The sequence below is a fragment of the Curtobacterium sp. PhB136 genome, assembly GCF_004346855.1.
Lineage (GTDB): Bacteria > Actinomycetota > Actinomycetes > Actinomycetales > Microbacteriaceae > Curtobacterium.
Window position 1 is genome coordinate 1 of record NZ_SMGH01000005.1, and the last position, 55829, is coordinate 55829.

The window sequence follows — 55829 nt, forward strand, 5'->3', positions numbered from 1 at the left end:
TCTCGCGCGCGCTGGAATGTGGATTGGCGCGTCGGCAGGCGGACCTGCCGCCCTCCTCCGCGCGCTTCGACCTCCTCCGCGCGCTGCGGCCCGGGGGCCCCGCCGGCGCCGGCGGCGCCGTCGGCGCCCTCCGGCGGCGCAGCCGGCAGGTGCACCGTGAACACGGTGTCCCCCGGCACGCTCGCCACCGCGACGGACCCGCCGTGCGCCTGCACGACCGCGTCGACGATCGCGAGCCCGAGGCCCGTCGACCCGGCGCTCCGCGACCGCGAGCTGTCCGCCCGCGCGAACCGCTCGAACAGCTTCGGCAGGAACTCGGGGTCGATCCCCTGCCCGGTGTCCCGGACGGTGAGGTCCACGCCCTCACCGACGGGGGTGAGGCCGACCGTGATGCGGGTGCCCTCCGGGGTGTGCGTCCTGGCGTTGGTGACGAGGTTCACGATCACCTGGTGCAGCCGCGCGGCATCCCCCAGCACGACGACCGGCGTGGAGGGCACGTCGACGGAGATCTCGTGGTCCGGCGACGCCGCGTGCGCGTCGTTCACCGCGTCGAACACCAGCCCGGTCAGGTCGACGTCGTCGAACTGGATCTCCCGGCCCTCGTCGAGGCGGGCGAGGAGCAGCAGGTCCTCGACCATCGACGTCATCCGGACGGACTCGGACTCGATGCGGCTCATCGCGTAGACGACGTCCGGCGGCAGGTCGCCGCCCATCCGGCGGGTGAGCTCGGCGTAGCCGCGGACCGAGGCCAGCGGCGTGCGGAGCTCGTGCGAGGCGTCGGCGACGAACTGCCGGACCTTCTGCTCGGAGCGTTCCCTGGCCTGCATGGCGCCGCCGATGTGTCCGAGCATCCGGTTGAACGCGGCGCCGACGCGGCCGACCTCGGTGCGTGGATCGGTGTCGGGGACGCGCACGCCGTCGAGGGCATCGCTGCGTTCCAGCGGCATCCGCGCGACCGTGGACGCGGTCTCCGCGACGCGTTCGAGGGGGCGGAGGGAGCGCCGGACGACGACCGCGGCGACGACGGAGGCGACCACGAGGGCGGCACCGACGACGAAGATGACCACCCAGAGCAGTGACCACACGCTCTGGTAGACCGGCGACATCGGCAGCCCGACCACCAGCACGGCGTCGTCGAGGTACCCGTTGTCCACGCGGACGGCGGCGACACGGTAGGTCCCGGTGCTGCCGAGGTCGATGGTCGCGGGGGCGATGCCGACCTTGACCTGCCCGAGGCGCTGCAGCTGGTCGGCGCTGAGCGACGAGGGCGAGCCGTCGTCCTCGATCACGATGCCACCGGCACGACCGCCGGTGAAGTAGTACGCGGTCAGGGTCCCGGCTGCCTGTCCCGCCGGGCGGAGCACGTCGTCACCCGGGGGCTGGGAGGTCTGCCCCTGCCCGAACTTGTTCGTGGCACGCTTCGTCGCGGTCTGGAGCTGCTGGTCGATCGCGCCCGTCTGGATCGAGGCGAGCGCGATGATGCTGCCCGCGCCGATCACCGCGCTGACGGCGACGACGAGGGCGACGATGCTCAGGACGAGCCGGCGGCGCAGTGTCATGGGACGAAGGGTCTCAGGAGGTGGGCTTGATGACGTACCCGACACCGCGCACGGTGTGGATCATCGGGGTCTCCCCGGCGTCGATCTTCTTGCGCAGGTAGGAGATGTAGATCTCGACGACGGAGGACTTGCCGCCGAAGTCGTACGACCACACGCGGTCGAGGATCTGCGCCTTGGACAGCACGCGGCGCGGGTTCCGCATCAGGAAGCGGAGCAGCTCGAACTCGGTGGCGGTCAGCTCGATCGGGCGGCCGGAACGGGACACCTCGTACGACTCCTCGTCGAGCACCAGGTCGCCGACGACGATGCGGGAGTCACCGGCCTCGGAGACGGAGATCTGCGATCGGCGGATGAGGCCACGGAGACGCGCGACGACCTCTTCGAGGGAGAACGGCTTGGTGACGTAGTCGTCGCCGCCGGCGGTGAGCCCGGTGACGCGGTCCTCGACGGAGTCCTTCGCGGTGAGGAACAGCACCGGGGTGTCGTCGTTGTTCTGCCGCAGCCGGCTGAGGACCTGCAGGCCGTCGAGGTCCGGCATCATCACGTCGAGCACCATCGCGTCCGGCTTGAACTCGCGCGCCTTGGCGAGGGCGTCCTGGCCGCCGTTCGCGCTCGTGACGTCCCAGCCCTCGTAGCGGAGCGCCATCGAGAGGAGGTCGGTGAGGCTGGCCTCGTCGTCGACGACGAGGATGCGCAACGGCGAACCGTCGGCACGCGTGAGGCGCGGAGCTGCTGCAGGCTGGGAGATGGTCACGTCTTCGAGTATCGAGAGTTTCCTATGAGCGGTCTGTGGAGACCCACTCGGCGGTCTGTGGATGAACGGTCAGCCGTCTCGGGGTCGCATCCGTAGGTTGGCAGGATGATCCGATCCACCGCCTGGCCCGCTGACGCACGCGCCGTCGACGTCGGCCGACTGACGGACACCGCCGGGAGGCCCGGCGCGGCCCGGGCGGACCGGCTCGCCGTCGCGCGGGCGGTCGCGTCCATCACCCCACCCCTGTCCGCGGGCACGGCCGGGCGGGCGTTCGTGACGCTCGCAGCCGTCGCCGCGGTCGACGTCGCGCTCGCCAGGACCGTCGAACCGCACCTCGACGCGCTGGGGATCCTGGCCCAGGCCGGGATCGATGTGCCGGACGGGTCGACGTGGGGCGTGTTCGCGGCGGAGGGGCCCGGGACGCGGCTGACGGCCACCCCGGGCAGCGACGGGTCCGTCGTGCTCGACGGGACGAAGCCGTGGTGCTCGCTCGCGTCGACGCTCTCGCACGCACTGGTCACCGCGCACCGCGGCGACGGCCGGCAGCTGTTCGCGGTCGACCTCCGGCAGGACGGCGTCACCACGCACGACGACGCCTGGGTGGCGCGCGGGATGCCGGACGTGCCGAGCGGTCCGGTGGACTTCGACGGGGTCCGCGCGGCCCCGGTCGGCGATCCCGGCTGGTACCTCACGCGCCCGGGCTTCGCCTGGGGCGGGATCGGTGTCGCCGCGTGCTGGTGGGGTGGCGCCGTCGGGCTCGCCCGGGTCCTCCGCGACCACGCCGCCGCACGTCCGGACGCCGAACTGCTCCGGGTGGCGCTCGGGGCGGTCGTCGCGGACCTCGCCGACGCCGAGGACGCGCTGGCGGACGCCGCGGCCAGGATCGACGCCGACTCCGGCGCCTCCGCCGACGACGTCGACTGGGCGCTGCTCGCGCAGGTCGTCCGCTCCCGGGTCCGCCGGGCCGTCGACGCCGTGCGGACACGGGTGATCGGTGCGCTCGGCCCGGCACCGCTGACCTCCGACGCCGCCGTCGCGGCTCGGGCCGCCGACCTCGAGCTCTACGTCCTGCAGGACCACGGCGACCGGGACCTCGCCCGCATCGGCCGGATGGTCCTCGAGCGCGGCGGTGTCGCGTGGTGAGCTTCGACCACCGGGAACCCGGGACGCCCGCGGCGACCTGGACCCCATTCCTCGACGCCGTCACGCCCCGCCCCGTCGACCTCGCCGACGTCGCCGCGGTCGTCGTCGTCGCGCCGCACCCCGACGACGAGACACTCGGCGCCGGCGGACTGATCGCCACGGCAGCCGACGCCGGGGTCCCCGTGCACGTCGTCCTCGTCACGCTCGGCGAGGGGTCGCACCCGGACTCCCCCACCACCACGGCGGACGAACTCGCCGCGGTCCGCGCCGGAGAGTTCCGCGACGCCCTGGTGGCGCTGCACCCGGACGTGACGGCCGGCTCGCTCGGCGTGCCGGACGTCGGACTCCGCGAGCAGCCGGAGACCCTCCGCGACGCCCTCGTCGCACGGCTGGACGCCACGGCCGAGGCCTCCGGAGGCCGAACGCTGCTCGTCGCCCCGTGGCAAGGGGACGGGCACCGCGACCACCGCGTCGCCGGCGAGGTCGCCGAGGCAGTGGCCTCGGGACGGCCGGAGGTCGACCTGGTGTCCTACCCGATCTGGGCGTGGCACTGGGACCGCCCGGACGCCCCCGCGGCACCGTGGGACACGGCGCACGCCCTCGCCCTGTCCGACGACGTCCTCGACCGGAAGCGCGCCGCTCTCGCCGCGTACCGCTCGCAGGTCCTGCCGCTCTCCCCGGCACCGGGTGACGAGGCGATCGTCGACGAGCGGCACGCGGCGCACCACCTCCGCGACGTCGAGTGGTTCTTCGGCACCGCGGTCCGGACACCGGCGAGCTCGCGGTCACGGGAGTCGTTCGACGCGCACTACGCCCGGAAGCCGGAGGGGTGGGACTTCGACGGCTCCTGGTACGAGCGCCGGAAGCGTGCCGTCACGCTCGCCGCGCTCCCCCGCGAGCGCTACCGCTCCGCGCTCGAGATCGGCTGCGCGACCGGTGTCCTGACGGCGGCGCTGACCGAGCGCGCGGACGACGTCCTCGGCACCGACATCGCCGCGGCGCCCCTCGACCGTGCTCGTACACGCGCACCGCTGGCCCGCTTCCTGCAGGCGGCGCTGCCGGATGACTGGCCCGAGGGGACGTGGGACCTCGTCGTGCTGTCCGAGGTCGGCTACTACCTCTCCGACGCGGACCTCGACCGGACCGTCGACCGCGTCCTCGGCTCGCTCGCCGACGACGGTGTCCTCGTGGCGTGCCACTGGCGGCACCCCGACGACGAGGCGGTCTCGAGCGGGGACGCCGTCGACGCCCGCCTCGCCGAACGGTGGCCGCGTCCGGCGCTCGTGCGCCACGTCGAGGAGGACTTCGTGCTGAGCGTCCTGCCCGGCCCGGGGGTCGTCGCGGTCGCCCGCGCCGAGGGGCTCGTCCGGTGAGCGCCCGTCAGCGCATCGACGTCGTCGTCCCCGCGCACGACGAGGAGGACCGGATCGCCGACTGTCTCGACGCCGTCCTCGTGGCCGCCGAGCGCCTCCGTGCCGAACGCCCCGACGTCGCGGTCGGGGTGACCGTGGTCCTCGACGGCTGCACCGACGACACCGCCCGGATCACCCGCGAGTACCCGGTCGAGGTGCTCGAGACGCCGCGCGTCGGCGTCGGACGAGCACGTTCGCTCGGTGTCGCACGGGCGCTCCAGCACGCACCCCAGCAGGACCCGGGCACCCGGTGGCTCGCCCACACCGACGCCGACTCCCGCGTCGCGCCGGGCTGGCTCGTGCAGCAGGCCGACGCCCTGACCGCCGGTGTCCACGTGCTCGTGGGTGCCGTGGTGCCGGACCCGGACGACCTCGACCCGGTCCTCCTCGCACGCTGGACGACGGCGCACCCGCCGGGGGCCGCCCTCGGCCACGTGCACGGCGCCAACCTCGGGGTGCTCGCCACGGCGTACGTCGCCTTGGGCGGGTTCGACCCCGTGCCGGAGCACGAGGACGTCCGGCTCGTCGAACGCGCCCGTGCCCTCGGGCTCCGCGTCGACGCGACGACGGAGCTGCCGGTGGTCACGAGCGGACGCTTCGACGGACGGACCCCCGGTGGCTACGCCGAGCACCTGCGCCGGAGCTACGGCGACGCGTCCTGACCCGGGCCCTTAGGGAGCTCATAGGGACGCGAGGGTGCGCCCATAACAGCGCTGCCTAGCTTCTCCTCAGTCGGCCCCGCCGCGCTCCCGATGCGCGGCCGGTGACCCGTGTGCCGGCCCACCACCGAGGAGAACCATGTTCCTGACCTACCTCAGGCGCGAACTCACGAACCGCAAGAAGCAGACCGTCATCATCGCGATCGGCATGGCACTCGCCATCGCCCTCGTCGTCATCGTGTCCTCGATCTCCAGCGGTGTGAAGTCGGCACAGTCGAGCGTGCTGCAGTCCGTGTACGGCGTCGGCACCGACATCACGGTCTCGAAGACCGAGACGCCGACGTCGTCGAGCACCGGGCGCCCGAGCTTCGACTTCGGCGACCAGAGCGCTTCCGGCTCCTCGGGCAGCACCAACCTGTCGCAGTCGAAGCTCGCCGTCACACGCGGCACGAGCACCCTCACCGCGGCGAACGTGACGACCGTCACGAACACGGCGGGCGTGAAGGCCGCGACCGGGGTCCTCACCCTCGAGAACAGCACGTTCTCCGGCTCGGTGCAGCAGGGCTCGAGCGACAGCGGCAGCGGCAGCTCCACCGACTCCGGGACCTCCACCCAGAACGGTCCGCCGAGCGGCGGCACCGGCGGCGGCGGCTTCGGCGGCGGTTCCTTCAACGTCGACTCGTTCACCGTGACCGGCATCCCGGTCTCCGGCGACGCCGTCGGGCCGCTGACGAGCACCGAGATCACCAAGGGCCGGACGTTCACGGCCTCCGACGCCGGCAAGGACGTCGTCGTGCTCGACTCGTCGTACGCCAAGAGCGAGTCGAAGGCCGTCGGTGACACCCTCTCGATCGGTGGCACCAAGTTCACCGTGATCGGCATCGTCGCCTCGACCGGTTCCGCATCGACCACCGGCTCGAACACCTACGTGCCGCTCGACACCGCCCAGACCCTCGCGGACCTCAAGGGCAAGGTCACCTCGATCTACGTGTCCGCGCAGTCGTCCTCGGACGTCAGCACCATCAAGACCGCGCTGCAGGCGAAGCTCACGAGCGCCACGGTCTCCACCGAGTCGGACCTCGCCTCGAGCGTCTCGGGCTCGCTCTCGACCGCGTCGAGCCTGGTCTCGAACCTCGGGACGTGGCTCTCGATCCTGGTCCTCGCAGCGGCGTTCCTCATCGCGATCCTCTTCACGATCTCCGGGGTCACCCGACGCACCCGTGAGTTCGGCACCCTCAAGGCGATCGGCTGGTCGAACGGCCGCATCACCCGACAGGTCGCCGGGGAGTCCCTCGTCCAGGGCCTCATCGGTGGCGTGATCGGTGCCGCAGCTGGTCTGATCGGCATCCTCGTGGTCAACGTCATCTCCCCGACGATCTCGGCGAGCGCCACCTCGACCACGGGCCGTGGGGCGGGCGGGACCGGCGGCGCCGGCGGGTTCCCGGGTGGTGCCGCGACCGCCGCGGCGGGCTCCGGCACGACCGGCGGCGCTCCGGCCGGCGGCTTCGGCGGCGGCGGCGCGAGCACCGCGTCGACCACGGACGTCGTCCTGCACGCCCCCGTGACCGTCGAGGTCATCCTGCTGGCGATCGGACTGGCGATCCTCGGCGGCCTCATCGCCGGTGCCCTCGGCGGCTGGCGCGCATCGCGGCTCCGTCCGGCCGAGGCCCTGCGGAGCGTGGCCTGATGGCCGACGCGCGAACGAGAACCGATCCATCGGAACCGACGACAGGAGCAACCGTGACCACCACCGAGACCGCACCCGCTGCCGGCGAGGCGAGCCGAGCCTCCGTCCCGATGTACAAGCTGACGAACGTCAGCAAGACGTACAAGCAGAAGAACCGCACCGTCACCGCCCTGACGAACGTGGACCTGACCATCCCCCAGGGGCAGCTCGTCGCGATCCAGGGCCCGACCGGCGGCGGGAAGTCCACGCTGCTGCAGATGCTGGGCGCGCTGGACCGGCCGAGTGCCGGGTCGGTGAACCTCGGCGAGCGCGACGTCGCCAAGCTCGGTGACGGGGCGCTGACGGACCTCCGGGCGACGGAGATCGGCTTCGTCTTCCAGAGCTTCAACCTGATCCCGACGCTGACGGCGCTGGAGAACGTCGAGACGGCGTTCGCGGGGTCGCTGGCGAACCGCTCCCGGTCCGAGATCCGGCAGCGCGCCACCGACGCCCTGCAGGAGGTCGGCCTCGGCGAGCGGCTCGACCACCTCCCCGCGGAGCTCTCCGGTGGGCAGCAGCAGCGCGTGGCGATCGCGCGGGCCCTCGTGAAGAACCCGAGCGTGCTGCTCGCGGACGAACCGACCGGTGCCCTCGACGAGGCCACCCGTGACGAGATCATGGGGCTCATCGAGCGGCAGTGGAAGGACCGCGGCCTGACGGTCGTGATCGTGACGCACGACTCGTGGGTCGCGAAGCGTGCCGAGCGGCGCCTGCACATCAAGCAGGGGCAGGTCCGCGAGGTCTAGTCCCGCGCACCAGGACGACAACTGCGCAGTCGCACGACTGCGCAGTTGTCGTTCCGGCGTTCAACCGGGGTAGTCGCAGTACGCGAACCACGTCGAGTCCGCGGCCCACGGTGGCACGTTGACCGTTCCCTGGCCGCCGTCGAGCGTGACGAGGGTCTCGGGCACGACCGCGATCCGGGCTCCGCGGACCAGGACGCCCGGCAGCAGCCGCAGCTCCACGCGGTGATCGGCCGGGTGGCCCTGCACGCCCGGCGCGTAGGACAGGTACAGCAGGTGCGCACCGTCCGGCGACACGTGCGGGAACCAGTTCACCCGGTCGTCGTTGGTGATCCGGACGGGGTCGGTCGCACCGGGCCACAGCGACACCAGCTGTGCGGTGCCCGGGGTGAACCGCTCCGAGTTCCAGACGAGCTGGTCGCCGGCGAACGAGACTCCGTCGTCCGGCTGCTCGTCGCGGGTCAGGAACGTCGGGTGCCCCGTGGCTGGATCGACGAGCGCGATGTCGGTCGTCCAGACGCCGTCCTCGGTCCGCTCCCCCACGATCGCCGCGAGCGACGAGCCGTCGGCGGCGATCCCGTGCAGGTAGAACTTGCGGAACACCGGCAGCGCTGCCGCGGTGTCCGTGATGCGTTCCCCGGTGCCGCCGGCCGGCAGCGGGACGCGGTACAGCTCGCCGTCGCGGCCGCTCACCACGACGGCCTGGCCGGACGGGTCGAGCACGTGGTCGTTGTTGATCTCGGCCACGCCGTGCAACGGGACGCGCTCGAGCGCGGTCTCGTCCAGGACGGTGTCCGTGCCCCGCTCGGGCAGGCGCAGCAGCCAGAGGTCGCCGTCGGCGTTCAGCACCAGCGTCTGCTCGTCGAGCACGTTCGGCGCCTCGACGAGCACCGTGCCGGACGCGAACACGAGCCGGCTGGACCGGGCCTCGACGTCGTACACGTGCACGCGGCTGCGCTGCCCCGGCCGGAGCTGTCGTCCCCTGGTGTCGCTCATGCGTCCATCCTGTCGTGCGCGGCGCGGCGTCGCGCCCGGCGGCGCGCCCGGCGCGGCACTCGGCCCGGCCGGCCTCGCGCCCGGTTCGGCCCGGCGTCGCACAACGGAAGACGGTCCGCACCACGGGAAACCGTGGTGCGAACCGTCTTGGGTTGTGCGGTGCCGATCAGCGCCGCCGCTGCCGTCGGCGCTTACTTCACCGCACCCGCGGTGAGGCCGGCGACGAACTGGCGCTGCACGACGAGGAACGCGATGACGACCGGGATCGAGACCACGAGCGACGCGGCCATGATCTGGTTCCAGTACACGTTCGTCTGCGTCGAGTACTGCTGCAGACCGACCGCGAGCGTCTGCCCGTTGCCGTTCGTCATCACCGAGGCGAAGAGCACCTCGCCCCATGCCGTCATGAAGGAGTAGATCCCCACGGCGACCAGACCCGGACGGGCCGAGGGCAGGATGATCCGGAACAGCGCACCCATCGGGCCCGAGCCGTCGACCATCGCGGCCTCGTCGAGCTCACGCGGGATGGTCTCGAAGTACCCGGCGAGCATCCAGATCGAGAACGGGAGCGTGAACGTCAGGTAGGTGATGATCAGGCCGAGCCAGCTGCCGACGAGCTGGATGCCGAGGGTCTGCCCGAGGTTCGTGAAGATGAGGAACAGCGGGAGCAGGAACAGCACGCCGGGGAACATCTGCGTCGAGAGCACCGTCGTGGTGAAGGCGCTCTTGCCCTTGAAGTTCCACCGCGACACCGCGTAGGCGGCGAAGGTGGCGATGATCAGCGAGAACACCGTCGCGACCGTGCAGACCACGAGCGAGTTGATGAAGTACCGGCCGAGCGGAACCGTCGACCACATGTCGATGAACGGCTGGAAGGTGATGTTGGTCGGAATCCACGTGAAGTCGTTCTGCACGTCACCGAGCGGCTTGATGGCCGTGGTGATCATCACGTAGAGGGGCACGACCGTGAAGACGGTCAGGAGTGCCAGGACGATGACCTTGAAGGACTTGGCGCCCATTGTTTCACGCACGGACGGACCTCCGGTTGGTGACGGCGAGGTAGATGCCGGTGACGACGAGCAGGAAGAGGAGGAGGAGCACGCTCATCGCGGCACCGGAGCCGAAGTTCCAGGTGATGAACGAGGCGTTGTAGATGTGGAAGCTGAGCAGGTCGGCTGCCGGGGGCTGCGCCGTCGAACCGAAGAGGACGTACGGCGTGTTGAAGTCGTTGAAGGTCCAGAGGAACATCACGAGCACGAGGGTCACGTTCACCGGGCGGACCATCGGCAGCGTGATCGAACGCCACTGGCGGAACGGCTTCGCACCGTCGACCGAAGCGGCCTCGTACACGTCAGCGGGGACCGACTGCAGGCCGGCCATGAGCATCAGGAACGCGAACGGCCAGGTCTTCCAGATCGCGACGACGACGACGGCCACGAAGGCGTTGTTGCCGATGAGCCAGAACGGGGCGACACCGTTGAAGAGGTGCAGCTGGTCGACGAGCAGGTGGTTCAGGGCACCCGAGTCACGCTGGAACATGAACTTCCAGGTGATGACGCCGGCGTACATCGGCAGCGCGTAGGGCACCAGGAACAGGGTGCGGAACAGGCCGCGGCCCTTGAACGGCTTCTGCAGCGCGACGGCCGCCATCATGCCGAAGCCCCACGACAGGCCGACCACCAGGACCGTGAACGCGCAGGTGATGAGGAACGAGTTGAGGAGTCCCTTGCCGATCGCCTGGTTGAAGTCCACGGCGACCGCGTAGTTGTGCAGGCCTGCCCAGGGCGCAGCGCCCCAGTTCGCGATGAAGTACTTGGTGAGCTGCACGAAGCTGATCCAGATGCCGACGAGCATCGGCACGATGTGGATCAGCAGCTCGAAGAGGATGGCGGGACCGACGAGCGCGTACGGCAGCCACTGCAGGCGGCGCTTCCCACGCGGCGGTGGACCCGACAGGGTCGGCGCCTTCGTGTGCGTCAGGTCGATGGCCTCGGAGTCAGGCAGGACCGTCGTGGACATGGGCAGGGCCTTTCGGCTTCAGGTGGTTTTCGGGTGCTGTGCCAGCCGTGGCAGCGGCTGTGGAGCTGAGGGGTGGAGACCCGGGGCGCGCCCTGCGGACGCGCCCCGGGCCTCCAGGCTGGGTGTGGATCAGCCGTTCGCCTGGGACACCTGGTCCTGGGCGGTCTGGAGCGCGGACTTGATGTCAGCAGTGGACACGGTGCCACCGGTTGCCATCTTGGCGAACATGTCGTTCATCGCCTTGCCGACCGTGGACTCGAACTGGTCCTCGGCGGGCACCAGCGGGAGCGGCTTCGCCTTGTTGTTGTAGATGTCGAGGAACGTCTTCGTCTGCTCGTCGGTGACCGAGTCAGCCGCAGCAGCGAGCACCGGCAGCGCCGAGTACGGCTTGTCGAGCGTCGTCTGCGTGGATGCGCTGGTCATGTACTTGACGAACTTGAGGGCGCCGTCCTTGTTCTTCGTGTTCTTGAAGATCGACAGGTTGATGCCGGCGGGGAAGGACGCGATGTCCTTCGCGCCGGTCGGGGCGGGGAGTGCCACGACGCCGTACTCGTCCGACTTCATGCCGAGCGACTCGATCGTCGCGTTCGCGTTGTTCTGGTTGAGGATGAACGCGGCCTTCTTGTTCGCGAAGTCCGTCACCGACTGGGTGGCGTTGTCGTACTGCGCGTTCGACGGGTTCGCGACCTTGGAGACCTGCATGAGGTCGAGGTAGCGCTTGATGCCGTCGACGTTCGCCTTGGACGTGAAGGTCGGCTTGCCGTCCTTGTCGAACCACTCGCCACCGTTCTGGGCCGAGTTGATGAACGCGAAGTGCGAGTTCTCCGTGTACGAACCGCCGGCGAGGCTGAACCCGTAGGTGCTGCCGGTGGTCAGCTTCTTGGCGTCGGTGACCAGGTCCTCCCACGTGGTGGGCGGGGTGATCCCGGCGTCCTTCAGCATCGCCTTGTTGTAGTACAGGCCGTAGGCGAGGCCGTAGAGCGGGACGCTCGTGACGGTCTTGCCGGGGGCGCCACCGGTCGAGAGCGCGACCTTGCCGAACTTGTCGGACCCGCCGATCGCCTTCATCTCCGAGGAACCGAACTCCTGGAAGGCGCCGGTGGCCTGGAGCGAAGTCGCCCACGTGTTGCCGATGTTGACGACGTCCGGGCCCTGGCCCGAGGTGACGGCGGTCTGGATCTTCGTCTGCAGGTCGTTCCACCCGATGACCTGGAGGTTGACCTTGATCCCGGTCTCCTTGGTGAACTTCTTGAGGACGGGGGTCAGCACCTCCTTGTCGTTCTGGAGGGACGTGCCCTGGTTCGACGCCCAGTAGGTGAGCGTCTTGGAGTCGCCGGAGGAACCGGACGACCCGGAGGAGCAGGCTGCGAGGCCGGTCACGGTGAGTGCCGCGGCCGCGGTGATGGCCAGTGCGCGGATGGCAGTGCGCATGACTCTCTACTTTCTCGTCGTTGAGATGGTGCAGTGGGTGGTGCTTCGGGTACTTGCTGTGTGGTGTTGCGGGTCAGACCAGGGTCTGCTCCGCGGATCCGCAGGTCAGACCAGGGTCTGCTCTGCGGGGTCCCAGCCCTCGTCGAGGGTCTGGGAGGGCGACACGGTGCTCGCAACGAGCACCGCCTCGCCACGTTCGGCGCTCTCGGCGATGGAGACCATCACGTCGAGGGCGTGGAAGGCGAGCGCACCGGGAACCCGGTTCGTCTCGCCCGCACGGAGGGAGCGGGCCAGGTCGACCACGCCGGTGCCGCGCGAGTAGGTGGAGCCGACGGCCGCGATGGTCTCGGGCTCGTCGGCACCGAGCGAGTACAGCTCGGTGTCGCCGTCGAAGTTGTTCGGGTCCGGGAACACGACGGTCCCGGTCTCACCGGCGATCTCGACGACACCGGTGCGGCCGCGGTCGGACTCGAACGAGAAGACGCTCTGGGCGCTCCCGCCGTTCTCGAACTCGATGAGGGCCGAGTGGTTCGTCGGGACCTCGACCGGGAACTCGGTGCCGGCCTTCGGACCCGAGCCGATGGTCCGCGTGGCACGCGACTTCGACGAGGTCGCGGTGACCTTGGCGACCGGGCCGAACACCTGCACGAGGGTCGTGATGTAGTACGGGCCGATGTCGAACAGCGGGCCGGCGCCGTAGGCGAAGAGGAACTCGGGGCTCGGGTGCCAGGACTCCGGGCCGGGGCTCTGGAAGAGCGTCAGGCCGTTGAGGGGCGTGCCGATCCGGCCGTCGCGGATCGTGCGGAGCGCGGTCTGCAGGCCGGCGCCGAGGAACGTGTCCGGCGCGACGGAGACCGTGAGGCCGGCGGCAGCTGCGGCGTCGCGGAGCTGCGCGGCGCTCTCGCGGTCGAGTGCGTAGGGCTTCTCGCCCCAGACGTGCTTGCCGGCGGCGATGGCCTGCAGGGCGACCTCGACGTGGGCGGCCGGGATGGTCAGGTTCACGACGATCTCGATGTCGTCGTCGGCGAGGAGCTCCGCCACCGAACCCGAGCGAGCGACGCCCCACTTGGCGGCCTGCTCCGCGGCGCGGGGCTCGTCGATGTCGGCGATGAAGCGGACCTCGACGTCGGGGAAGACGGTGAGGTTGCCGAGGTACTGGTCCGAGATGACCCCGGCGCCGATGACGCCGACGCCGACCGGGCCGGTCTTGGTGGACTTGCTGACCGCGGGGGTCACAGCGGTGTCGGTCATGCGTTGGCTCCCTGCAGGAAGGTGTAGGAGTCGGCGACGGCCTGGAACACGTCACCCTCGTGGTCGTCGAGCTCGATCACGTGCAGCGCGTTCGGCGCCGCCGCGATGATCTCGCGGATCGGCATGATGCCGTTGCCGACCGCGACCTGCTTCTTGTCGTCGTGCGAGCCGTCGCCGTCCTTGACGTGCAGGAACTGGACCTTGTCGCCGAGCTGCTCGATGACGGCCACCGGGTCGTCGCCGCCGACCTTCACCCAGTACGTGTCGAGCTCGAGCACGACGTCGTCGGACAGCGCGCCGGCGAAGACCTCGTAGGCGCTGACGCCGTCGATGCGGTTCGAGAACTCGAACGCGTGGTTGTGGTAGCCGATGGTCAGACCGTGGTCCGCCGCACGCGGGGCCAGTGCGCTGAGTTCGCGGGCGATCGCCTCGACGTCCTCGCGGGTGGTCCAGCGGGCCTCGTCGATGTGCGGGTCGATCAGCGTCTCGGTGCCGATCGTCGCCGTGGCGTGGAAGATGCGCTCGAGGTCCTGCTCGCCCGCGTCCAGCAGCCGGGCGTGGCCGCTCGGCGCGGCGAGGCCGGCGTCCTTCAGTGCGGCTGCGTACTCGTCGGCGCGGTCCACGTAGCCGAAGAGTTCGACGTTCGTGAATCCGATGCCGGCGATGCGCTGCAGGGTGCCGGGCAGATCGGCACTGAGCGCGTCGCGGACCGTGTAGAGCTGGACCGAAAGCGGTTGGGTCACCAGGTTCTCCTCATCGAGTGGTGTGGTCGACGTCGACCGTGCGTCACACTACGAGGACTTCTGTCGGCGGTCAAGCAGAAGTTCGCAAATCTTCGACGGACTTCGTTGCGCGTCTCGTTCGATGTGTGTTTCACTCCCTCCATGGTCGACTTGACACGGACGGCAGCGTCGCCTCCGGTCGGGACGAGCGAGCTCTTCCAGATCCTCCGCGACGGTGTGCCGCGGACCCGGGCAGAGCTCGCCGCACTGACAGGGGCAGCACGCTCGACGATCGGCGTGCGCCTCGACGCCCTCAGCGAGGTCGGACTGGTCGGTCCGGTCCAGACGGCCGCGTCCACCGGTGGCCGCCCGCCGGCGCAGGTCGCCCTGCGCCCGACGTCGCGCCTGGTGATCGCCGCCGACCTCGGCGCCTCCCACGGACGCGTCGCCGTCACGGACCTCGTCGCCGCGCCGCTCGCCACCCGCGAGGCACGCATCGACATCGCCGCCGGCCCGGTCCCCACGCTCACCTGGCTCGTGCAGGCCATCGACGAGCTCCTCGACGAGGTCGGCCGCGCCCGCGACGACGTCATCGCGATCGGCATCGGCGTCCCCGGACCGGTCGAGTTCTCCACGGGCCGACCGGCGAACCCGCCGATCATGCCCGGGTGGGACGGCTTCGACGTCCCCGCGTGGCTCCGACAGCACATCCAGGCGCACGTCCTCCTCGACAACGACGTGAACATCGCCGCGCTCGGCGAGCGGGAGCACGGGTGGCCGGACGTCGACCACCTGCTGTTCGTCAAGGTCGCGACGGGCATCGGCTCCGGGATCGTGTCCGACGGCGCCCTCCAGCGCGGCGCGCAGGGCACGGCGGGCGACATCGGCCACGTCCGGGTCTCGCGCGCCGGCGACATGCCGTGCCACTGCGGCAACACCGGCTGCCTGGAGGCGGTCGCGTCCGGCCCGGCGATCGCCCGTGCACTCCGCGCCAGGGGCCACGACGTGCACACCAGCGCCGACGTCATCGAGCTGGTCAACCGGTCGGACCTCGACGCGATCGGCGCCGTGCGGCAGGCCGGACGGGACATCGGCGAGGTCCTCGCGACGTGCATCTCGCTCATCAACCCGTCGGTCATCGTCCTCGGCGGTTCGATGACGCAGGCCGGGGAGCACCTCCTCGCCGGTGTGCGAGAGGTGGTCTACTCCCGCTCGATGCCGCTCGCGACCGAGCACCTGGTGATCGCGCCGTCCCGGGCGGGTGGCATCGCGGCACTGCAGGGAGCGGCGGCGCTGGCGATCGGCTACGCGCTCTCCCCCGCCGGGGTCGACGAGCTCGTCGCGTTCGCCGAGGGGCGCGAGCTGGTCTCCTGACCACGCGGTCCGGCGCGGCGCGGTGCGCCGGTTTCGTCCTGACGGTGGTCGGGGTGAGAATCGACGGGTGACGATCGTGCAGCCCACCCTGTGGGGCGACAGCCTGGAGGCCGTGCCCGGCCCGGGTGCGTCGGCTGCGGCCGTCCACGACACCTTCACCGCCCTGCGCGGCCACTCGGAACGGATCGTCGCGCACTCGTCCGACCGCGTCGCCTGGCTCCGCGCCCGCGCCGCCGGCATCACCGCCACGGACGTCGCCCGGCTCGCGTCCCTGCGGGCGGTCGAAGCGGTCGTGATGGACAAGCGCTACGGGTCCCGGTTCTCCGGCAACGCGTACACCGAGCACGGCAAGGACCGCGAACCCGTCATCGCCGCGTGGGTCGCCGCCACACACGGCATCCTCCCGTCGGCGCACCTGTTCCACGCGGCCGCGAACCGCGCACACCTCGCCACCCCCGACGGCGTCGGCCACGACCGTGACGGCCGGCTCCTGCTCGCCGAGATCAAGACGACCTCGACCGGCTGGAAACGCGTCCCCCGGCACTACCTCCGGCAGGTCTGGTGGCAGCAGTACGTCCTCGGCGCCGAGCGCACCCTGTTCGTCTGGGAGCACCACGACGACTTCGTGCCGATCGCCGACGAGCCCGAGTGCCGGTGGATCGACCGCGACGACGACCAGATCCGCGGCCTCATCACCCTCGCGGACATGGTGCTCGACCGGCTCCGCAACGCCCGCTCGTAGTCCCCCTGGACCAGCCCGGCCCGTGCGTCGTATGCTGACCTCCACAGCAGCCCCGGACCCCGGCCGCAGTCATCACTCCACGTGTTCCGACGTCGTCGGCGCGCGTGGTTCAAGCTGGCCGAGTGCTCCTGATCCGTCCTCGACCGGTAGACCCGTCGTGTCCCGGAGTGCAACGGAGCGCCCCGTCCATCGGACACCGCGGGAGGGTGCACCCCGCGTCCAGGGGGACGGTGCGGACTGCACCCCGGGTCGGCGGAGTCCCGGACCCGACGGGGCTCCGCCGGTTCCCGGTGACGCCACGGCGTCGGCGGTTCCCGGTGACGCCCCGGCGTCGCTCAGAGCTTGACGAGACGGAGCCGGCTCATGCCGACCACCAGGACGCCCATCAGCGCGATGAAGACCGCCACCCCGAGCGAGTACAGCGCCACGGCGCCGTAGCCCTGCGCCGGGTCGAGGAACGGGTACGGCACCCAGCCGTCGGTCGCGCCGCGGATCAGGATGACGACGAGCCACACCGCCGGGTAGAGCAGGAACCACCAGACGTGCCGGAGCAGGAGCTTCGCACGGTCGGAGAAGAGCAGCCAGTCGAGCACGGCGTACACCGGCAGGATCTTGTGCAGGACGTCGTTCGACCACTGCACGGTGAACGAGTTGTCGAGGGCGGCGTTCACGAGCAGGGTGTTGTAGACGATTCCCGTGGTGGCGATGTACACCGTCGCGGCGCCGCGGAACACCGAGACCCCGAGCCCGTCGCGCTTCCGTCGCGCCGCAGCCACCAGCGTGATCGCGAACGCCGCGGCGATGAACACGTTCGACTGGATCGTGAAGTACCCGAAGAAGTTGAAGAAGGCGTACGTGGGGCTCTCGACGCTCCGGATGAACTGCGCGACGATCGCGGCGACGACGGCGATCACGGCGATGAGCCGCAGGGCGTTGACCAGGGTGCGCACGATGCAACGCTACCGGGCGGTGCCGCGCCGCGCCGTGGACGCAGCAAGGCCCGCACCGAAACCGGTGCGGGCCTTGCTGGAGCAGATCAGATCAGATCGATCAGATGCCGTTGACGCCCAGCGGGATGGGTCCTGTGAACCCTGTGCCGAAGGTCGTCAGATGCTGTTGACGTCGAGCGGGATGCCCGGGCCGAAGGTCGTCGAGACGGCGCCCTTCATGACGTAACGGCCCTTCGAGGCGGACGGCTTGAGGCGGTTGATCTCCTCGAGCGCGGTCGTGATGTTCTCGTCGAGCTGCTCCGGGGTGAACGAGGCCTTGCCGACGACGAAGTGCACGTTGGAGTGCTTGTCGACGCGGAACTCGATCTTGCCGCCCTTGATGTCGTTGACGGCCTGCGCGACGTTCGGGGTCACGGTGCCGGTCTTCGGGTTCGGCATGAGGCCACGCGGGCCGAGCACCTTGCCGAGACGACCGACCTTGCCCATGAGCTCCGGGGTCGAGACCGCGGAGTCGAACGAGGTGTAGCCCTCGGCGACCTTCGCGATGAGCTCGTCGCCACCGACCTCGTCGGCGCCGGCGGCGATGGCGGCCTCAGCCGCGGCACCCGTCGCGAAGACGATGACGCGGGAGGTCTTGCCGGTGCCGTGCGGCAGGATGACGGTGCCACGGACCATCTGGTCCGCCTTGCGGGGGTCGACGCCGAGCTTGAGCGCGACCTCGACCGTGGAGTCGGTCTTCGCAGAGCCGGTCTCCTTGGCCAGGGCGACGGCCTCGGTCGGGGTGTAGAACTTGTCGGCCTCGATCTTCGCGGCCGCGGCCTGGTAGGCCTTGGACTTCTTCGCCATGGTGGTCTCCTTGCGAGATACGTGGTTGGCGAGCCGGCGAGGCTCTCCCACGGAAGTGTTGGGGGTGTGGACCTGAGTGGGGTGAGGCTTACGCCTCGACCGTGATGCCCATCGAGCGAGCAGTGCCGGCGATGATCTTCGCGGCCTGGTCGATGTCGTTGGCGTTCAGGTCGGCCTGCTTGGTCTCGGCGATCTGACGGACCTGGTCCATCGAGATCTTCGCGACCTTGACCGTGTGCGGGGTCGCGGACCCCTTCTGCACACCCGCAGCCTTCTTGATGAGCTCAGCAGCCGGCGGGGTCTTGAGGACGAACGTGAACGAACGGTCCTCGTAGACGGTGATCTCCACCGGGACGACGTTGCCGCGCTGCGACTCGGTCGCGGCGTTGTACGCCTTGCAGAACTCCATGATGTTCACGCCGTGCTGACCGAGCGCCGGACCGATCGGCGGGGCCGGGTTGGCGGCTCCCGCGTTGATCTGCAGCTTGATCAGGCCCGTGACCTTCTTCTTCGGTGCCATGTCTGTTTCCTCCTGGTTGCGAACGCACGGGGATCCGTGCACTCTCCCGCGTGGTCGGCGGATCCGACTCGCGGTGACGAGCCCGACGCACGAGGCGTTCGGACCCAAACTCGATGAGTGTAGTCGATCTTTCGGAGCGCTACAGCTTGGTGACCTGGTCGAAGCTGAGCTCGACCGGGGTCTCGCGCTCGAAGAGCGAGACGAGGACCGTGAGCTTGCCGCTCTCCGGCTTGATCTCCGAGATCGACCCGGGCAGACCCGCGAACGAGCCTTCCTTGATGGTGATCGTCTCGCCGACCTCGAAGTCGACCTCTGCCGCCGGCTGGGCCTGCGTGAGGCCGGAGCCCTTGCCGCCCTTGGTGGGCGCTGCCTCCGCGACCTGGACGAGCGACTTCAGCATGCCGAACGCCTCGTCGAAGCGGAGCGGCGTGGGGTTGTGCGCGTTGCCGACGAAGCCGGTGACACCCGGGGTGTGCCGGACGACGGACCACGAGTCCTCGTTGAGGTCGAGGCGCACGAGCACGTAGCCGGGGATCCGGACGCGCGTGACGAGCTTGCGCTGACCGTTCTTGATCTCGACGACGTCCTCCATCGGGACCTCGACCTGGTAGATGTAGTCCTCCATCGACATCGACACCATGCGGTTCTCGATGTTCGACTTCACGCGGCGCTCGAAGCCCGCGTAGGAGTGGATGACGTACCACTTGCCCGGCTTCATCCGCAGCTCGGCCTTGAATGCCTCGTACGGGTCGACCTCGGCCTCTTCGGCCTCGTCGTCGCCCTCGGCCGCGTCACCCTCGGCGTCGTCCTCGAGCGCGTCCGCGGCTTCCTCGGCGGCGATCGTGGCGTTCGCCTCGTCGGCGGACTCTTCCTCGAGCTCGGACTCTTCTTCGTCCTCGACGGCCTCGACGGCGGCCTCTGCCTCGTCGGCGGTGTCGATCTCGAGCGCGTCGTCGACGACGGCGTCGGCTTCGGCGTCGCGGGACTCGGCGAGGGCGGTCAGCGTCTCGTCGATGCCGTCGACGTCACCGTCGTCGGGCTCGGCGCTGAGGCCGAGGGACTCGTCGTCCTCGTCCTCGACCTCGATCGCACGCTCTTCGGCGGACTCGGCCGAACGGAGCTCGCCCGTCTCGACGTCGCCTTCCTGGTTCTCTTCCACCTCGGAGGACTGCTCTGCAGCGGTCGCGAGGTCGATGTCGTCGCGGGAGTTGTCAGACACTGTCGGTTCTTTCCGTTCGGTGGTGCGGATCGGGTTGGCGTTCGGCCCTGGTGACTGTACGTGCACGGTCCGTCGGCGGGATCTTCGATCTGCGCCGGAGATGAACCGGGCGGCCTGCCAGTGGTGGTCGGGTGGCTGACCCGATCAGGCGGTCGGGCCGTTGCCGAAGACGTAGCCGACGCCGAGGCCGAACACGAAGTCGAGCACCGACACGAGGATCATCATCACGACGACGAACACCAGCACGACGCCGGTGTAGCTGAAGAGCTCCTTGCGGGTCGGCGTCACGACCTTGCGCAGTTCGCCGATCACCTGGCGGATGAACAGGGCGATGGCAGCGAAGGGACCGCGGCGCCCGGCCCGGTCGTGCTTCGCCTTGGCGACGACGTCATCCGCCGTCGTCTCCATGTCTTTGCTCGCCAACTTCTACCCTTCCAGAGTTGCAGGGCGGACAGGACTCGAACCTGCAACCTGCGGTTTTGGAGACCGCTGCTCTACCAATTGAGCCACCGCCCTTCAGAAGGAGAGACCTTCTGTGTGGCACGGTTCCGCTACCAGCGGGCCGTGACCACCGCAGACGAGTGTACGGGAGTGCGTCACACGGTGTCCACTTGAGGGGTGCTCCGGCGTGCCGCGCCGATAGGCTTGGCCCGTGAGCACCGCAGCCGAAGGCCCCGAGTCCACCACCACCCAGCGTCCCCGGATCGCGTCCCGCATCGCCGCGATCGCGGAGTCCGCGACGCTCAAGGTCGACGCCAAGGCGAAGGCCCTCAAGGCCGCCGGACGCCCGGTGATCTCCTTCGCCGCCGGCGAGCCGGACTTCGCGACGCCCGGGCATGTCGTCGACGCCGCCGTCGCCGCCGCCCAGGACCCGAAGAACCACCGCTACACGCCCGCGACGGGCCTCCCCGAGCTCAAGCAGGCCGTCGCGGAGAAGACCGCCCGCGAGTCCGGCATCACCGTCGACCCGTCCCAGGTGATCATCACCAACGGCGGCAAGCAGGCCGTCTACCAGGCGTTCCAGACCATCGTCGACGCCGGCGACGAGGTCATCCTCCCCGCCCCCTTCTGGACCACCTACCCCGAGGCGATCCGGCTCGCGGGTGGCGAACCCGTCGAGGTCTTCGCCGGCAGCGACCAGGACTACCTCGTCACGGTCGAGCAACTCGAGGCAGCGCGCACCCCGAAGACCAAGGCACTGCTGTTCTGCTCCCCCTCGAACCCGACCGGCGCCGTGTACTCCGCCGAGCAGACCCGCGCCATCGGCGAGTGGGCGCTCGAGCACGGCATCTGGGTGATCAGCGACGAGATCTACCAGGACCTGGTCTACGACGGCATCGCGTTCACCGGCATCATCGACGCCGTCCCCGCACTCGCCGACACCACCATCCTGGTGAACGGGGTGGCGAAGACGTACGCGATGACCGGGTGGCGGGTCGGCTGGTTCATCGGCCCGGCCGACGCTGTGAAGGCCGCGTCGAACCTGCAGTCGCACCTGTCGTCGAACGTCTCCAACGTCTCGCAGCGCGCCGCGATCGCCGCACTCACCGGCCCGCAGGAGCCGGTGACCGCCATGCGCGAGGCGTTCGACCGCCGCCGCAAGGCGATCGTCGCGGGGCTGAACGCGATCCCGGGCTTCGTGACGCCGACGCCGGAAGGCGCCTTCTACGTCTACCCCGACGTCACGGCGCTGCTCGGCCGCGAGTGGGCCGGTTCCACGCCCACCACGACGCTCGAGCTCGCGGACCTCATCCTCGAGCACGCCGAGGTCGCGGTCGTCCCCGGAGAGGCGTTCGGTCCCTCCGGCTACCTCCGGCTGTCGTACGCGCTCGGCGACGACGACATCGCCGAGGGCGTCGCACGCCTGGCGGCGTTCTTCGCCTAGCGGTCCTCCCCGAAGACGACAGTCCCCGTCCGACTTCCGGACGGGGACTGTCTCGTTCCGGCACGAGACGGTGCGGACGGCACGGCCGGGAGGCCCGGTGCGGGTCAGGCGAGCAGGTCGCCGACCACGACGGGTTCCGGCACGAGCGTCACTCCGAAGCGGTTGAGGACGCTCACCTGGACGAACCGGGCGAGCTCCGCGACCTGTGCCGCGGTGGCGCCGCCCCGGTTGGTGAGCGCGAGCGTGTGCTTCGACGAGATCCCCGCGCGGGACCCCGCGAGCGCGTACCCGCGGTGCACCCCGGCGCGCTCGATGAGCCAGGCGGCGCTGAGCTTGACGTCGTCGCCGGCGGGCCAGCGCGGCGCGTCGGCAGGCAGGGACTCGGCGAACCCCGCGGACACGATCGGGTTCGTGAAGAAGGACCCCGCGCTCCGGGTGTCCGCGTCGCCGGCGTCGAGGACCATGCCCTTCGAGGCACGGAGCGCCAACACCGTCGATCGGATCTCGGCCGGGGCGACGCGGGCGCCGAGTTCGACCCCGAGCGACCCGGCGAGCTGGGCGTACCGCACCGGGACTCCCCCGTCGGTGTCGGTGCCGAGCGCGAACTCCACGGTGAGGACGACGCCGCGACGCCCGTGCTTCAGCGTCGAGGTGCGGTAGCCGAGCGCCAGCTCGGATGCCGGGACCCACGCGCGCTCCCCCGATTCCGCATCGAGGAACTCGACCCGGGTGAGCACGTCGGAGAGCTCGACCCCGTAGGCGCCGATGTTCTGCACGGGGGACGCACCGATGGTGCCCGGGATGCCGCTGAGGGCCTCCAGGCCGGTCCACCCGTGCTCGACGGTCGACGCGACGAACGCGTCCCAGGGTTCGCCGGCGGCGACCCGGACGGTGACGCCGTCCGCGGTCTCCTCGTGCTCCACACCGCGGGTGCGGACCAGGACGACCGTGCCGTCGAAGCCGGCGTCCGCGACCAGCAGGTTGCTCCCGCCGCCGACGACGAGCCAGTCGTCGTCGGACCAGGCGTCCTGGACGTGCGCGACGAGCTCGTCGGTGGTCTCGGCGACGAGCAGCCGTGACGCCGCCCCGCCGACGCCGAGCGTCGTGAGGTCTGCGAGGACGGTCGATGCCACGGTCAGCGGAACGCCACCGTGACCTGCGCCTTGCCGAGCACGGTCTGCCCGGCGGCGGTCACGGTGAGGTCGATGCGCTGCGGACGGCCCTCGTCGTCGACGGTGCCGATCTTGGCGACGACGCCGACGGTCGCGCCCTGCTCCGGGTCGACGACGACGGGACGGGTGAAGCGGACGCCGTACGAGCGCACCCAGCCGCGGTCGCCGAGCCACTCGGAGACCGGCTGGACCGCGAGGCCCATCGTGAGCATGCCGTGCGCCAGGACGCCCGGGAGCCCGACGGACGCGGCCACGTCGTCGCGGTAGTGGATCGGGTTGAAGTCGCCCGAGGCACCGGCGTAGCGGACGAGCGAGTCACGGGTGATGTGCACGTCGCGCTCGGCGACGATCGTGCCGACCTCGGTCACGGGGGCGGTCTGTGCGCGCTGCGCGGCCTGGGCGGTCATGCGTCATCTCCTCGGACGACGAGGGTGGACGTTGCCGTGACGACGTGCTCGCCGTGCGCGTCCACCACGGCGGACTCGGCGGTGACCATCGCGTTGCCGCCGAGGGTCTTGACGCTCGTGACCGTCAGGGTCGCGGTGAGCTCGTCGCCGGCGACGATCGGGCGGTCGTAGGTGAACTTCTGCTCACCGTGCACCACGCGGGAGAAGTCGATGCCGGCGTCCGGCTCCGCGAGGAGCTGCGCGAGCGTGGCTTCCTGCACGACGACCGCGAAGGTGGCCGGTGCGACGACGTCGTCGTACCCGGCGGCACGGGCGGCGTCGGCTTCGTGGTGGATCGGGTTCGTCGCGAACGTGGCGCGGGCGAACTCGCGCACCTTCTCACGACCGACCAGGTACGGCGGGGCCGGCGGGAACGTCCTGCCGACGAGCTCGGGGTTCACTGACACGACGGGCAGTCTACCGACGCCGGGTCCGCACCCGGGGTGCTCGCCGTCGCCCTTGTGGTTCATGAGTATGCATCGGCTATGCTGTTCATCCGGCGCCGGGGGGCGCGCTCGTCTTCGAGGGGGATGCAAGTGGACAGCACGATCGAGTTCGCCGTGCACACCGGTGACCGGTGCACGGCGATGGAGCTCGCGGGGGCCGCGCTGCGCTCCGCGGGACACCGGGTGGACGCGACGCCGGGGGCCATCGTCGCGGAGTCCGGGAACCGGCTGCTCACCGTGCTCCTCGGCGCACTCGTGCACCCGTCGCGGGAGTACCGCCGCTACGAGCTCGTCGTCTCCACGTTCGGGGGTCGCTCCACGCTGACGCTGCGGCACGCGGCGCCCGGCACGGCCGTGGCGGGCGGGTCGATCGGCGCCGCGCGGCGGCGTGCGGGGTGGCACCACGTCACCGGGCTCGTCGAGGGGGCGCTCCGCGCCGCCGGCGTGCTCGTCGCGCCGTCGCGGTAGCGCTGCCGCGGGCCGCGCGGGCGCTGCCGCGAGCCGCGGCCCGCGCGGGCGCTGCACTCGCGCCGGGCCGCTCGCACCGGGCCGTTCGCACCGCGAGCGACAAGCCACGGCGGAAAGCGCCGCGCATCTGGCTGCGCGGTGTCGCTTTCGTCGCGGGCGGCTCCCCGAGACGGACAGCCCCCCGAGACGGACAGCGCCGAGATGGACAGCCCCCAGAAACGACGAAAGCCCGGCGCGGACGCCGGGCTTGCGGTAGCGAGGGCGGGACTTGAACCCGCGACCCCACGATTATGAGTCGTGTGCTCTAACCAACTGAGCTACCCCGCCACAGATCCGGCGATGAGTTCTCGCCGGGTCGGAGCCCCGAGTCAGGATTGAACTGACGACCCCTTCCTTACCATGGAAGTGCTCTACCACTGAGCTATCGGGGCGTGTACCGCGAGCGGCACCACACGAGGATAGCAGAACCCGGACGGTGGTCTTGAACCGGCCGTGACGCCCGGGCGTGCCGCCTCGCGAGGCTAGTTCGCGTTGGCCTTGAGCCACGCCAGCGGGTCCACCGGGACACCGTCCACGTGGACCTCGAGGTGCAGGTGCGGGCCCGTCGAGTTGCCCGTCGACCCCACGAGACCGAGCTCGTCACCGACCTCGACGTGCTGGCCCTCGACGACCTTGAAGGAGTTGTCCTCCATGTGGCCGTAGACACTCGTGAACTGCTTGCCGTCGACGTCGTGCTCGACCCAGACGTCGTTGCCGAACCCGCCGTCGTCTGCCTGCACCTTGGTGACGGTGCCGGCGGCGATGACGCGGATCGGGGTGCCCTCACCCGGGGCGAAGTCGACGCCCTGGTGGTTCGTCGAGCAGAACGAGCAGCCCTCGACCTGACGGCCGCCGAACCCGGAGGTGATCGGCACGCCCGTGAGGAACGGCCACTGGATGGTGCCGGTGGGGTCGTTCGTGAAGGACGAGGAGTCGACGTTCTTGTACTGCGTCGCGTCGGAGACCGTGTACGCGTCGCGGTTGGTCTCACCCTCGGTGGCGGCGCCGACGCTGAGCGACTGCGTCTCCCCCGCGACGGTGGTGCCGCGGACCGTGGTCGATCCCGGCTCGGGCGTGTAGAGCGCCTGCGCGGGGAGGGAGGTCGAGACGACGAGGCCGGCCACGAAGAGGAGCGCGCCGAGTGCCGTCACGCGGGAGGCGTTCCGGCGGAAGGCCGAACCCCGCTGCGGGGCGGTGGTGGACACGGGCCGTGTCGCGGGACGGCCGGCACCGAGGTGCCGGGTCGCGCGGTCGACTCGCGCTGCCTCGACGCGGGCACCCTGCGGGGTCGAGCGGCGAGCCGCCGGACGGCCGGGAGCGGCGACGGACGGCGCTGCCGCGGGACGGGCCGGGGTGGTCGGACGCGCTGCGACCGGAGCCACGACGGGCGAACTCGGAGCCGGCGGCGTCTCCGGTGCGAGCGTCGACGCCGGCAGGACCGGGGACGCGGGCGCCGGCGGAGTCACGGGCATCGCTGCCTCGTCCGCAACGGCGGCCGTTGCCCGAGCAGACCCGGTGCCGAGCGCGTCGACCCGCTGCACGTCGTGCTTCACTGCCGCGCGTTCCGCTTCGATCCGTGCCCGTCGGGTCAGGTGCACAGCGGGGGCCGGGGCATCGGAACGGTCGGTGGACATGGGCGTGGCGGGAGCTTCGGGCATGCGTTTCGGCGAGGATCCTGATCGAGGCAGTGGCGCTCGTGTGTAACGAGCAGATAACGGGACCCGAGCGACGGTACCAGGGGTCGTAGCGTGACGCCAGTCGTGGTCATGACCACACGGACGCCCCAGAGCGGGGGTCAGCTGCCGAGCGCTTCGGTCTCCGCTGCACGGACCAGCGCCTCGAGCGGGTCGGCGATCGCGGGCGACGCGAACAGGAACGACCGCGTCCCACCGGCGTCCCACGTGCGGACCACGGCACCGGCCGCGGCGGCGACGATCGACCCGGCGGCCATGTCCCACGGGTTGATCCCACGCTCGTAGTAGGCGTCGACGACCCCGGTGCCGACGGCGCAGCAGTCGAGCGCAGCCGATCCCCCGCGGCGGATGTCCCGGACCTCGCCGAGGAGCCCGGCGAGGACGGCGACCTGCTCGCGTCGGCGTTCCACCGTGTAGCCGAAGCCGGTCGCCACGAGGGCCTCGGCCAGCGACGCAGGCTGGGCGACGCTTACCGGGAGGCCGTTCAGGAGCGCCGGTCCCCCGGCGACGGCGCGGTACACGTCGCCCGTGGCCGGCGCGACGACCACGCCCGCGATCGGTTCCCACGACGACGGGTCCGGCTCGCCGCGGACCACGCCGATGCTGACGGCGTAGAGCGGGCTGCCGTAGAGGTAGTTGACGGTGCCGTCGATCGGGTCGACGACCCAGGTGATGCCGGAGGTGCCGGTGCTGGCCTCGGTCTCCTCCCCGAAGAAGCCGTCGTCGGGGCGGGCCTCGGCGAGGCGGGTCCGCACCAGCGCCTCGACCTCCTGGTCGGCGGCCGTGACGACGTCGACGATGCTCGACTTCCGCTCCGCGACCTCGACACCCTCCGCTCGTCGGCGGGCGGCGAGCGCCGCGGCTTCCGTGGCGATCGCTTCGGCGAGGTCGGCGAGCTCGGTCGGGGTCGGCGCAGCAGTCATGCCCCGATCCTCCCAGGACGGCCCTGCGCCTCGCACGGGACCAATCAGACACGGGACCAATCAGACACGGGACCAATCAGACACGGGACCAATGAGAAAGGGCCCCGTCGAAACGGGGCCCTGTTGTATCTCGTCACCATGCGCAGAGAGTTCTTCAGCACATGGACACGTGGCGAGTGAGGGATTCGAACCCCCGAAGGCTACGCCGGCTGATTTACAGTCAGATCCCTTTGGCCGCTTGGGTAACTCGCCATGTGCGCACCCAGCCCGTGTAGTCACCAACCGGAGGCGCCAGAACAGCATACCGGATGGCCGAACGTGCTCGTGACCAACCGAGCCCCGCGCCGCCGGATAGGCTGTCGGGCATGGCAGACAGCTCCTTTGACGTGGTCAGCAAGGTCGACAAGATGGAGGCGGACAACGCCCTCAACCAGGCCGCCAAGGAGATCGAGCAGCGCTACGACTTCAAGGGTGTCGGCGCCTCGATCGCGTTCAGCGGCGAGGACGTCCTCATCAAGGCGAACTCCGCCGAGCGCGCCAAGGCCGTTCTCGACGTCTTCGAGTCCAAGGCCATCAAGCGCGGCATCAGCCTGAAGAGCATCGACGCCGGCGAGCCGTACGCCTCCGGCAAGGAGTTCCGGATCGAGGCGAAGTTCAAGAACGGCATCGAACAGGACGTCGCGAAGAAGATCGGTGCGTTCCTCCGGGCCGAGGCGCCGAAGAGCGTGAAGAGCCAGATCCAGGGCGACGAGCTCCGGGTCTCCTCGAAGAGCCGCGACGACCTGCAGAACACCATCCAGCTGCTCAAGGGCGAAGAGTTCGACGTCCCCTTGCAGTTCATCAACTTCCGCTGACGCGCGCAGCACCGACGACTCGACATCCCCGTGGAGCACTGGCTCACCGTCACCCTGACCGTCCTGCTCGTCCTGCTCGACCTGGCGATCCGCGCGTTCTCGATCATCTACGTGCCGATCAACCGGAAGCCGCAGACGGCGACCGGCTGGTTGCTCGCGATCTTCCTCATCCCCTACATCGGGTTCATCGTCTTCCTGGTCATCGGGTCGACGAAGCTGCCGAAGGCGCGGCGTGAGAAGCAGACCGAGATCAACGCGTACATCCTCGAACAGACCGAGGGCATCGAGCGCGTCCGCCGTGACCATCCCCGTCCGCCGTGGTTCGAGAGCATCACGGAGCTGAACCGCAAGCTCGGCGCGATGCCCCTCGTCGGTGGCAACTCCGCGGAGCTGTACCCGGACTACGAGGAGTCCATCGCCGAGATGACGCGGGCGATCGACGACTCCCGCCGGTTCGTCCACGTCGAGTTCTACATCGCGACGATGGACGCGACGACGCAGGACTTCTTCGACGCCCTCGCCCGTGCGCAGGCCCGTGGCGTGACGGTCCGGTTCCTCATGGACCACTGGGCGAGCCGCGGGTACCCCGGGTACAAGGACACGCTGGCGTTCCTCGACCGGGCCGGCATCGAGTGGCACCTGATGCTCCCCCTGCAGCCGCTGCAGGGGAAGTTCCAGCGCCCCGACCTCCGGAACCACCGCAAGATCATGGTGATCGACGGCTCGGTCGCGTTCACCGGGTCGCAGAACCTCATCGACAAGTCGTACGACCTCAAGGCGCACATCGAGAAGGGCCTGGCGTACAAGGACCTCTTCGCCCGCTTCGAGGGTCCGGTCGTCGCCGGCATCAACGCGCTCTTCGTGACGGACTGGTACAGCGAGACCGACGAGCTGCTGCTCCGCGAGAGCGACCCCGTGCAGCGTGCGGACCGCGGGGACGCCCTGGACTGCCAGGTGGTCCCGTCCGGCCCGGGCTTCGACGGTGAGAACAACCTGCGCCTGTTCAACGCGCTGCTCTACTCGGCGCAGAAGAAGGTGTCGATCACCTCGCCGTACTTCGTCCCGGACGACTCGATGCTCTACGCCATCACGACGACCGCGCAGCGTGGGGTCGAGGTCGAGCTCTTCGTGGGCGAGATCGGCGACCACGCGATGACGTGGCACGCGCAGCGCTCCTACTACGAGGGACTCCTCCGCGCCGGCGTGAAGATCTGGCTGTACAAGGCGCCGACGATCCTGCACGCGAAGCACTTCACGATCGACGACGACGTCGCGGTCATCGGCTCGAGCAACATGGACATGCGCTCGTTCAGCCTGAACCTCGAGATCTCGGTGATGGTGCGCGGGGAGCGCTTCGTGAACGCGCTCCGCAGCGTGCAGAGCTCCTACCGGCAGGAGAGCACCGAACTCGACCTCGACACCTGGCTCGCCCGGACGCGTCGCTCGCAGGTGCTCGACAACGTCGCGCGGCTCACCGCCGCCCTGCAGTAGTCGACCGCCGGGAGGCCCGGCTCGCCGCCGTCCCGCCGGCTGCGGTCAGCGCGCGAGCGTCGTCAGGCGGGTGACCAGGCGCTCGGCGGGGCCGCGGCCGAGGAAGCGGCGCCAGAGCATCGCGAACAGGATCGTCCCGATCGCGAACCACCACCACGTCCTGGCGGAGTCGGGCAGCGGCGGCAGCACGGCGAGCACGACGAGGTGCAGCGCGTAGATCGTCAGCGGCATCGAGCCGACCGCCGCGAGCGGGAACGCGATGCGCTCGAGCAGACGCCCGCGCCCGTCGAACACCAGCGAGCAGAGCCCGATCACCGCGACCGCGATCCCCGCGGTGGCGACGACGTCGACGATCGAGGACGAGTGGTCCCGCGGCGACAGGAACACCTGCGCGAACGCCTGCTCGGACGACGAACCGAGGGGCACGAACGGCACCCCCGGGAACGCACTCGCCGCATCCGGCGGGACCGGCGCCGCGAGCACGCCGAGCACGTACGCCGCGGTGGCGACCAGTGCGCCGATCGCGACGAGCGCGACCTGGGTGATCCGGGCCTCCACACCGGATCTGGCGACCGCGAGCCCGACCAGGACGTACGCCAGGAAGGTGACCACCGGGTACACCAGCCCGAGCTGCGCCCCGAACACCCCGCCGCCCGCGTAGAGCGGGACGATCGCGAGCGCGACCGGAGCCGACAGCAGCGCGCAGACACCGGCCGCGACGAGCAGTGTCCGTCGACGCCACCGGAGCGCCGGGATCACCAGGAGGAACAGTGCGCCGTAGGTCGGCAGGATCACGTAGACGTCGGTGCCGAGTGCCATCAGCAGGATGCCGATGACCACCACGACCACCGCTCGGAGCGCGAGCCGGACGCGGATCCGGGTGATCTCCGGCGGACCGGGCGGTGACGTCCGACCGCTCACCAGGCCGACGGACACTCCGGCGAGCACCGCGAACAGCGTCGAGGAGCGGCCGTTCACGACCGCGTCCCAGGCCGACGGGTCCGACCAGTCCAGCTGCTCGGCGGCCCCGCCGACGTGCGCGACCATCATCCCGAGCAGGGCGATCGCGCGTGCGACGTCGACCCCGGTCAGACGCACGCCCCGCACCTCGGTGGCGAGGGCGGGGCGCACGGTGGTCACGGGCTGGACCCGTCAGACCCGGTCGGAGGTGCGTCCGAGCGACGCGTCGATCATCTCGTCACGCGGGACGACCTTGACGCGGGCGCGACCGTGCGGCTCGCCGAGCGCGATCTCGTGCTCGTCGAGGCGGTGCCAGCCCTCGAGGTCGGTGTACTCCACGCCACGCTCGGCCAGGAGCGCCGGGATCGCCTCGTCGGAGGGGTCCTCGGGCGTCCACCAGCTGGCCTGGTCGTTGACGATGTGCTGCACCGTCTCCATCGCGTCGGACTTCGTGTGCCCGATGAGCCCGACCGGTCCGCGCTTGATCCAGCCGGTGGCGTAGATGCCCGGGATCTGGCGGTTGTCGTCGTCGAGGACCTTGCCCTCGTGGTTCGGGATGACGCCGTGCCGGTCGTCGAAGGGGACCCCCGGCAGCGGCGAGCCGAAGTAGCCGACCGCGCGGTAGGCGGCCTGGATCGGGATCTCGCGGATCTCGCCCGTGCCCTCGACGCCGCCCTGGCCGTTCGGCCGGGTGCGCTCGTACCGGATCGCGGTGAGCTTGCCGTCCTCGCCGACGAACTCGAGGGGCTTCGCGTAGAAGTGCAGGTGCAGACGACGGCTGGCCTGCCCGACCTCACGCTTCCGCCACTGCTCGAGCACGCGGTTGATGACCATGACCTGCTTGTTCGTCTGGATCGCGGTCAGCGAGGCCTCGTCGTGGTCGAAGTCCTCGTCGTACACGACCATGTCGACGTCCCGGACCTCGCCGAGCTCGCGGAGCTCCAGCGGGGTGAACTTCACCTGCGCCGGACCACGACGTCCGAAGACGTGGACGTCGGTGACCGGGGACGCCTTGAGGCCCTGGTAGACGTTGTCCGGGACCTCGGTCGGGAGCAGGTCGTCGGCGTGCTTCGCGAGGATGCGGGACACGTCGAGCGCGACGTTGCCGTTGCCGATGACCGCGACGCTCTCCGCGGTGAGCGGCCAGGTGCGCGGGACGTCCGGGTGGCCGTCGAACCAGCTCACGAACTCCGCGGCGCCGTACGACCCCTCGAGCTCGACGCCGGGGATGTCGAGGTCAGCGTCCTTGATCGCGCCGGTGGAGAAGACGACCGCGTTGTAGTGCTTCTTGAGGTCGTCGAGGGTGATGTCCTTGCCGAACTCGACGTTGCCGAAGATCCGGATGTCACCGCGGTCGAGCACGTCGCGGAGCGCGTTGATGATGCCCTTGATGCGGGGGTGGTCCGGCGCGACGCCGTAGCGGACGAGACCGTACGGGGCCGGGAGCTGCTCGAAGAGGTCGATCGACACGTCGTACGCGTGCGCTTCCCGCAGGAGGATGTCCGCGGCGTAGATGCCGGCGGGGCCGGCGCCGACGATGGCGAGGCGGAGGGTGGGCACTGATCGTCTCCAGTTCGTTCAGGTGGGGTGCTCCCGGTGGCTGTGCTGGTCTGTGGGGTGCGGCGTCAGCGGCTGCGGTCGGCCGCGTCAGCGGCTGCGGTCGACGACGGACTCCGCGAAGCGGGTGAGCGCCCGCTTGACGACACCGTCCGGCAGCGGCGCGAGGGCCACGACGGCCTCCGTCGCCCACTGCGCGGCGAGCGCCCGCGTGGCGGCCGTGGCCTCGTGCTCGCGGAGCGCGGCCACCGCGGAGAGGTACGTGTCGGTCGTGACCGCGTCGTCCGGGGCGCCGGTGACGTCCCGTTCGATGCGTGCCACGAGCTCTGCGGCGCCCGGCTCGGTGGCCGCGCGGCGACGGAGCTGGAGCAACGGCAGGGTGTCGACGCCGGCACGGAGGTCGTTGCCGGCGATCTTCCCGGTCTTGTCCTTGGCGGGAGCGAGGTCGATGACGTCGTCGACGAGCTGGAAGGCGACGCCGACCTTCTCGCCGAAGGTCCCGACCGCTTCGAGGTAAGCACGGTCGGCGCCGGAGAACAGGATCCCCGCGCGGGCGGCGGTCGCGATGAGCGATCCGGTCTTGTCGCTGAGGACCTGGATGTAGTGCTCGACGGGGTCGTCGTCCGGCTGCGGCCCGGTGGTCTCGTGCAGCTGGCCCATGCAGAGGCGCTGGAAGGTCTCGGCCTGCATCCGGATGCCTTCGGGCCCGAGGTCGGCGGTGATCAGGCTGGCACGGGCGAAGAGCAGGTCGCCGGTGAGGATCGCGACGTTGTTGCCGTAGGTCACGTGCGCTGCCGGGACCCCGCGGCGGACGGGCGCTTCGTCCATCACGTCGTCGTGGTACAGCGATGCGAGGTGGGTCGTCTCCACGCTCACCGCAGCCTTCACGACGTGGTCGGTGACGCCGTTGCCGAGCTGTGCGATGAGCAGGGTCAACGTCGGCCGGATGCGCTTGCCACCCGCGGAGAGCAGGTACCGGCTGGTCGTGTCGGCCAGGGTGTCGGCGGAACGCATCGCGTCCTCGAGCCCCTGCTCGACGAGCTCGAGCCCGTCGTCCACGGCGGTGATGAACCGACGCTCGGCCGGGCTGGCGAACAACCGCTCGCCGATGCCGAGCGAGGCTCGGAGACTCGGTGCGCGACGTGCGACCGGGACGCTCGGGTTCAAGTGCTGCTCCGTGGTTCGGGGGTCCGTGTGCGGATGGAGGGGCAGGTCAGCCGTCGGTCGGCTCGACGCGCGGCTGTTCGCCGGTGGCCTGGTGCTCGCGCCGGGCCTTCGCGCGGCGTGCGACCGATTCGCGGACCGTGCCGGCGACCGGCTTCCGGCCGCGGTGCAGCGCGACGATGCCGGCCGTCAGGTTGCGGTAGGCCACCATCGTGAACCCGACGCCGCGGAGCCATTGGCTGAGCACCTGCTGCTCCGGCCATGCCTCGATCGACTCGGCGAGGTAGCGGTACGCAGCCGGGTTGCTGCTCGACAGGCGCGCGATGCCCGGGAGGACGCGCTTGAGGTACGTGCCGTAGCCGAACCGGAGCGCGGCGAGCGGCGGGGTGGAGAACTCGCAGATGACGACGCGGCCGCCGGGCTTCAGGACCCGGAGCATCTCGCCGAGCGCCTGCATCGGGTCGTTCACGTTGCGGAGACCGAACGAGATCGTGACGGCGTCGAAGGTGTCGTCGTCGAACGGGAGGTGTTCCGCGTCCCCCTCGACGAAGGTGATCTCCGGGTGGCGTTCACGGCCGACGGCGATCATCCCGGCCGACAGGTCGAGCGCGCTCACCTCTGCGCCCTTCTTCGCCAGGGCCGCGGCGCTGGTGCCGGTGCCGGCCGCGATGTCGAGCACGCGCTCGCCGGGCTGGGGATCGACGGCGCGCACGGTGGCGACCCGCCACAGCGGGGCGTTGCCGGCGGAGAGGATGTCGTTGGTCAGGTCGTACTTCTCCGCGACGTCGTCGAACATGGCCGCCACCTCGTCCGGCCGCTTGTGCATGTCCGCTCTGCTCACCCGACCAATCCTAGAGGTCCGTCCCGTACGTTGCCGGTACACCCGCCGCGGCGCTGTCCGGCGAATCCGGCGCGGCGCTGTCCGGCGAATCCGACGCGGCGCTGCCCGGCAGGTCCGGCGCGGCGTTGCCCGGCAGATCCGGCGCGTACGATCGGTCCGTGACCCGTACCGCCACGGCGGCTCCGCCGCTCACGGTCTCGACCCGGATCCTCGACGACCCGGGCGCCGTGCTCCGACACACCCTCCCCGACCAGCCGCTCGCCTTCGTGCGCAACGGCGACGGCATCATCGGGATCGGTGAGGCGCTGCGGTTCGAGTTCACCGGCCCGTCCCGGATGCGCGACGCCGCCGAGGTGTGGCGCGACATCGTCGAGCGTGCCGTCGTCGACGACCCGGTGCAGCTCCGCGGTTCCGGGCTCGTGGCCTTCGGCGCCTTCGCGTTCGCCGACGACTCCGCGGCGACGAGCGTGCTCATCGTCCCCCGTGTCGTCGTGGGGCGCCGCCGCGGCAAGGCGTGGCTGACCGCGATCGACACGACGCCGGACCCCGCTCCCCTGACCTTCACGCGTACCTCGGTACCGGTGCCGCACGTCGGCCCGCACCTGTCGGTCGCGCTCGTTCCCGGCCGGATCGACGAGGACGCCTACGCCGCGTCCGTCGCCGAGGCCGTCCGCCGCATCACCGCAGGCGATGCCCGCAAGGTGGTGCTCGCCCGCGACCTGGTCGGCACCCTCCCTGCCGGCGCCGACCGCCGCGCGCTGCTCCTCGACCTCGCCGCGACGTATCCGCAGTGCGTGACGTTCGCGGTGGACGGGCTCGTCGGCGCGACCCCGGAGACCCTCGCCCGCACCGACGGCACCCGACTGACCGCGCGGGTCCTCGCGGGCAGCGCGGCCCGCGGGAGCGACGCCGTCTCGGACCGTGCCGCCGCCGAGGCGCTGGCATCCAGCGCGAAGGACGTCGAGGAGCACACGTTCGCCATCGCGTCCCTCGTCGACGCGCTCCGACCGCTCGCCGCGGACCTCCGCGTCGACCCGGAGCCGTTCCGGCTGCAGCTGCCGAACCTCTGGCACCTCGCCAGCGACGTGCAGGCCACCCTGCCGGAGGACACGACGTCCCTCGACATCGCCGACGCGCTGCACCCGACGGCCGCGGTCGCGGGGACCCCGACCGACGTCGCGGTGCGGCTCGTCGCGGAGCTCGAGGGCATCGACCGCGGACGCTACGCCGGGCCGGTCGGCTGGCTCGGTGCGTCGGGTGACGGCGAGTGGATGCTCGCGCTCCGCAGCGCCCAGATCGACGACGACGGGACGGTCACCGCGTGGGCCGGTGCCGGCATCGTCGGCGGGTCGGACCCGGCGCGCGAGGTCGCCGAGACCGCGCTGAAGTTCCGCCCGATCCGCGACGCACTGGCGTAGCGGAACGGCGCCGACGAGCACCGCCCGGCCCGCCGCAGCGCCGCTCAGTCGGCCAGCGGCACCTCGATGACGACCCGTTCGGCGGGGTCGGTGAGCACCCGTTCGAGGTCGCCCCAGGTCGCGGCCCGGCGGTACTCCCACCCGAGCCCCGTGACGACCCGCTCGACGTCGACGTGCTGCGGCGTCGTCATCATCCGCCGCATGTCCGCGGCCGGGGTGGTCTCCGCCACCTCGAGCCCGCGGAAGATCGCGCCGCCCTCGTCGTTGCCGAGGACCACCTGGACCCGCTGGGTCCGTTCCTCGGTGCCCGTGACCAGTGCACCGACGTCGTGCAGCAGGGTCAGGTCGCCGAGCAGCACCCGTGTCGTTCCGCCCGCCGCCTGTGTCGTCTCGAGCGCGGCGGCGATGCCGAGTGCCGTCGAGACGGTGCCGTCGATGCCGGCGAGCCCGCGGTTGGCGTGCACCCGGATCTTCTTGCCGGCGACGCGGCCGTCCGCGACGCGGATGATCTGCGAGGCGCCGAGCACGAGCCGGTCGTGCGGCCAGGTCACACCCCACACGGCGTCGGCGAGCATGGCGCGGTCGACGGGTCGACGACGGAGCGCCACCTCGTCCTTGAGGAACCGGTTCCGCTCGGCGCGGTCCTCGGACCGCTTCGCGTCGAGGTCCGGCCCGGCGTCGCCGTCGCCGAGTGCGGCACGGCTGGCAGCGACCCAGCGTCCCACCCACGCACGGTGTCCAGGGCTGGTCCGGCCCGTCACGCGGACGTCGGACACGAGCGTGGTCGGTTCGTCCGGACGGGAGGCTCGGCTCGGCTCGTACGGGTCGGCCCCCGCCCCACGGACGGTCACCACCTCGACGTCGTCGCGCTGCAGGAGCGCCGGGACCTCTCGGCTGAGGGTCGGGTGTCCGAGCACGACGGCGCGGCGGACCCGGCCGCCGAACTCCGGGTCGCGGAGCAGCTCGCGGTAGGTGACGACGAGGTTCCGGCCGTAGCGCGCCCCGCTCGACACCTCCGCCAGCAGGGGCGCTCCGAGCTCCCACGCGACCCGCTCGGCGTCCTCGCCGGCGTCGTGCCCGGCGATCACCACGGTCGCGGGGTCGTCGTCCGGCGTGAGTTCCGCGACGGGCAGGCCGGTGTGCACGCGTCGGGTGGCGTAGGCGGTGTCGATCTCGTCATCGGGGACGCCCGCGACGTCGTGCAGTGTGGCCGACAGGGGTTCACGGAACGCCACGTTCACCTGGGCCGGACCGGGCTGACCGGTGTGTCCGGAGGCGGCGGCCACGGCTTCGCGGGCGATGCCCCGGACGACCTCGCGGGTGCCGTCGTCGACGCCGTGGGCGGTCGGCGCCTCGACTTCCCGGACGAACGACACCGCGTCGGCGAAGATGCCGGGCTGCACGGTGGTCTGGTTGCTGCCGATGCCGCGGAGTTCGCTCGGCCGGTCGGCGGACACGACGATCATGGGCACGCCGGAGTGGTGCGCTTCGAGCACGGCCGGGTGCAGGTTCGCGACGGCGGTGCCCGAAGTCGTGACGACCAGCGCGGGTCGGCCGGTCTCGATCGCCAGGCCGAGCGCGAAGAACCCGGCGGTCCGCTCGTCGAGACGGACGTGCACGGTGATGCCGCCGGCGCGTTCGAGCGCGACGGCGGCGAGGGCCAGCGCCTGGGAGCGTGAGCCCGGGCTGACCACGACCTCGGTCACACCGGCGCGGGCGAACTCCTGCAGCAGCGCGAGGGCGAAGTCCGACGCCGGACTGCCGGACGCGGGGTGTCCGTCGCCGTCAGCGATCGGTGCGGCCGTCGTCGTCCGTGTCGTGGAACTGTTCTTCGAGGTTTCGGAGGGTCGCGTCGTCCTGGTCCTTGTCCGTGCGGGGCCGCTCGGGAGCCTGCTCGCCGAGGAAGTCCGGGTCGTCTTCGGGACCACGGTACCGGGCCGTGCGCTCCGGAGCGGCAGGTGCACGACCGAGGACGAACCACAGCAGGCTGCCGACGACGGGCAGGATCACGATGAGCAGCAGCCAGAGACCGCGACGGAGCGACCGGATGCGCTGCTTCGGCATCGTCGCACAGTCGATGAGCGCGTACACCGTGAACGCCACGGCGGCGACGACGACGACGAGCCACAAGCGGATCATGCGGTGCAGCGTACGTCGTGAGGCTGTGACCGACCTCACGGTCGGGCGTCCGTAGACTTGCCGCGTGAAAGCGTGGCTCGTCTACACCCTCGCCCGTCTCGGCATCTTCGCGGCGGCGCTCGTCGTGCTGTTCGTGATCGGGCTGCCCTGGTACTGGGCCACGATCGGCGCGGCCCTCATCGGGCTGCTCGTGTCGTACATCGCACTGCCCCGGTTGCGCGGCCAGGTGACGACGAACCTCGCGAACCGGCGCGGGCGTCCGGAGCGCGACGCCGACTCGGACTTCGAGGACGACTTCGTCGACGCCGAGGACACCGACGCCCCCACCGCGCGGCCGGTCTCGGACGCCGATCGGCACGCCGAGCGCCGGGACCACCCGACCGCCGACTGAGCCGCTCCCGCGCCCAGGCTCCGGCGTCGACCGCCGCAGGGCTTACGACTGCAGGGCCTACGGCTGCAGGGCTTACGGCTGCAGGGCCAGCGTGATGCCGAGCACCAGGCCGAACGCCAGCGACGCGAACGACGACAGCTGGAGCGCCGTGATGAGCTCGCGCGGCTTCCGCGAGGACACCCCGATCGCGAGTGCCGGCAGCGCCAGCAGCAGCGAGAAGTACGTGAAGCCGGTTCGGAAGTACAGCAGCACGAACCAGAGCAGCGCGACGTACGGCAGCATCAGGAACACGCCGTAGAGCACGCGGGCGACCGGACGGCCGACGACGACCGCCAGGGTCCGCTTGCCGGCGAGCCGGTCCTCGTCGATGTCGCGGATGTTGTTCACCATCAGGACCGCGCAGGCGAAGAACCCGGCCGCGATCGCCGCCGCCCAGCCGCTGTGCGTGATCTCCCGGATCTGCACGTACTGGGTGCCGAGGACCGCGACGAGGCCGAAGAACACGAAGACGAAGACCTCGCCGAGCGCGTTGTAGCCGTAGGGCTTCTTGCCGCCGGTGTAGAACCAGGCGGCGACGATCGCCGCGGCACCGACGAGGAGCAGCCACCACAGCTGGGTGAGCACCACGATGACGATGCCGGCGACGGCCGCGAGGCCGAAGAACGTCAGCGCGACGGTCAGCACCGTGCGGGGCTTCGCCAGGCCGGCGCCGGTGAGCCGGGCGGGGCCGACGCGGAACTCGTCCGTGCCCCGGACCCCGTCGGAGTAGTCGTTGCTGTAGTTCACACCGATCTGCAGGAACAGTGCCACGGCGAGGGCGAGCAGGGCGATCGCGAGGTGGCCGTCCTTCGCGATGTAGTCGCCGAAGTCGCCGGTGATCCCGCTGTCCACGAAGGCCACGGCCGTGCCGAGCACGACCGGGACGACACCGAGCGTCAGGGTGCGGAGCCGTGCGCCGCCGATCCAGTCGCTGGCGGTCGCCCGTCGCTTCGTGCGTGCCGGGGCAGCTGCCTTCGCCGGGTTGCCGGAGCGGCCCTGCTTCTGGGTCTCGTTCTTCGATCGTGCCACGACCGTCAATCCTATTCGGGCTGCGCGGACGCGACGCCCCGCACCGCTATGAAGCCGCTGACGGATCGGCGATCGAGCGGATCGCGCGGCGGTCCGGCTTGCCCGACGCGAGCATCGGCACCTCGTCCACCACCAGCACCTCCGCCGGTCGGGCGGCCCGGCCGAGGGCGGCACCGACGTGGTCCCGGACGCGCTCCAGGTCGAGCGGGCGTGCCGTGACGACGACCGGCACCTCGCCCCACTCCCCCGATGCCCGCCGGGTCACCACCGCGGACTCCTGACCGGGCAGCTCGCGGACGAGGCGCTCGACCAGACCGAGCGGGACCTTCTCGCCGCCGGAGATGACGACGTCGTCGAGGCGTCCGAGCACCCGCACCGTGCCGTCCTCGATCGTCGCGGCGTCCCCCGTGCGGTACCACCGGTGGCCGTCCCGCTCCACGAACGTCGATGTGGTGCGCTCGTCGTCACCGAGGTACCCCTCGGCGAGCATCGGACCGCGGAGCCAGAGCTCCCCGTCGACGAGCTCGGTGCCGACGGTGCCGAACGGGACGCCGTCGTACACGCAGCCCCCGCTCGTCTCGCTCGCGCCGTACGTGGTGACGACGTGCACCCCCGCGTCGACGGCGCGCTGCCGGAGCGGGGCCGGCGTCGCCTGCCCACCGACGAGCACCGCGTCGAACCCGGCGAGGGCGGACGTCGCACGCTCGTCGTCGAGCACCCGGGCGAGCTGCACCGGCACGAGCGAGGTGTACCGACGCGGCGCGGCCGGTCCGGTGACGAGCCGGTCGGCGGCGTCCGCGAACGCCGCCGCGTCGAAGTGCCCCGGTGCCACGATCGACGGGGTGGTCCCCGCGGCGACCGACCGCGTCAGGACGTTGAGGCCCGCGATGTAGTGGGTCGGCAACGCCAGCACCCAGCCACCCGGGCCGCCGAGCGCCGCGTCGGCGGCGGCCGCACCGGCGAGGAGCGACTCGGAGGACAGCGCCACGCGCTTGCCGGTGCCGGTGGACCCACTCGTCTCGACGATCAGGGCGACCCGCCGCGGGACGTCGGCCGGGGCCGCTGTCGGCAGTGCTGGAGCGCCCTCGGCGACGGGCAGCAGCGCGGGGCCGCCGGCGAGGGCAGCCTCCAGGCCGCGGAGCACCGCCGACGGGTCCGACGTGCCCAGCGCGACCAGTGGCCGGACCATCAGTAGTGCCAGGGGAAGGACGTCCACTCGGGCTTGCGCTTCTCGAGGAAGGAGTCGCGGCCCTCGACCGCCTCGTCGGTGCCGTAGGCGAGACGGGTGGCCTCGCCCGCGAAGACCTGCTGGCCGACCATGCCGTCGTCGACCGCGTTGAACGCGTACTTGAGCATCCGGATCGCCGTCGGGGACTTGCCGAGGATGATCTCGCCCCAGCGGATGGCCTCACGCTCCAGGTCCTCGTGCGGGACGACCCGGTTGACGGCACCCATCTCGTAGGCGCGCTGCGCGGAGTACTCCTCGGCGAGGAAGAAGACCTCTCTCGCGAGCTTCTGCCCGATCTGCTTGGCGTAGTAGGCGCTGCCGTACCCGCCGTCGAACGAGCCCACGTCGGCATCGGTCTGCTTGAACTTCCCGTGCTCGGCGCTGGCGATCGTCAGGTCGCAGATCGCGTGCAGCGAGTGCCCACCGCCGGCCGCCCACCCGGGGACCACCGCGATGACGACCTTCGGCATCATCCGGATGAGCCGCTGGACCTCGAGGATGTGCAGCCGGCCCATCGACGCCTGCGCCGCAGCGGGGTCGACGCCCTCCGGCGGCGCGCCCTCGTCGCCGACGTACTGGTAGCCGCTCCGTCCACGGATCCGCTGGTCGCCGCCGGAGCAGAAGGCCCAGCCGCCGTCCTTCGGGCTCGGGCCGTTGCCCGTGAGCAGGACGACACCGACGCGGGGGTCCTGCCGGGCGTCGTCGAGTGCGCGGTAGAGCTCGTCGACGGTGCGGGGACGGAAGGCGTTGCGGACCTCGGGGCGGTCGAACGCGATGCGCACGATGCCCTGCGACACGTGCTTGTGGTACGTGATGTCGGTGAAGGACGCGGCCGCCGGGGCGGTCGTCCAGACGTCGGGGTCGAACAGGTCGGACACGGTGTCGGGCATGCACCCAACCTATCGCCGGTGCCCTAGGCCCCCATGTCGGTGAGGAGTTCGGGAGCCACCATCACGACGAGCACGATGAGGATCACCGGGTTCGCGAAGAACGCCACGACGACGCCGATCGCGCCGTACCAGCGGCCGAATCCGCCGACCGCGGCGATGAACCCGAGGACCGCGGCGATGAGGGTCAGGAACACCACGACGAAGCAGATCCCGAACGCGAACTTCGTGTCGCCGCCCATGAACACCGCGAACGCGCTGGCGTCCACCGCGGCGGAGACGATCGCCAGACCGAAGGCGATCTTGCCGACGACCGGGTTCCGGCGGCGGCGGGTCCGACCCTGCTGCCGGACGTCGACGGTGTTGCTCCGCATGAGCCGGGCGAACTCGTCCGTGCCGGCGCGCGGCTGGCCCGTCCGGGGCGTCCCGCTTCGGGCTCCGGGTGCCCGTGCGCCCGACGCTCCGGCTCCGGATGCGCGTGACGACCGCTGCTGCGGATCAGGCGCCACGGAGCCTCCCTCTGGTCGTCGTGTCGGCCGTCGACCGAGGCCGACCGATGCATGCTAATGCCCCGCCCTGGCGGTCGGCTCCGAGGAACCGTGAGGTCCGCTGCGAGGATGGGAGCGTGCTCCCCGACCTCGCCGAACTCCTCGCCGACGCCCACGTCGTGGCCCTCCCGATGCGGGTCCGGTTCCGCGGCATCACCACGAGGGAAGCCGTCGTCCTCCGCGGCCCGGAAGGCTGGACGGAGTTCTCCCCGTTCGTCGAGTACGACGACGCCGAGGCCGCCGCCTGGCTCCGTGGCACGATCGACTTCGGCTGGACCGCGCATGCTCCGGCGGCGGCGTCCGTCCCGGTGAACGCCACCGTCCCGGCGATCGACCCCGGTGCCGTCGAGGACCTGCTCGCGCGCTACCCCGGCTGCACGACCGCGAAGGTCAAGGTCGCCGAACCGGGCACCACGATCGCGGACGACGTCGCCCGGGTCGCCGAGGTGCGCCGCGTGATGGGACCCACCGCTGCCGTCCGCGTCGACGCGAACGGCCTGTGGAGCGTCGAGCAGGCCACGGCCGCGCTCGAGCAGCTCGCTCCGTTCGACCTGCAGTACGCCGAACAGCCCTGCCGCACCGTTCCCGAGCTCGCGGAGCTCCGGGCCCGGATCGCCGGCCTCGGCGTGCCGATCGCGGCGGACGAGAGCGTCCGGAAGGCCTCCGATCCGCTCGCCGTCGCCCGAGCCGGAGCCGCCGACGTCCTCGTCGTCAAGGCGCAGCCCCTCGGTGGGATCACCGCTGCGCGCTCGGTGATCGCGGCGGCGGGGCTCCCCTGCGTCGTGTCCAGCGCGCTGGACACGTCCGTCGGGCTCGGGATGGGGGCGTTCCTCGCCGCGGCGGCGATGAGCCCGGGCTACGCCGCGGGCCTCGGGACCGCCGTGATGTTCGAGGGTGACGTCACCGCCGACCCGCTGCTGCCCACCGACGGGAGGATCGGGGTGCGCCGCGTCGACGTCGCACCCGAGCTGCTGGCCCGGTTCGGTGCCCCGCCCGAGCGGGACGCGTGGTGGCGCGCCCGCCTCGCGCGCGTGCACGCGGCGCTGCGCGCCGCCGCGTAGCGCGCCGCGCCGCGCAGCGCGCGCCCGCGCGCCCGCGCCGCGCCCGCGCCGCGCCCGCGGCGGCCGCTGAGATCGCAGTTTCTGTCGGTCCCGCGCTGCCGAGGCGACGCGAACTGCGATCTCACCACGGGGGTGAGGCCGGGGGCGTGGGCGCGGGAACGACGGAGGCGCGGCGCGGGACGGACCCGCACCGCGCCTCCAGGCAGGTGCCGACGTGTCGGCGGACCTCAGCTGCTCACAGGCCGGAGTAGCTGTGCAGCCCCTTGAAGAACACGTTGACGACGGAGAAGTTGAACATCACCGCGGCGAACCCGATCAGGGCCAGCCAGGACGACCGCGCCCCACGCCAGCCGCGCGTCGCACGAGCGTGGATGTAGCCCGCGTAGACCACCCAGATGATGAAGGTCCAGACTTCCTTGGTGTCCCAGCCCCAGTAGCGACCCCACGCACGCTCGGCCCAGATGGCGCCCGCGATGAGCGTGAAGGTCCAGAGCACGAAGCCGACGAGCAGCACGCGGTAGGTCAGGACCTCGAGCCGGTCGGCGTCGGGCAGGGTCTCCATGAAGCGGAGCTTCTTGGCGGCGCCGGAGTGCCCGAGGCGGTACGTCTGGACGAGCTGCGACACCGCAAGGCCGGCGCCGAGCGCGAAGAACCCGGTGCCGGAGATGGCGACGAAGACGTGGATCACGAGCCAGTAGGACTGCAGCGCGGGCTGCAGCGGGACGACGGGCACGTAGTAGTTCACCGTGGCGATGCCGAGCAGGATCAGCGTCAGGCCGGTGATGAACACCCCGAGGAACTTGAGGTTCTGCCAGAACTGGACGAGCAGGAAGATCGCGATGATCAGCCCGGTGCCCGTCAGCGAGAACTCGAACATGTTGCCCCACGGCACACGGTCGGCGGCGATGCCCCGGAGGACGATCGAGCCGATGTGCAGCACGAGCGCGAGGATCGTCATCGCCATGCCGACGCGTTCGAACCGCGACCCGCGACGACCGGAACCGGTCTTCGCGGGGGCTTCGACGCGCTCGAGCACGACGGTGCCGCCCTGCACGGTGGCGACGGTCTTCGCCTGGCGTTCCACCGCGGGAGCGGCGGCGTCGGTCGCAGCGACCGTCACTTCGCCCGCGCGCTTGGCCATGTCCAGCGCGAACGCGATGAACGCGACCACGTAGACGGCCATCGCCGAGTACGTGAGCACGACCGAGTAGGTCGCGAGGGTCGTCGTCATGTCGTTCACGAGGGCATCCTAACTCCGAGGTCCGACACGTGCCGCGTGGCGATGTCCGCCACGGCCCGTTCGAGATTGGGGTCCTCGCCGCGGGCCAGCCCCGCGTACTCGAGGTCGTACTCGCCGTGCTCGGCGCCCGTGCGGGGCACGACCTTCACCCACACGCGACGGCGCGGGACGAAGAGCGACGTCAGCAGCCCGAGGACGCTGAGGATCGCGAACCCGCCGACGAACAGCTGCGACGGGTCGTGGTGGACGTCGAGGGAGACGTAGCGCTTGACGCCGTCGAAGGTGATCGACCCGGCGCCCTTCGGCAGCGTCTTGGTCTGCCCCGGCTTCAGCTCGATGCTCTTCGTGTCCGCCTTGGTGCCGGCGATCTGCGTCAGCCCCTTGGTGTCGAGCTGGTACACGCTGCGCGGGACGCCGTCGTCGAGGCCGAGGTCGCCCTCGTACACCTGCAGCGTCAGCAGCGGGTTCTCGGTGTCCGGGTAGGTCGACGCGTACGCACCGGTGGTCTGCTTGACCGCCGTCGGGTAGAAGAACCCGACCATGCCGAGCTGGTCCGGCGACGCGTCCGGCACCTTGATGACGCCGGTGGAGGTGTAGTTCGCGTCGGCGGGCAGGAACGGCACGTCGTCCTTGAACGCCACGTTGCCGTCGCCGTCCCGGATCGTGACCTGCATCGCGTAGCCGTTGCCGAGGAGGTAGACGTTCGTGCCGCCGATCGACAGCGGCTCGTTGACGCCGAGACGGCTGGTCTTCGACTCGCCGCCCTTCTCCTTGCTCGTCACGGTGGCCGAGTAGTCCGTCGCCTGGCCGAGGGCGTTGAGGTTCCGTTCCTCGTACTTCGTGACGAACTTGTCGAGCGTCAGGTTGTAGCCCTTGAGGTCGGTCTGCTGGAACCAGCGGCCCGGGTTGAACGAGTCGTACGAGCCGAGCACGTTCGAGAAGGTCTGGCCCTCGACCAGCAGGCGCTGACCGGTGTAGCCGAAGCCACCGCCGATGCCGACGGCCACGAGGACCCCGACGAGCGCCGCGTGGAACACCAGGTTGCCGGTCTCACGGAGGTAGCCGCGCTCCGCGCTCACCGAGTCGCCGAACCGCTCGACGCGGTACCCGGAACGCTTCAGCAGCGCCATCGCGCGCGTCACGGCGCGTTCGACCGACGGGAGGCCCGTGGCCGGGTCCGTCTCCGCGGCGCCGTCCGCCATCGTGTCCGGCTCCACGGCCACGGTGCGGAACCCGGCGAGTCGCGTCAGGCGGACCGGCGTCTTCGGCGGGCGGGTGCGGAGCGCCTGCCAGTGGTGCCTGGTGCGGGGGATGATGCAGCCGATGAGCGACACGAAGAGCAGCAGGTAGATCGCCGAGAACCACACCGAGGTGTAGGTGTCGAAGACCTGCAGCTTGTCGAGGATCGGGTAGAGCGTCGCGTGGTCCGCCTTGTACTGGACGACACCGTTCGGGTCCGCGGTGCGCTGCGGCACGAGGGACCCCGGGATCGCCGCGAGGGCGAGCATCATCAGCAGGAACAGCGCGGTGCGCATGCTCGTCAGCTGGCGCCAGAAGAAGCGGACGTAGCCGACGAAGCCGAGCTTCGGCTGGTTCACGCCGCCGTCGCCGGGGCCGGCGCCGTCGACGTGGTCGGACGGGCGCATCGGGTCGGACTCGGTGCCGTTCTCGACCCTGCTCGCGTCGGTGTCAGACTGCCGGGACATAGCTCTGGATCACCGCCCCGACGCTCGACATGACGGCCGACCAGATGCCGGTGACCATGAGCAGACCGATGACGATCAGGATCGCTCCTCCGATGATGTTGACGATGCGCATGTGGCGCTTCACGGCGCGGATCGCTCCCGCTGCCCACCCGGCGCCGAGTGCCACGAGCAGGAACGGGATGCCGAGACCGAGGCAGTAGGCCACCCCGAGCCACATCCCCTGCCAGGCGCTGCCGGACTGGACGCTGAGCAGGTTGATCGCGGCGAGGGTCGGGCCGAGGCACGGGGTCCAGCCGAGGCCGAACACGATGCCGAGGAGCGGCGCCCCGACGAGTCCGGTCGCGGGGGTCCACGACGGCTTCAGCGTGCGCTGCAGGAACGTGAACCGCCCGATGAACACGAGGCCCATCAGGATGACCACGACGCCGAGGACCTGGGTGATGAGGTCACGCCAGCGCACCAGCCAGAAGCCGAGTGCGCCGAAGACGGTCGTGTACGCCACGAAGACCGCGGTGAAGCCGAGGACGAAGAGCAGCACCCCGAGGACGACACGTCCGCGTGACCTCGAGCCGCCGTCGGCGACGCCGCTGACGTACCCGAGGTACCCGGGGACGAGCGGCAGCACGCACGGCGAGAGGAACGACACGAGCCCGGCGAGCAGTGCGACGGGCAGCGCCACGTACATCTGACCACTGAGGATCGCGTCGGAGAAGGGGTTGCTGTCCACAGGTCAGGAGGCCTTGCCGCCGTCGAGCTCGTCGCCCACCAGGGTCTCGAGGATGCTCGTGCCGTCGACCGCGCCGAGGACGCGGGCGGCGACCCGGCCCTTCGTGTCGAGGACGATCGTGGCGGGCACGGCGTTCGGTGCGATCTGCCCGGAGAGCGCGAGCTGCATGGTGCCCTTGTCGGCGTCGAGCACCGTCGGGTACTGCACGCCGAACGTCCGCTCGAACGCGGCTGCGGTGGCCTTCTGGTCACGGACGTTCACGCCGATGAACTGGACGTCCTCGTCTGCGTACTCCGCCTGCACCTTGTTGAGGTACTTCGCCTCGGCACGGCAGGGCGGGCAGCTGGCGTACCAGAAGTTCAGGACGACGACCTTGCCGCGCAGGGCCTTCGCCGAGACGGTGTCGCCGTCGGAGGTCGTCGCGGAGAAGTCGACCGCGTCGGTGCGCTTGTCGGCGGCGACCTCGGTCACCGCACCGTCACCGGAGATGTAGTTCTGCGTCGTGCCGCTGCCGTACTGCTTCGACAGCGAGTCGCTGCCACCCGAGCACCCCGTGAGGGCGATCGCGGCGACGACGGCGAGCGCCCCGACCGCGACGAACCGCTTCTTGAGACTGCGGACGATCACACTGCTCCTTCGTCGATGGCGGTCCCCCGGAGTTCCTGTGCGGGGTCGGCGTACCCGACCTCGGTGAACCGGCCGCCCAGGGTGGCGGGCACGCGCTCCAGCGTCGTGATGCTCGACAGGTCGCAGCGGCGCTTCCGGGGGTCGTGCCAGAGCGGCTCCCCCGTCAGGCGCCGGTGCACCATCCAGATCGGGAGCTGGTGGCTGACGAGGACGACATCGCCCTCATCGACGCTCTCCCACGCGGTGGCGACCGCGGCGAGCATGCGGTTGGCGATGGACTCGTAGGCCTCGCCCCAGCTCGGTCGCAGCGGGTTCGCGATCCACGGCCACTCCGACGGCTTCCGGATGGATCGCTTCGTGAAGCCGGGAGGCTGTCCCTCGTACCGGTTCGTCGGCTCGATGAGCCGTTCGTCCAGGGTGACGTCGAGGCCGTACGCGGCGGACCACGGTGCCGCGGACTCCTGCGTGCGCTGGAGCGGCGAGGCCACGATCCGGCGGACGTCGACGCCGGCGTCCTTCCACGCGGTGGCGGACGCAGCGGCCATCCGGTGCCCGAGCTCGCTCAGTCCGAAGCCCGGGAGTCGCCCGTAGAGCACACGGTCCGGGTTGTGTACCTCGCCGTGCCGCACGAGGTGGATTCGGGTCGCGGGCATGGGTTCCAGTCTAGGTCGCGCAGCTGTTCCCACTGCCCACACAGGCGATTGACGGCTTCGGGACCGTTCAGCCGAGGTGTCCGGAGAGCCTGCCGTGCAGCGCGACCGAACCGGTGTTCAGGTTCACCACCTCGACGCTCGAGCCGTGCTTCGCGAACCGCTGCTCGACCCCGTCGAGGGCGGCCACCGTGCTGGCGTCGAACACGTGCGCCTCGGACATGTCGATGACGACGTGCTCCGGGTCCTCGGCGTAGGAGAACCGGGTGACGAGGTCGTTCGACGACGCGAAGAACAGCGCACCGCGGACCCGGTACCGCACGGTCCGCTCGTCCACCGGCTCGCGGACCACCTCGACCACGTGCGCGACCCGGCGGGCGAACACGAGCGCCGCGACGACGACACCCACGAGCACCCCGGTCGCGAGGTTGTTCGTGGCGACCACGACGACCACGGTGATGACCATCACGGCGGTCTCCCCGAGCGGCATCCGCCCGAGGGTCCGCGGACGGATGCTGTGCCAGTCGAAGGTCGCGACGCAGACCATGAGCATCACCGCGGTCAGCGCGGCCATCGGGATCCGGGCGACGACGTCGTGCAGCACGATGGTGAGCACGAGCACCGAGGCACCGGCGACGAAGGTCGAGATCCGGGTGCGGGCCCCCGCGGTCTTCACGTTGATGACGGTCTGGCCGATCATCGCGCAGCCACCGGTCCCACCGAAGAAGGCCGACGCGATGTTCGCGATGCCCTGCCCCCACGACTCGCGCCACTTGCTCGACCCGGTCTCGGTGATCGCGTCGACGAGCTGCGCCGTGAGCAGCGTCTCGATGAGCCCGACGATCGCCATGCCGAACGCGTACGGGGCGATGATCGTGAGCGTCTCGAACGAGATCGGGACCGTGATGCCGTTGAACCCCGGCAGCGCGGTCGGCAGCGCCCCCTCGTCCCCGACGGTCGGCACGGCGACGCTGAACACGATCGTGATGACGGTGATCACGACGACTGCGATGAGCGGCGCCGGGACCGCCTTCGTGAGGAACGGGAACCCGACGATGATCGCGACGCCGAGCGCGGTCAACGGCCAGACCACCAGCGGGACGTCGTGGCCGAACAGGTTCGGGAGCTGCGCCGTGAAGATCAGGATCGCGAGCGCGTTCACGAAGGCGACGTTGACGCTGCGCGGGATGAACCGCATCAGCCGTGCCACCCCGAGGAACCCGAGCACGAGCTGGATCACGCCGCCAAGCACGATCGTCGGGACGAGGTAGGAGATCCCGTGGTCACGGACCAGCGGTGCGATCACCAGGGCGACGGAACCCGCTGCTGCAGACACCATGGCCGGCCGGCCGCCGACGATCGCGATGACCACGGCGATGATGACGCTGGAGAACAGCCCGACCGCCGGGTCGACGCCGGCGACCACCGAGAACGAGATCGCCTCCGGGATGAGGGCGAGCGCGGTGACGATGCCCGCCAACACCTCCCGCGTCAGGAGTCGGGGCGAGCGGAGTGCGGACAGGACGCTCGCGGCGGCCGGCGCGTGGGTGAGGGTCGTCATCGCGCTCAACCCTACCCTCACGTGAGGGTAGAGTTGGGCGCGATGACCGAGTACGACGAACAGCACGACGACCAGCACGACGCCGGGACGATGCACATCGGTGAACTCGCCGACCGCGCCGGGATGTCCCTCCGGACGATCCGGCACTACGACGAGGTCGGGCTGCTCGTGCCGAGCGGCCGCACCACTGGTGGCTTCCGCGTGTACACCGAGCGCGACCTGGAGCGGCTGCTCGTCATCCGTCGGATGAAGCCGCTCGGGTTCTCACTCGACGAGATGGGCGACCTCCTCAGCATCGTCGACGGGCTCCCCGGCAGTGATGCGGACGACACGGCCGCACGCGCAGCGCGCCTCGATGCCTTCCTGGAGGACGCGCGGGCCCGCCACGCGAAGCTCGTCGAGCGGGCGGGCATGGCCGAGGAGTTCATCGGCACGCTGGGCTCCCTCCGCGCTTCGCTCCACTGACGATGCATCCCGCGCAGCTCCGATCTCGCGCTTCCGCTCTTCGATGTGAGAATGCCATTCCGCGGCGCGGACCTTCGCGCGCGCCCACATCGCTTCCAGTTCCTCGTCACTGACGATGGCGGGTTCGCGCCGGTCGAACCACCGCACGACGCCTCTGCACGCCCGCGACACGAACGTCGTCATCCTGTCTCCTTCGCTCTGCTGAGCAGTTCCCGCATGACCTTTGCACCCGCTTCTTCTCCGGGCGGAATCCTCTGCATGTCGCACATCGCCTCGGCGAGTGCGTACCCGAGCTCATGGCGGCCGACGTCGTCACCCGACACGAGTTCGAACACCACGGTCAGCCGAGCCCAGTACCGGTCACGTTCCTCCCGCGCGACGTCCTGGCGCCATCGGAGGACCGCCCACAGACCGCCGATGATCGCCGCGACGAGTGACAGCCCAGCCGCAGCCAGCGCCGCGACCACCGTCGCGACCGCCGCAGGCGGCCAGGCCGCGAGACCGTCGGTCCCAACCGTCAGCACCGTCATGAGGACCTCCTCCCCGCTCGCGACCCGGCCACGTCGAGAACGCTACGGACGCACCGGGGGCGAGCCGGGCCTCCCGGCGGTGTCTGTGGAGAACCGTCGGACGGAACCGGGCTGTGCAGAACCGGCAGCCCGGTAGACTCGACGACCGTGATCGAACGCACCCGCATCAGCGACCTCGCCGCCCTCCCCGACGGTCCCGTCTCCGTGGCCGGATGGGTCGAGACCGTCCGCGATCAGAAGAAGGTGCAGTTCGTCGTCCTCCGCGACGAGACCGGCGCCGTCCAGCTCGTGAACCCCGCCACGCGCGAGGCGACCGAAGGCGACGACGCCTCGGCCGCAGCACTCGCCACGACCGAGACGATCTCGGGTCTGGCGCACGGCTCCTTCATCCACGTCACCGGCACCCTCAAGCACGACGAGCGCGTCAAGCTCGGCGGCCTCGAGGTGAAGGTCGGCGAGCTCACCGTCGTCAGCGCCGCGATCCCGGAGACCCCGATCGCCGACGACTCCTCGCTCGACAAGCGCCTCGACTGGCGCTTCATCGACCTGCGCAACCGCAAGCAGAACCTGATCTTCCGCATCCAGACGACGCTGGAGCACGCGTTCCGCACGTACTGGGTCGAGCGCGACTACATCGAGATCCACACCCCGAAGCTGATGGCGTCGGCGTCGGAGTCCCGCGCCGAGCTCTTCCAGCTCGAGTACTTCGAGACGACCGCCTACCTCGCGCAGTCGCCGCAGAACTTCAAGCAGATGGCACAGCCGGCCGGTTTCGGTGCCGTGTTCGAGATCGCCGACGCCTTCCGCGCCGACCCCTCCTTCACCTCCCGGCACGCGACCGAGTTCACCAGCGTCGACGCCGAGTTCTCGTGGATCGAGTCCCACGAGGACGTCATGGCGATGCACGAAGAGGTCCTCGTGGCCGGCATCACCGCGGTCAAGGAGAAGTACGGCAAGGACATCGAGGAGGTCTTCGGCTTCGAGCTGCAGGTCCCCGCGACCCCGTTCCCCCGCGTGCCCCTGGCCGAGGCCCGGAAGATCGTCGCGGAGAGCGGCCACGACGTCGTCCGTGCCGACGGCGACCTGGACCCCGAGGGCGAGCGTCGCGTGTCCGCCTGGGCGAAGGAGCACCACGGCTCGGAGTTCGTGTTCGTCACCGACTACGACGCGTCGATCCGCCCGTACTACCACATGCGCCACGCCGACGACCCGACGCTCACGAACAGCTACGACCTGCTGTTCAACGGTGCCGAGATCTCCACGGGCGCCCAGCGTGAGCACCGCGTCGACGTCCTCACCGCGCAGGCGGAGGAGAAGGGCCTGGACCCGGCCGAGCTCGGCTGGTACCTGGACTTCTTCCGCTACGGCGTGCCGCCGCACGGCGGCTTCGGCATGGGCCTCGCGCGCGTGCTGATGCTCATGCTCGGCGAGCCGTCCATCCGCGAGGTCACGTACCTGTTCCGCGGCCCGACGCGCCTGACCCCGTAGGGGGCGCGGCGGCGCGGGCTGCGGCGCGCGGCGGCGCGGCGCGAACCGCATCCGCACAACCAAAGCCGGCTCGAACCACGGAATTCCGTGGTTCGAGCCGGCTTTCGTTGTGCGCCGCCGGAGCGCGCCAGCGCAAGCGGGCGGAGCGCGCCAGTCGGGAGGCTCGGCTCAGCTCTCCCAGTCGATGGCGGCCCGCCCCGTGACCAGTCCACGGATCTCGGCCGCCGCAGCCTGGTGGTCCGGGTGCACCTGGTACACGTCGAGACCGGCGAGGTCGTCGAAGGTCGCCACGACGGCGACGTCCTGGTTCTTCCCCGGGTAGGCGACGTTCTCGACGACCTGCAGCGAGCGGATCGACGGGACGACCCCGATCAGCCCGTGCAGCAGTTCGCGGATCCGCCCGATGGACGACGCGCGGTCGAGGTCTTCCCGGAGGGTCCACGAGACGACGTGCTGGATCATGCGGAGGCTCCCGCCTTCTCGAGGGCGCGGACGAGACGGTCCTCGTCGACACGCCAGTTGCTGTGGACGCGGCCGTCGACCAGCACCACGGGGATGTCCTCGGCGTACTCGAGCCGGAGGGCGTCGTCGTCGAGGATCGAGCGCTCCGTGAGCGTCACGCCGGGATGGGCAGCGACCACCCGCTCCACGATCGGTCGTGCATCGTCGCAGAGGTGGCATCCGGGCTTGGTGAGGAGCGTCACGGCTGGCATGGGATCAGCGTAGCCCCGACGGTTCCCGGCCCGGGAACAGCGAAAGCCCCGGCGAACCGGGGCTTCTGCGGCAAGTCTCGCGACTTACTTCTTGTTGCGACGCTGGTGACGCGTCTTGCGAAGGAGCTTGCGGTGCTTCTTCTTCGCCATGCGCTTGCGACGCTTCTTGATGACAGAACCCATGTGGACCTCGCTCGGACTGATGCTGATGTACGGACACCGGGCCGATGAAGCCGCGGAAAATCAACCTGCCCGATCCTACCGGAGGGCCGCTGTGATGTCGAACGCGCTCTCAGGCGGAGGACTCAGCCGACGTCGGCGATGCCGCCGCGCAGGACCTCGGCGACTGCCGACTCCGGGACGCGGAAGGAACGGCCGAACCGGATCGCGGGGAGTTCCCCGGCGTGCACCATGCGGTAGACGGTCATCTTCGAGACGCGCATCATCTCGGCCACCTCAGCGACGGTGAGGAAGCGCACGTCGTCGAAACTGCCGGTCATGATCCGCCTTCGGGGCACGCGCTCGACCGAACGCGGAGGTTGGTGTGACCTGAGTGGTCTCTGGTAACTGTAGAGGCGGGTGATACCCGGTGTCCAGGGCGACGCGTCAGTCCTCGTCGGAGCGTTTCGTGAACCGGCGACGCGAACTCTCGACGACCCGTTCCCAGCCCTGCTGCGCCCCCGAGAACGCCGCCGTGGCGCGGTGCGACGCCTCGGCCATGACGCGCCCGAGTTCGGTCCCCACCTCGACCGTGGCCTTGCCGGCGACGCCGTTCCGACGGACGGAGACCGGCTGCCCGTCGGGCGTCCATGCGGTGGTCGCCGGCGTGCCGTCGGCGTCGACCGCGCCGGTGAACGGCGCCACCCAGTCCTCGATGTGCAGGAGTGGTTCCGGGTCGAGCCGGTAGTAGCGGTGCTGTCCTTCTTCGCGCGAGGTCACGAGGCCGATGTCACGGAGCACGCGGAGGTGCTTCGAGACGGTGGGCTGGCTGACCCCGAGCTTCTCGACGAGCTGGCCGACGCTGAGTTCCCCGCCGGTCGCGTCGGCGCCGTACGCCGTGAGGAGCGCGCCGAGCAGTTCCCGCCGCGTCGGATCGGCGACCACGCTGAAGATGTCGGCCATGGGGAAAGGCTAACCGGCCGGGCACGGATGTACCATGCGATGCGTCCCGCCCATGTCCTCGGAGGCATACGATGCTCGACCGCACGGAGCCGCCGACCGTCTCGACGGGCGCTTCCCGCAGACGCGTGTCACGGATCGCCACCGTGCTGCGCTCCTCGCCGTCGCGCCTGGCGATCCTGGTCTTCGTCGCGCTGATCTTCGTGTTCACGGTGCTCTTCATGACGCCGATGGCCGCGGCCGACGGGCGGTCGACCCACTTCGCGGACTCGCTGTTCACCGCGGCGTCGGTGGTCTGCGTCACCGGGCTCGCGACCGTGGACATGGCGACGCACTGGTCGGTGTTCGGCAAGACCCTCGTCGTGATCGGCACCCAGATCGGCGCCGTCGGCGTGCTGACCTTCGCGTCGATCCTCGGGCTGTTCGTGACCCGGAAGCTCGGGCTGCGCGCGAAGCTGATGGCCGCGGGCGACTCGAACCCGCTCCGCACGCACCACGGCGCCGTGCCGGAGGGACAGGCGGTCCGGCTCGGCGAGGTCGGCACGCTGCTCGCCACCGTCGCGGTGAGCACGCTGTCGATCGAGATCGTGCTCGGCCTGCTGCTCCTGCCGTCGGTGCTCATCGCCGGCATCCCGTTCTGGAGCGCGGTCGGCGACTCCTTCTACTACGCGGCGATGGCCTTCACGAACACCGGGTTCGCACCGAACGCCAGCGGCCTCGACCCGTTCGCGCACGACTACTGGTTCCTCTCGCTGCTCATGGTCGGCGTCGTCGCCGGGTCCATCGGCTTCCCGGTGATCCGGGCGCTCACGAAGCAGCTCCGCACGCCCCGGAAGTGGCCGATCCACGTCAAGCTCACGCTGGCGACCAGTGCCGTCCTGCTCGTCGGCGGTGCGATCGTGTACATCTCGCTCGAGGCGTCGAACCCGTCGACCTTCGGCCAGGAGGGCGCCGGGCGGACCGCCTTCCAGGCGCTCTTCCTCTCGACCATGACCCGGTCGGGCGGCTTCTCGCTCGTCGACTTCGACCAGCTGAACGGGTCGAGCCTGCTGGTCACCGACATGCTCATGTTCATCGGCGGCGGCTCGGCCTCGACCGCCGGCGGCATCAAGGTCACGACGCTCGCGGTGCTGTTCCTCGCCGCCGTCGCCGAGGCTCGCGGCCGCGCGAGCATGGAGGCGTTCGGCCGCCGCATCCCGAGCGACGTGCTCCGCGTCGCCGTGGCCGTCGTCCTCTGGGGCGCCACGATCGTCGCGGTCGCCACGATCGTCCTGCTGCAGATCACCCACGAGTCGCTCGACCGGGTGCTGTTCGAGGTGATCTCCGCCTTCGCCACGTGCGGCCTGTCCTCCGGCATCTCCGGGGAGCTGCCGGAGTCCGGCAAGTACGTCCTCGCCGCGACGATGTTCCTGGGTCGTGTCGGTACAGTGACCATCGCCGCAGCCCTGGCCGCCAGCCAGAGCCGGCAACTGTTCCGCCGTCCCGAGGAGAGGCCGATCGTTGGCTGACCGAACCCGCCCGCAGCACCCGTTCGGTGCCGTCAGCCACGACGCCCCGGTGCTCGTCATCGGCCTCGGCCGCTTCGGCGCCGCCACCGCCGGGCAGCTCGAGCGCCAGGACCGCGAGGTGCTCGTCGTCGACACGGACGCCGGCCTGGTCCAGAAGTGGTCCGACCGGGTCACGCACGCGGTGCAGGCCGACGCCACCGACATCGACGCGCTCCGGCAGATCGGCGCGCAGGACTTCCCGATCGCCGTGGTCGGCACCGGCAGCGACCTCGAGTCGAGCGTGCTCATCACCGCGAACCTCGTCGACCTCGGCATCCCGCAGATCTGGGCGAAGGCGATCAGCCGCTCGCACGGCACGATCCTGTCCCGGATCGGCGCGAACCACGTGGTCTACCCGGAGCGCGAGGCCGGTGAGCGCACGGCGCACCTGGTCTCCGGCCGGATGCTCGACTTCATCGAGTTCGACGACGACTTCGCGGTCGTCAAGATGTTCCCGCCACGGGCGGTCCGCGGCAAGGACCTCGGCACCACCGCGATCCGGACCCGCTTCGGCCTGACCGTGCTGGGCATCAAGCCCCCGGGCGAGGCCTTCGTCCCGGCCACGCCGGACAGCGTGATCGGTGAGCACGACGTGATCATCGTGTCCGGCTCGACGACGGCGCTGGAGCGCTTCGCCGCTCTGGAGTAGACCACAGGCCGCCTGGGCCCACGCCGCCGGTCCCTGGCTGACGCGCCAGCGGCAGACAGGC

58 protein-coding genes and 4 tRNA genes are annotated in these 55829 nt (G+C 70.8%); 18 read left to right on the top strand and 44 right to left on the bottom strand.

All coding sequences use genetic code 11. The features are described 5' to 3' along the window. Both EDF27_RS06355 and EDF27_RS06360 read right to left on the bottom strand, forming a co-directional pair. Nucleotides 1-1559, bottom strand: a 1559-nt coding sequence (locus EDF27_RS06355; protein ID WP_132047829.1) for a HAMP domain-containing sensor histidine kinase, incomplete at its 3' end; no start/stop codon positions are given. A 13-nt stretch (nt 1560-1572) separates the two neighbouring features. Further along, nucleotides 1573-2313 carry a response regulator transcription factor gene (locus tag EDF27_RS06360; RefSeq protein ID WP_123655475.1) on the bottom strand — a complete coding sequence of 247 codons (741 nt, stop codon included), beginning with the start codon at nt 2311-2313 and terminating at the stop codon, nt 1573-1575. A 105-nt stretch (nt 2314-2418) separates the two neighbouring features. On the opposite strand from EDF27_RS06360, the gene EDF27_RS06365 reads away from it, so the two are divergent. The 5 genes from EDF27_RS06365 to EDF27_RS06385 all read left to right on the top strand — a co-directional run bounded on the left by EDF27_RS06365 (nt 2419) and on the right by EDF27_RS06385 (nt 7999). Beyond that, the gene (locus EDF27_RS06365) at nt 2419-3456 is read left to right on the top strand and encodes an acyl-CoA dehydrogenase family protein (RefSeq protein ID WP_132047831.1); all 1038 of its coding nucleotides are present in this window, start codon (nt 2419-2421) and stop codon (nt 3454-3456) included. Next, on the top strand, nt 3450-4829 hold the full coding sequence (locus tag EDF27_RS06370; protein ID WP_132047833.1) for a PIG-L family deacetylase: 1380 nt from the start codon (nt 3450-3452) through the stop codon (nt 4827-4829). Before EDF27_RS06365 ends, EDF27_RS06370 begins: the two co-directional genes overlap by 7 nt. Beyond that, the gene (locus tag EDF27_RS06375; RefSeq protein ID WP_243698234.1) at nt 4826-5530 is read left to right on the top strand and encodes a glycosyltransferase; all 705 of its coding nucleotides are present in this window, start codon (nt 4826-4828) and stop codon (nt 5528-5530) included. Before EDF27_RS06370 ends, EDF27_RS06375 begins: the two co-directional genes overlap by 4 nt. A 136-nt stretch (nt 5531-5666) precedes the next feature. After that, a complete protein-coding gene (locus EDF27_RS06380; RefSeq protein WP_132047837.1) occupies nt 5667-7214 on the top strand; it encodes an ABC transporter permease in 1548 nt (515 codons plus the stop codon). Nucleotides 7215-7324: 110 nt separating this feature from the next. Beyond that, entirely contained in the window at nt 7325-7999 is a 675-nt protein-coding gene (locus EDF27_RS06385; protein WP_123655974.1) for an ABC transporter ATP-binding protein, read from the top strand. 60 nt (nt 8000-8059) lie between these two features. On the opposite strand, the gene EDF27_RS06390 is transcribed toward EDF27_RS06385, so the two are convergent. The 6 genes from EDF27_RS06390 to EDF27_RS06415 all read right to left on the bottom strand — a co-directional run bounded on the left by EDF27_RS06390 (nt 8060) and on the right by EDF27_RS06415 (nt 14436). Then, entirely contained in the window at nt 8060-8992 is a 933-nt protein-coding gene (locus EDF27_RS06390) for a biopolymer transporter Tol (protein WP_132047839.1), read from the bottom strand. 191 nt (nt 8993-9183) lie between these two features. Next, complete coding sequence (locus tag EDF27_RS06395; RefSeq protein ID WP_123655481.1) at nt 9184-10023, bottom strand: carbohydrate ABC transporter permease; 840 nt, start codon at nt 10021-10023, stop codon at nt 9184-9186. Next, complete coding sequence (locus tag EDF27_RS06400; RefSeq protein ID WP_185017392.1) at nt 10016-11011, bottom strand: sugar ABC transporter permease; 996 nt, start codon at nt 11009-11011, stop codon at nt 10016-10018. The genes EDF27_RS06395 and EDF27_RS06400 overlap by 8 nt, the downstream gene beginning before the upstream one ends. A gap of 129 nt (nt 11012-11140) precedes the next feature. Next, a complete protein-coding gene (locus EDF27_RS06405) occupies nt 11141-12442 on the bottom strand; it encodes a sugar ABC transporter substrate-binding protein (RefSeq protein ID WP_123655482.1) in 1302 nt (433 codons plus the stop codon). Nucleotides 12443-12547: 105 nt separating this feature from the next. Further along, complete coding sequence (locus EDF27_RS06410) at nt 12548-13693, bottom strand: Gfo/Idh/MocA family oxidoreductase (RefSeq protein ID WP_123655483.1); 1146 nt, start codon at nt 13691-13693, stop codon at nt 12548-12550. Then, on the bottom strand, nt 13690-14436 hold the full coding sequence (locus tag EDF27_RS06415) for a sugar phosphate isomerase/epimerase (protein ID WP_123655484.1): 747 nt from the start codon (nt 14434-14436) through the stop codon (nt 13690-13692). Before EDF27_RS06415 ends, EDF27_RS06410 begins: the two co-directional genes overlap by 4 nt. A 141-nt stretch (nt 14437-14577) precedes the next feature. On the opposite strand from EDF27_RS06415, the gene EDF27_RS06420 reads away from it, so the two are divergent. Together EDF27_RS06420 and EDF27_RS06425 are read left to right on the top strand one after the other, a co-directional pair. Next, nucleotides 14578-15789 (top strand): ROK family protein, encoded by a 1212-nt coding sequence (locus EDF27_RS06420; protein WP_207909574.1) that lies wholly within the window; start codon nt 14578-14580, stop codon nt 15787-15789. Nucleotides 15790-15952: 163 nt separating this feature from the next. Further along, entirely contained in the window at nt 15953-16531 is a 579-nt protein-coding gene (locus EDF27_RS06425; protein ID WP_243698278.1) for a YqaJ viral recombinase family protein, read from the top strand. 335 nt (nt 16532-16866) lie between these two features. Here the strand turns inward: EDF27_RS06425 and EDF27_RS06430 are convergent, their stop codons facing one another. The 6 genes from EDF27_RS06430 to EDF27_RS06455 form a co-directional block, all read right to left on the bottom strand. Beyond that, nucleotides 16867-17481 carry a Pr6Pr family membrane protein gene (locus tag EDF27_RS06430; protein WP_165931381.1) on the bottom strand — a complete coding sequence of 205 codons (615 nt, stop codon included), beginning with the start codon at nt 17479-17481 and terminating at the stop codon, nt 16867-16869. Nucleotides 17482-17637: 156 nt separating this feature from the next. Then, on the bottom strand, nt 17638-18327 hold the full coding sequence (rplA, locus tag EDF27_RS06435) for a 50S ribosomal protein L1 (RefSeq protein WP_123655487.1): 690 nt from the start codon (nt 18325-18327) through the stop codon (nt 17638-17640). Between the two features lie 88 nt (nt 18328-18415). Continuing rightward, nucleotides 18416-18847 carry a 50S ribosomal protein L11 gene (gene rplK, locus EDF27_RS06440; RefSeq protein ID WP_056118868.1) on the bottom strand — a complete coding sequence of 144 codons (432 nt, stop codon included), beginning with the start codon at nt 18845-18847 and terminating at the stop codon, nt 18416-18418. Between the two features lie 139 nt (nt 18848-18986). Then, complete coding sequence (nusG, locus tag EDF27_RS06445; protein WP_123655488.1) at nt 18987-20066, bottom strand: transcription termination/antitermination protein NusG; 1080 nt, start codon at nt 20064-20066, stop codon at nt 18987-18989. 144 nt (nt 20067-20210) lie between these two features. Further along, the gene (secE, locus tag EDF27_RS06450) at nt 20211-20474 is read right to left on the bottom strand and encodes a preprotein translocase subunit SecE (protein WP_311316796.1); all 264 of its coding nucleotides are present in this window, start codon (nt 20472-20474) and stop codon (nt 20211-20213) included. A 35-nt stretch (nt 20475-20509) separates the two neighbouring features. Next, a tRNA-Trp gene (locus tag EDF27_RS06455) sits at nt 20510-20582 on the bottom strand. Between the two features lie 136 nt (nt 20583-20718). On the opposite strand from EDF27_RS06455, the gene EDF27_RS06460 reads away from it, so the two are divergent. After that, on the top strand, nt 20719-21951 hold the full coding sequence (locus EDF27_RS06460) for a pyridoxal phosphate-dependent aminotransferase (RefSeq protein WP_132047843.1): 1233 nt from the start codon (nt 20719-20721) through the stop codon (nt 21949-21951). 104 nt (nt 21952-22055) lie between these two features. On the opposite strand, the gene EDF27_RS06465 is transcribed toward EDF27_RS06460, so the two are convergent. The 3 genes from EDF27_RS06465 to EDF27_RS06475 are packed head-to-tail and all read right to left on the bottom strand — an operon-like array spanning nt 22056 to nt 23976. Beyond that, on the bottom strand, nt 22056-23084 hold the full coding sequence (locus EDF27_RS06465; RefSeq protein WP_243698235.1) for a UDP-N-acetylmuramate dehydrogenase: 1029 nt from the start codon (nt 23082-23084) through the stop codon (nt 22056-22058). 2 nt (nt 23085-23086) lie between these two features. Next, nucleotides 23087-23530: a MaoC/PaaZ C-terminal domain-containing protein gene (locus EDF27_RS06470; RefSeq protein WP_132047845.1), complete on the bottom strand. Its 444-nt coding sequence runs from the start codon at nt 23528-23530 to the stop codon at nt 23087-23089. Further along, entirely contained in the window at nt 23527-23976 is a 450-nt protein-coding gene (locus EDF27_RS06475) for a MaoC family dehydratase N-terminal domain-containing protein (protein ID WP_123655492.1), read from the bottom strand. Before EDF27_RS06475 ends, EDF27_RS06470 begins: the two co-directional genes overlap by 4 nt. A 129-nt stretch (nt 23977-24105) precedes the next feature. Between EDF27_RS06475 and EDF27_RS06480 the strand changes: the two genes are divergently transcribed. After that, entirely contained in the window at nt 24106-24483 is a 378-nt protein-coding gene (locus EDF27_RS06480; protein WP_132047847.1) for a hypothetical protein, read from the top strand. A gap of 253 nt (nt 24484-24736) precedes the next feature. Here the strand turns inward: EDF27_RS06480 and EDF27_RS06485 are convergent. The 5 genes from EDF27_RS06485 to EDF27_RS06505 form a co-directional block, all read right to left on the bottom strand. Then, a tRNA-Met gene (locus tag EDF27_RS06485) sits at nt 24737-24810 on the bottom strand. Between the two features lie 32 nt (nt 24811-24842). Continuing rightward, nucleotides 24843-24914: transfer RNA gene (locus EDF27_RS06490), tRNA-Thr, on the bottom strand. Between the two features lie 90 nt (nt 24915-25004). Next, entirely contained in the window at nt 25005-26180 is a 1176-nt protein-coding gene (locus tag EDF27_RS06495) for a M23 family metallopeptidase (RefSeq protein WP_132047849.1), read from the bottom strand. A gap of 137 nt (nt 26181-26317) precedes the next feature. Beyond that, a complete protein-coding gene (locus EDF27_RS06500; protein WP_123702302.1) occupies nt 26318-27139 on the bottom strand; it encodes an inositol monophosphatase family protein in 822 nt (273 codons plus the stop codon). Between the two features lie 170 nt (nt 27140-27309). Next, nucleotides 27310-27391: transfer RNA gene (locus tag EDF27_RS06505), tRNA-Tyr, on the bottom strand. Nucleotides 27392-27504: 113 nt separating this feature from the next. On the opposite strand from EDF27_RS06505, the gene EDF27_RS06510 reads away from it, so the two are divergent. Both EDF27_RS06510 and cls read left to right on the top strand, forming a co-directional pair. After that, the gene (locus tag EDF27_RS06510) at nt 27505-27993 is read left to right on the top strand and encodes a YajQ family cyclic di-GMP-binding protein (RefSeq protein WP_123655496.1); all 489 of its coding nucleotides are present in this window, start codon (nt 27505-27507) and stop codon (nt 27991-27993) included. A gap of 30 nt (nt 27994-28023) precedes the next feature. Further along, nucleotides 28024-29484, top strand: a complete 1461-nt coding sequence (gene cls, locus EDF27_RS06515; protein ID WP_123655497.1) for a cardiolipin synthase — start codon at nt 28024-28026, stop codon at nt 29482-29484. A gap of 45 nt (nt 29485-29529) precedes the next feature. Here cls and EDF27_RS06520 read toward each other — a convergent pair whose 3' ends face one another. From EDF27_RS06520 to EDF27_RS06535, 4 genes are all read right to left on the bottom strand, one after another. Next, on the bottom strand, nt 29530-30624 hold the full coding sequence (locus tag EDF27_RS06520; protein WP_132047851.1) for a heparan-alpha-glucosaminide N-acetyltransferase domain-containing protein: 1095 nt from the start codon (nt 30622-30624) through the stop codon (nt 29530-29532). Between the two features lie 12 nt (nt 30625-30636). Further along, a complete protein-coding gene (locus tag EDF27_RS06525) occupies nt 30637-32004 on the bottom strand; it encodes an FAD-dependent oxidoreductase (RefSeq protein ID WP_123702296.1) in 1368 nt (455 codons plus the stop codon). An 87-nt stretch (nt 32005-32091) separates the two neighbouring features. Beyond that, nucleotides 32092-33168 (bottom strand): polyprenyl synthetase family protein, encoded by a 1077-nt coding sequence (locus tag EDF27_RS06530; RefSeq protein WP_123655500.1) that lies wholly within the window; start codon nt 33166-33168, stop codon nt 32092-32094. Between the two features lie 46 nt (nt 33169-33214). Then, nucleotides 33215-34006: a demethylmenaquinone methyltransferase gene (locus tag EDF27_RS06535; RefSeq protein WP_123655501.1), complete on the bottom strand. Its 792-nt coding sequence runs from the start codon at nt 34004-34006 to the stop codon at nt 33215-33217. Between the two features lie 158 nt (nt 34007-34164). Between EDF27_RS06535 and EDF27_RS06540 the strand changes: the two genes are divergently transcribed. After that, a complete protein-coding gene (locus tag EDF27_RS06540; protein WP_132047853.1) occupies nt 34165-35424 on the top strand; it encodes an isochorismate synthase in 1260 nt (419 codons plus the stop codon). Between the two features lie 44 nt (nt 35425-35468). On the opposite strand, the gene menD is transcribed toward EDF27_RS06540, so the two are convergent. Together menD and EDF27_RS06550 are read right to left on the bottom strand one after the other, a co-directional pair. After that, entirely contained in the window at nt 35469-37217 is a 1749-nt protein-coding gene (gene menD / locus EDF27_RS06545; protein ID WP_123702650.1) for a 2-succinyl-5-enolpyruvyl-6-hydroxy-3-cyclohexene-1-carboxylic-acid synthase, read from the bottom strand. After that, the gene (locus tag EDF27_RS06550) at nt 37210-37563 is read right to left on the bottom strand and encodes a PLD nuclease N-terminal domain-containing protein (RefSeq protein WP_123655503.1); all 354 of its coding nucleotides are present in this window, start codon (nt 37561-37563) and stop codon (nt 37210-37212) included. Before EDF27_RS06550 ends, menD begins: the two co-directional genes overlap by 8 nt. 64 nt (nt 37564-37627) lie before the next feature. Between EDF27_RS06550 and EDF27_RS06555 the strand changes: the two genes are divergently transcribed. Further along, nucleotides 37628-37954, top strand: a complete 327-nt coding sequence (locus EDF27_RS06555; protein ID WP_123702290.1) for a DUF4229 domain-containing protein — start codon at nt 37628-37630, stop codon at nt 37952-37954. A 72-nt stretch (nt 37955-38026) separates the two neighbouring features. Here EDF27_RS06555 and EDF27_RS06560 read toward each other — a convergent pair whose 3' ends face one another. The 4 genes from EDF27_RS06560 to EDF27_RS06575 are packed head-to-tail and all read right to left on the bottom strand — an operon-like array spanning nt 38027 to nt 41511. Then, nucleotides 38027-39022 carry a 1,4-dihydroxy-2-naphthoate polyprenyltransferase gene (locus EDF27_RS06560; protein ID WP_243698237.1) on the bottom strand — a complete coding sequence of 332 codons (996 nt, stop codon included), beginning with the start codon at nt 39020-39022 and terminating at the stop codon, nt 38027-38029. Between the two features lie 46 nt (nt 39023-39068). Continuing rightward, a complete protein-coding gene (locus EDF27_RS06565) occupies nt 39069-40211 on the bottom strand; it encodes an AMP-binding protein (RefSeq protein ID WP_132047855.1) in 1143 nt (380 codons plus the stop codon). Then, a complete protein-coding gene (locus EDF27_RS06570) occupies nt 40211-41140 on the bottom strand; it encodes a 1,4-dihydroxy-2-naphthoyl-CoA synthase (protein WP_123655506.1) in 930 nt (309 codons plus the stop codon). The genes EDF27_RS06565 and EDF27_RS06570 overlap by 1 nt, the downstream gene beginning before the upstream one ends. Before the next feature lie 23 nt (nt 41141-41163). Further along, nucleotides 41164-41511 carry a hypothetical protein gene (locus EDF27_RS06575; protein ID WP_123655507.1) on the bottom strand — a complete coding sequence of 116 codons (348 nt, stop codon included), beginning with the start codon at nt 41509-41511 and terminating at the stop codon, nt 41164-41166. Between the two features lie 251 nt (nt 41512-41762). Between EDF27_RS06575 and EDF27_RS06580 the strand changes: the two genes are divergently transcribed. Beyond that, the gene (locus tag EDF27_RS06580; RefSeq protein ID WP_132047857.1) at nt 41763-42746 is read left to right on the top strand and encodes an o-succinylbenzoate synthase; all 984 of its coding nucleotides are present in this window, start codon (nt 41763-41765) and stop codon (nt 42744-42746) included. Nucleotides 42747-42981: 235 nt separating this feature from the next. Here EDF27_RS06580 and ccsB read toward each other — a convergent pair whose 3' ends face one another. The 6 genes from ccsB to EDF27_RS06610 form a co-directional block, all read right to left on the bottom strand. Next, nucleotides 42982-43977 (bottom strand): c-type cytochrome biogenesis protein CcsB, encoded by a 996-nt coding sequence (gene ccsB, locus EDF27_RS06585; RefSeq protein ID WP_123655980.1) that lies wholly within the window; start codon nt 43975-43977, stop codon nt 42982-42984. A gap of 5 nt (nt 43978-43982) precedes the next feature. Beyond that, nucleotides 43983-45632 carry a cytochrome c biogenesis protein ResB gene (locus EDF27_RS06590; RefSeq protein ID WP_123702648.1) on the bottom strand — a complete coding sequence of 550 codons (1650 nt, stop codon included), beginning with the start codon at nt 45630-45632 and terminating at the stop codon, nt 43983-43985. Nucleotides 45633-45675: 43 nt separating this feature from the next. Beyond that, nucleotides 45676-46377: a cytochrome c biogenesis protein CcdA gene (locus tag EDF27_RS06595; protein ID WP_123702646.1), complete on the bottom strand. Its 702-nt coding sequence runs from the start codon at nt 46375-46377 to the stop codon at nt 45676-45678. A gap of 45 nt (nt 46378-46422) precedes the next feature. Beyond that, entirely contained in the window at nt 46423-47046 is a 624-nt protein-coding gene (locus EDF27_RS06600; protein WP_243698238.1) for a TlpA disulfide reductase family protein, read from the bottom strand. Further along, the gene (locus EDF27_RS06605) at nt 47043-47699 is read right to left on the bottom strand and encodes a histidine phosphatase family protein (RefSeq protein WP_132047859.1); all 657 of its coding nucleotides are present in this window, start codon (nt 47697-47699) and stop codon (nt 47043-47045) included. Before EDF27_RS06605 ends, EDF27_RS06600 begins: the two co-directional genes overlap by 4 nt. A gap of 67 nt (nt 47700-47766) precedes the next feature. Then, complete coding sequence (locus EDF27_RS06610) at nt 47767-49257, bottom strand: SulP family inorganic anion transporter (protein WP_123655510.1); 1491 nt, start codon at nt 49255-49257, stop codon at nt 47767-47769. Nucleotides 49258-49299: 42 nt separating this feature from the next. Between EDF27_RS06610 and EDF27_RS06615 the strand changes: the two genes are divergently transcribed. Then, nucleotides 49300-49722: a MerR family transcriptional regulator gene (locus EDF27_RS06615; protein WP_243698239.1), complete on the top strand. Its 423-nt coding sequence runs from the start codon at nt 49300-49302 to the stop codon at nt 49720-49722. 179 nt (nt 49723-49901) lie between these two features. Here EDF27_RS06615 and EDF27_RS06620 read toward each other — a convergent pair whose 3' ends face one another. Beyond that, the gene (locus tag EDF27_RS06620) at nt 49902-50252 is read right to left on the bottom strand and encodes a hypothetical protein (RefSeq protein ID WP_132047861.1); all 351 of its coding nucleotides are present in this window, start codon (nt 50250-50252) and stop codon (nt 49902-49904) included. A gap of 147 nt (nt 50253-50399) precedes the next feature. On the opposite strand from EDF27_RS06620, the gene aspS reads away from it, so the two are divergent. Then, nucleotides 50400-51740: an aspartate--tRNA(Asn) ligase gene (gene aspS, locus EDF27_RS06625; RefSeq protein ID WP_132047863.1), complete on the top strand. Its 1341-nt coding sequence runs from the start codon at nt 50400-50402 to the stop codon at nt 51738-51740. Nucleotides 51741-51908: 168 nt separating this feature from the next. Here aspS and EDF27_RS06630 read toward each other — a convergent pair whose 3' ends face one another. The 5 genes from EDF27_RS06630 to EDF27_RS06650 form a co-directional block, all read right to left on the bottom strand. Next, a complete protein-coding gene (locus tag EDF27_RS06630) occupies nt 51909-52202 on the bottom strand; it encodes a Dabb family protein (protein WP_123655513.1) in 294 nt (97 codons plus the stop codon). Then, the gene (locus tag EDF27_RS06635; protein ID WP_123655514.1) at nt 52199-52453 is read right to left on the bottom strand and encodes a glutaredoxin family protein; all 255 of its coding nucleotides are present in this window, start codon (nt 52451-52453) and stop codon (nt 52199-52201) included. The genes EDF27_RS06630 and EDF27_RS06635 overlap by 4 nt, the downstream gene beginning before the upstream one ends. 84 nt (nt 52454-52537) lie before the next feature. Further along, nucleotides 52538-52636, bottom strand: coding sequence for an AURKAIP1/COX24 domain-containing protein (locus EDF27_RS06640; protein ID WP_003792170.1), 99 nt, complete (start codon nt 52634-52636; stop codon nt 52538-52540). Nucleotides 52637-52758: 122 nt separating this feature from the next. Further along, entirely contained in the window at nt 52759-52953 is a 195-nt protein-coding gene (locus EDF27_RS06645; protein WP_111080648.1) for a helix-turn-helix domain-containing protein, read from the bottom strand. A gap of 106 nt (nt 52954-53059) precedes the next feature. Beyond that, nucleotides 53060-53575, bottom strand: coding sequence for a metalloregulator ArsR/SmtB family transcription factor (locus tag EDF27_RS06650; RefSeq protein WP_123655515.1), 516 nt, complete (start codon nt 53573-53575; stop codon nt 53060-53062). Between the two features lie 71 nt (nt 53576-53646). Between EDF27_RS06650 and EDF27_RS06655 the strand changes: the two genes are divergently transcribed. Then, entirely contained in the window at nt 53647-55080 is a 1434-nt protein-coding gene (locus tag EDF27_RS06655) for a potassium transporter TrkG (protein ID WP_123655516.1), read from the top strand. Beyond that, complete coding sequence (locus EDF27_RS06660; RefSeq protein ID WP_185017394.1) at nt 55073-55768, top strand: TrkA family potassium uptake protein; 696 nt, start codon at nt 55073-55075, stop codon at nt 55766-55768. The genes EDF27_RS06655 and EDF27_RS06660 overlap by 8 nt, the downstream gene beginning before the upstream one ends. Nucleotides 55769-55829: the final 61 nt, after the last annotated feature.

What these genes read in the sequence shown, in the direction of transcription:
- EDF27_RS06510 (WP_123655496.1), top strand. Translation starts at nt 27,505, where the DNA reads ATGGCAGACAGCTCCTTTGACGTGGTCAGCAAGGTCGACAAGATGGAG.
- EDF27_RS06610 (WP_123655510.1), bottom strand. Translation starts at nt 49,257, where the DNA reads ATGACGACCCTCACCCACGCGCCGGCCGCCGCGAGCGTCCTGTCCGCA.
- EDF27_RS06605 (WP_132047859.1), bottom strand. Translation starts at nt 47,699, where the DNA reads ATGCCCGCGACCCGAATCCACCTCGTGCGGCACGGCGAGGTACACAAC.
- EDF27_RS06500 (WP_123702302.1), bottom strand. Translation starts at nt 27,139, where the DNA reads ATGACTGCTGCGCCGACCCCGACCGAGCTCGCCGACCTCGCCGAAGCG.
- EDF27_RS06640 (WP_003792170.1), bottom strand. Translation starts at nt 52,636, where the DNA reads ATGGGTTCTGTCATCAAGAAGCGTCGCAAGCGCATGGCGAAGAAGAAG.
- EDF27_RS06550 (WP_123655503.1), bottom strand. Translation starts at nt 37,563, where the DNA reads ATGATCCGCTTGTGGCTCGTCGTCGTCGTCGCCGCCGTGGCGTTCACG.
- EDF27_RS06620 (WP_132047861.1), bottom strand. Translation starts at nt 50,252, where the DNA reads ATGACGGTGCTGACGGTTGGGACCGACGGTCTCGCGGCCTGGCCGCCT.
- EDF27_RS06495 (WP_132047849.1), bottom strand. Translation starts at nt 26,180, where the DNA reads ATGCCCGAAGCTCCCGCCACGCCCATGTCCACCGACCGTTCCGATGCC.
- EDF27_RS06630 (WP_123655513.1), bottom strand. Translation starts at nt 52,202, where the DNA reads ATGATCCAGCACGTCGTCTCGTGGACCCTCCGGGAAGACCTCGACCGC.
- rplK (WP_056118868.1), bottom strand. Translation starts at nt 18,847, where the DNA reads ATGGCACCGAAGAAGAAGGTCACGGGCCTGATCAAGCTGCAGATCAAC.
- EDF27_RS06390 (WP_132047839.1), bottom strand. Translation starts at nt 8,992, where the DNA reads ATGAGCGACACCAGGGGACGACAGCTCCGGCCGGGGCAGCGCAGCCGC.
- secE (WP_311316796.1), bottom strand. Translation starts at nt 20,474, where the DNA reads ATGGAGACGACGGCGGATGACGTCGTCGCCAAGGCGAAGCACGACCGG.
- EDF27_RS06385 (WP_123655974.1), top strand. Translation starts at nt 7,325, where the DNA reads ATGTACAAGCTGACGAACGTCAGCAAGACGTACAAGCAGAAGAACCGC.
- EDF27_RS06590 (WP_123702648.1), bottom strand. Translation starts at nt 45,632, where the DNA reads ATGCGCCCGTCCGACCACGTCGACGGCGCCGGCCCCGGCGACGGCGGC.
- rplA (WP_123655487.1), bottom strand. Translation starts at nt 18,327, where the DNA reads ATGGCGAAGAAGTCCAAGGCCTACCAGGCCGCGGCCGCGAAGATCGAG.
- EDF27_RS06595 (WP_123702646.1), bottom strand. Translation starts at nt 46,377, where the DNA reads ATGTACGTGGCGCTGCCCGTCGCACTGCTCGCCGGGCTCGTGTCGTTC.
- EDF27_RS06380 (WP_132047837.1), top strand. Translation starts at nt 5,667, where the DNA reads ATGTTCCTGACCTACCTCAGGCGCGAACTCACGAACCGCAAGAAGCAG.
- EDF27_RS06470 (WP_132047845.1), bottom strand. Translation starts at nt 23,530, where the DNA reads ATGACCGCCCAGGCCGCGCAGCGCGCACAGACCGCCCCCGTGACCGAG.
- EDF27_RS06410 (WP_123655483.1), bottom strand. Translation starts at nt 13,693, where the DNA reads ATGACCGACACCGCTGTGACCCCCGCGGTCAGCAAGTCCACCAAGACC.
- EDF27_RS06570 (WP_123655506.1), bottom strand. Translation starts at nt 41,140, where the DNA reads ATGCCCGACACCGTGTCCGACCTGTTCGACCCCGACGTCTGGACGACC.
- EDF27_RS06365 (WP_132047831.1), top strand. Translation starts at nt 2,419, where the DNA reads ATGATCCGATCCACCGCCTGGCCCGCTGACGCACGCGCCGTCGACGTC.
- EDF27_RS06400 (WP_185017392.1), bottom strand. Translation starts at nt 11,011, where the DNA reads ATGTCCACGACGGTCCTGCCTGACTCCGAGGCCATCGACCTGACGCAC.
- EDF27_RS06635 (WP_123655514.1), bottom strand. Translation starts at nt 52,453, where the DNA reads ATGCCAGCCGTGACGCTCCTCACCAAGCCCGGATGCCACCTCTGCGAC.
- EDF27_RS06645 (WP_111080648.1), bottom strand. Translation starts at nt 52,953, where the DNA reads ATGACCGGCAGTTTCGACGACGTGCGCTTCCTCACCGTCGCTGAGGTG.
- EDF27_RS06405 (WP_123655482.1), bottom strand. Translation starts at nt 12,442, where the DNA reads ATGCGCACTGCCATCCGCGCACTGGCCATCACCGCGGCCGCGGCACTC.
- EDF27_RS06565 (WP_132047855.1), bottom strand. Translation starts at nt 40,211, where the DNA reads ATGGTCCGGCCACTGGTCGCGCTGGGCACGTCGGACCCGTCGGCGGTG.
- EDF27_RS06655 (WP_123655516.1), top strand. Translation starts at nt 53,647, where the DNA reads ATGCTCGACCGCACGGAGCCGCCGACCGTCTCGACGGGCGCTTCCCGC.
- ccsB (WP_123655980.1), bottom strand. Translation starts at nt 43,977, where the DNA reads ATGACGACGACCCTCGCGACCTACTCGGTCGTGCTCACGTACTCGGCG.
- EDF27_RS06420 (WP_207909574.1), top strand. Translation starts at nt 14,578, where the DNA reads ATGGTCGACTTGACACGGACGGCAGCGTCGCCTCCGGTCGGGACGAGC.
- EDF27_RS06575 (WP_123655507.1), bottom strand. Translation starts at nt 41,511, where the DNA reads ATGCGGAGCAACACCGTCGACGTCCGGCAGCAGGGTCGGACCCGCCGC.
- EDF27_RS06615 (WP_243698239.1), top strand. Translation starts at nt 49,300, where the DNA reads ATGACCGAGTACGACGAACAGCACGACGACCAGCACGACGCCGGGACG.
- EDF27_RS06650 (WP_123655515.1), bottom strand. Translation starts at nt 53,575, where the DNA reads ATGGCCGACATCTTCAGCGTGGTCGCCGATCCGACGCGGCGGGAACTG.